Here is a 57,671-nt window from a genome sequence, read left to right as displayed (position 1 = left end):
GCATCCGACGCGGCCGTGCAGATTGCTGCTGACGGCTGGTGGGAGGCGAAGTCGCTCGGCGAGCATGTCGCCCACTATGAGGAGCGCGGAATCGATCGCAAGGATGCGCTGAAGCTGGTTGCAACGGATCGCGGATTATCGAAGCGTGATGTATACAATGCGCTACTGGAGCGTTAAGGTGCCAAGCTAAACATAGAAAAGGAAAAGGCCCCTTAAGGGGCCGATTCATCTACCCTATATAGGATCATAATATCGTTGAGTCACTTCTAGATGACAGTCTTCTATCTTCTAAGGTCTATACAAAAAAAGATCTCTAACCCGTGGCCGAAGCCAACAAAGTTAGAGATGAAAGGAGATATGAAAAAGGTTAGAATTACCAATGGGATAAGTGCTACTTCTATTATATACTACTTTTCTTATTTTGTCACAGGTGTTGGCATTTCTGATAAACAAATATGACAAACAATTTTTCCTTTGAAGTACGATACATTCTCCGCATTGCCACAGAAGATACAAGCTGGCTCATATTTCTTCAGCATGATGCGCTCACCGTCTACATATATTTCCAAAGCGTCTTTCTCGCCAATACCCAACGTGCGGCGCAGCTCGATAGGAATAACAACGCGTCCTAGTTCGTCCACTTTTCTAACGATTCCTGTAGATTTCATCATATATATAAAACCCCTTTCGATTTTATCAATTTTTTATCAATATCGTCATGTTTCGACATTTGCTTATGACTTATGATACCAACGATTCCCAAAATAGTCAACCATATTTTCACTGAAAACGAGTAGTTTCATGTCTATTTTGATTAATTATGTAAAGCGGTAAAAAACGTTGATGGCGCTATCTACAAGGGGTTGTAAGGATTATATTACGAACTTTTCAAAGGCCTATTTCATAAGAGGTACTGGAAAATCAGCGATTAAGTACTGAATAAATTGGAATTTGATATTCGACAATAATCGACATGACAAAAGGTTTCATGTCGAAAATGTCGAAAGTATTTAACTATATAAAGGGAGGTTCAAGCTGTATGAATGAAGAGAAGGTGTTTAAAGATCCCGTTCACAAATACATTTATGTGCAAGACGATACGATTTGGGATTTGATTAATACCCGTGAGTTTCAACGATTGCGCCGTATTCGTCAATTAGGCACGTCCTATTTAACTTTTCATGGTGCTGAGCATAGCCGCTTCTCCCACTCGCTTGGTGTCTATGAAATTACGCGAAAAATTATTTCGCAATTCGAACGCAATCACTATGAGGATTGGCCGAAGGAAGAGCGTTTGCTATGTTTATGCGCCGCATTGCTGCATGATTTGGGACATGGTCCTTTTTCACACTCGATTGAGAAAGCTTTCGGTACAAAGCACGAGGACTGGTCCTGCCGCATCGTGTTAGGGGATACTGAGGTGAACGAAGTACTGAGTCGTGTTTCACCTGATTTTCCGAAGAAGGTGGCAGGTGTCATTTGTAAATCATATAATGAAGAGATTGTCGTCAGCCTGGTTTCCAGTCAATTGGATGCGGACCGTATGGATTATTTGCTGCGCGATGCTTACTTTACCGGTGTGAACTATGGCACATTCGATCTGGAGCGCATTCTTCGTGTGATTAGGCCTTATAAAGGGCATATTGTTGTCAAAGAGAGCGGTATGCATGCTGTTGAGGATTATCTAATGTCTCGCTATCAAATGTACTGGCAGGTCTATTTTCATCCAGTTACGAGAAGCGCAGAAATTCTTCTGCACAAGGTATTTGCACGTGCGAAGCAATTGTATGAGGAAGGCTATACATTTGGATTTATGGTTGAGCCGATTCTTCATCTCATTCAGAATCAAATTTCCTTAGAGGATTATTTGCTACTGGATGAGTCTGTCATGCAAACGATGCTGACCTTTTGGAGTCAAGAGAAGGATGGTATGCTGGCGGATATGTGCAAACGATTCTTGGACCGTAAATTGTACAAGTACAGTACCTTCGATGGAGATCAGGGGGAGCTTATTCAGCGTATGGAAAAAGTGATGAGAGAAGTAGGTTTCGATCCGACGTACTATATGGAGATCGATTTCCCTTCGAATCAATCCTATGACGTGTACAGAGCTGGTGAAAACGATGATAATTTGCCAATCCTCTTAATAGATCATAAGGAGACGTTAACTGAGATAACTCATCGGTCCGAAATTGTACAGTCGATTAGTGGCTTCCAGATGGGGAAGCATCATGTGTACTATCCTGAAGAGTTTCTTGAGCGGTTGAACGCTGAAGAATATCCGGATGTTTGGGAGATGTTGGGGGAGCAAGAATAAGCAGGTATAAGAAGCTATAAGCAAAATGATGGAACATCATTCATATTCAGTTACATAAGGGAGAACAGACATGCTAACGGATTCACACACACATTTAAATGCTGAGCAATTCAAAGATGATCAAGATGAAGTCATTCAACGGGCGTTAGAGGCCGGCGTTACGAGAATTGTGAATGTCGGCTTTAATCGAGAAACGATTCCTAGCTCAATCGAGCTAGCTGAGAAATATGATTTTATTTATTCGACGGTTGGCTGGCACCCTGTAGATGCGATAGATATGATGCCTGGCGATTTGGAATGGATTGAGTCCTTGTGTCAGCATGAGAAGGTGGTCGCGATCGGGGAGATTGGTCTGGATTATTACTGGGACAAGTCGCCCAAGGATGTTCAGCAACGAGTCTTTCGGGAGCAAATTCGGCTTGCGCGTAAGTTGGGGATGCCAATTGTGATTCATAATCGGGATGCACATCAAGACATTCTAACGATTCTCAAAGAAGAGAAGGCGGCGGAGGTCGGGGGTATCATGCATTGTTTCTCAGGCAGTTGGGAGACAGCGAAGCAGTGTCTGGATATGAATTTCCATATTTCCTTTGGAGGCCCTGTTACATTCAAAAATGCAGTGCAGCCGAAAGAGGTGCTGGCGCAGGTACCGCTTGATCGATTATTGATCGAAACGGATGCGCCATACTTAACGCCACATCCTTTCCGCGGTAAGCGCAATGAGACCGGTTACGTTCGCTTGGTGGCCGAGACTGCCGCGGAAATTCGAGGGATGACGTTGGAAGAGATAGCTGAAATTACAACCAACAATGCGATTCGGTTACTCGGCCTCAAGTAAGGCGTTTTTCTTGAACTTCCGGCGTAAAACAACGCCGCATGCGAAAGATATAAAGGCAAGACTGAGTAAGGGGACTACGATATATAGGATGGGGGTTCCCATCATAAATGGAATCGTTAGGATAACAAGCTCTAGCAAGAGGGTTAGCCAGATGATAAAGGCTAGGGAACCTGCTCTTGCTTGAGGCTCCAAAGGGTACATATGGAGCCAAAATGTATATCGATGTGCACGCTCCAATGAAGTAAGCTGAACCATAGAGATCACTAGTGCGATGAGTAGAATGACGCTTCGTGCAGTCGTGGAGTCTGCAACAGCTATGGCTAAGATGCCGATCACAGTCAGACGGAGAACAATGGCGAACATCTCGGTGCGCAGCAATGTCTTCATATATAAGTAGAGAAACGCCGAATCCTGTCGAAATGGAATCGTTCGGGTAATCCCGCTGATCCAACCTCGGCGGGTTATTCGCGTTGGTAATTGAGGTACATCCACGAACCAGTTGAAGAAGGCGTAGAGTCTCGCTTGCTGCTGTTTCTCTTTGGCGATCAGATAGTCCCATCCAATCACATATTTACCCACGTATCGGAATGCAATGAGCCAAATGAATACAAGAAGTATGGCAGCTAGGCTTGCCCATAAACTGCTATAGTAAAATTGGACCGTGACTAAGGCGAGGGATGCCACCCATCGGTAACAAACAGATACGAATCGGGTTCGTTCGGCGGCAAATCTTCCTTCCTGCCAACTTGCTAATAGGTTCGCTACTTTTAATAGAAGTAATAGAGCGAAAATGAGAAGAAATGGCTGCGCTTCGGTACCTAGACAGTGCTTATATAGGGGTGTTACTGCGACCCAACCGAGAAATAACCAAACGCCTTGAAGTGATAGGCTATACAGAAAGCTACTTCGGAAGTAGGCGCCCATTTCATGTTCAATCCGCAATAGAAACATTCGATCCGCACTGCGAGTCAGCGTTCGAATGGAGCTTGAAGCGACGAGTGGAACGAGCACAAGTAACACGATCCATAGATACGGATAATCTGTCGGAAGACGCTGTAATGTTTTTGCATAATAATAGGAAGAAACGATGACAAGAAACAACAAGAAGCCGATAAAGTTACTGCGTGCGGCATACTGCCAATATCCCATGGATTCCTTCCAATAATGTTGAAAACGCTGCTTCCATAATGCATGTGTGTTAAATGCAGGTGTACTATCCGTTAAGTGACTCATGCCATGTCTCCTTGAACGAGCTTGTAGAAGATGTCGTCTAATGACGCCTGAGGCAGAGCCGTCTGGGCGCGTAATTCGACTAAATCTCCCTGAGCCACCATGTGACCTTTGTGGAGAACGACATAAGCATCGCAATATTTTTCAATTGTAGACAAAATGTGTGAGGAAATGAGAAAGGATGCACCTTTCTTCTTCATTTGAACCATGAGATCAAGCAAGGAACGAATCGCTAATGGATCGAGTCCGAGAAAGGGTTCATCGATGATATATAAAGAGGGTTCGATTAGGAAGGCATTCATGATCATGACCTTCTGTTTCATCCCTTTAGATAAATGACTTGCGAAGCTATTGAGCTTGTCTTTCATTTGAAACTGCTCTAATAAAGATCGAGAACGGGTTTCATAATCCGCTTTAGAAATACCGTAAGCCATCGCTGTTAGCTCGAGGTGTTCACGAATCGTAAGCTCTTCGTATAACTCCGGACTTTCAGGTACATATGCGTATGTCGCTCGGTAAGGCAATGGATTTTCGGCTAGTGTTAAACCGTTAATGCGAATGGACCCTTTTTGTGGTTGAAGCAGCCCGAGAATATTTTTGATGGTGGTACTTTTCCCTGCACCATTGAGTCCGATTAGCCCCATCATTTCACCTTGACGGATCGAGAAGGTAAGGTCATGGAGAACAGGTTTGTTGGGTAAATAACCACCGAATAAAGCGTTTACTTGCAAGATGGGACCCATCTCAATTGCCTCCCTAAATAGCAAATTTTTGGTATTTTTCAATCAAATACTTCCAGAATCATTATAAACAAATTTGCATTTATAGCCTAGTTTTGACCATTATACACTGAAAAATCGCGTATACGTACGTTAAAGTTAGACACATGTAGATATAAGTGGGTTATATATGAAAAATAATCGAAATTTAAGCGATTTAGCCCTTTTTAACGGGTGTTAATCCCTTTACAGGTTGAGATTAACAGCGTAATATACTTTTCATAATAACTTAATATCCAATTTGCCAATTTTCCATTCGCTGAGTTCCAAATGTGGGAACGGGGGAACCACTGCAAACTTAATGAGCATTCCAATGCGGTTAAGTAAGCAGAGAGTAACAGGGGTGAATCATAGACGTCAAACAAGCAGTTTGCGTCTACGTAGGGCGACTCTCACGTCCGAATCCGTCAGCTAACCTCGTAAGCGTAAGAGAGGTAACGATTGTCGTGCGTGCTATTTGTATTTCATTATGCAAACTAAGCCAGCGAGAAGAGTCCTCTTCTTGCTGGCTTTTTGTCCTCATTTAGGGTTATACACAGATCATAAGACATAAAACAACCCGGAATTCATAGGATGATGAATAGGTAAAAGGGGGGGACGACCAGATTCAGCGGAGTAACTTGCTGATGATGGCGAGCGTTAAGTTAAACTAAAAACCTTAGTCGCGTCAAATTAATCATGCTGTAACCTGGCGGCGAGGCTTTGAAGGAGGACCGAAGAAGTGGGCAGTATCTCAATTAGCGAGACCCATGTAAAACGATCATCCAGCATGTCCTTCGCATTGCGATGGAAGCATGAAAACTTGCGTTTGATTTTAAGCCTAGCTATAATCTCAATCGCAATGACTTTCATGTTTTTGGTGTTGTTGTACGGAACGGCTACCAAGAGCGTATCCGTGGTTGTTAATGGACAAGAAACTATTGTGCACACGAAGCAATGGGTCCTGCAACGCCTACTGGATGAACAAGCCATAACGATTGGTGAGCACGATGAAATTTCAGCTTCACTCACGACCAAGCTCAAGGGTGGAGACAAAATTGTTATCGAGCATGCCTCACCGATTCAATTGACTGCTGATGGAAAGACCACCACTGTTTACACAACTGCAAGAACGGTAGAAAGTGCATTGCAACGTTTAAATATTGCACTTGGGGAGAACGATCGTATTTCTCCCGAACCGACGTCCGCTCTTACCACAGGCGATGAAATCAAGATCGTCCGTGTGAAAAAAGAGACGGAGGAAGTCTCTGAACCGATCGCATTCGAGACAGAGAAAAAGAATGACGCATCTTTACTTAAAGGGAAAGAGCAAGTGGTCCAAGAAGGTAAAGAAGGCGTATTGGTCAAGAAGAAAGAAAAGACTTTCGAGGACGGTGTTTTAGTCGCGGAAGCAGTTGTGGGTGAAGAAGTACAAACAGAAAGTGTTAAGAAAGTAGTATCCATAGGCACGAAAAATCCTGTGGTTGTTCTCTCCGCCTCTTCACCGAGTGTGGATGAGGTCTCCAAGAATGGTGTGACCTTCGGCTACAAGCAAATTCTCAAAAACGTGAAGCTTACTGCTTACTCAGCGGACGCTGCGTCGACAGGCAAAACCGAGGGCTCCTCTGGGTATGGTAAAACCTACACAGGTACTACCGTGACGGAAGGGCGTACAATTGCCGTCGATCCGAAGGTTATTCCGCTTGGTTGGTGGGTGTACATTGAAGGGATTGGTTTCCGTCGTGCTGAGGATATTGGCAGCGGCGTGAAAGGCCAAATGATCGATGTATACTATGAAGATCACGGATATGCAAATAAATTCGGCACGAAGCAAGGGTACACTGTGTATGTGGTTGGCCCTACAAAACCGTCCCAAAACTAACGTGTAAACGGTAGTTTCGACGGGAACACTACTAAATACACGTAGCTTGGCATCTGCCTGCGCGAAAGAAGAGGAGACCCCTCTTCTTTTTCTGCGTACTGGGGAAGGAAAACGGTGATGATAAAAGAAATGATCGTTGTGGAAGGTAAGGACGATACAGCTGCGATCAAACGGGCTGTGCAGGCGGATACAATTGAAACAGGCGGCTCCGCCATCGGACAAGCCGTACTCAAGCGAATTGCACTGGCTCAGCAGCGCCGAGGCGTCATTATATTCACGGATCCGGATCACGCAGGGGAACGGATTCGCAAAATTGTGGCAGCCAAAGTTCCTGGCTGCAAGCATGCCTTCATTACGCAGGAGCAAGCGGCGTATAAGGGCGACATCGGTGTCGAGAACGCAACGCCGGACACGATTCGTCAGGCGCTTCAGAGCCTGCGGACAGAGTATAATGCAGTGGTCTCGCAGCTGACGATGGAGGATCTGATCGCTGCCGGTCTCATCGTGCATCCGGATGCCGCAGCTCGCCGCTTGGCCGTAGGCAATGCGCTGGGCATTGGATATTGCAATGGCAAGCAATTTTATAAACGCTGCGCAATGTTTCAGATTTCACGAGAGGAATTTGAGGCTGCGCTCGAACATTTGAATCAGTAGAATCCCTAGAGTCACTAGAACCCTATAGATACGAGGTCTATACTATGAATATAACCGGACAAGAGGTTGTTGTAACAGCAGAAGATGTAGCAACACCAAGTAAAACAAAACAAATTATTAAGAAAAATGGTCTCGTGCTGAAAAAAAGCTTGGGCCAGAACTTCTTGATTGATCAAAATATATTGAGCAAAATCGTTCTGGCTGCTGAGCTAGGGCCTACAAAGGCTGCACTCGAGATCGGCCCCGGCATCGGCGCGCTCACACAGCAGCTAGCCAAGCTCGCTGGCCGCGTGCTGGCCGTCGAGATCGATCAGCGTCTGCTGCCCATCCTGGAAGAGACGCTGGCTCCCTACCCCCATGCCACTGTCGTTCATGGGGATATCTTGAAGACTAACCTACCGGAGCTGTTCCGGCAGCATTTCGAAGGCATGGAAGGCGTCAGCGTTGTCGCCAACCTGCCTTACTACATCACGACACCGATCATCATGAAGCTTCTCGAAGAGAAGCTTCCCCTGGAGAATATCGTCGTGATGATTCAAAAAGAAGTGGCCGACCGCATGGCCGCCAAGCCCGGCACCAAGGATTACGGCAGCCTTAGCATTGCCGTGCAGTTCTACTGTGAGCCGGAGCTCGTCACGATCGTGCCTCGCACCGTCTTCGTGCCGCAGCCGAACGTCGATTCCGCTGTTATCCGGCTGCGTGTGCGTCAAGTGCCGCCTGTTGAAGTGGCGGACGTGGACTTCTTCTTCGCTGTCGTCCAAGCGTCCTTCGTTCAGCGTCGCAAAACCCTTTATAACAACCTCGCGGCGAGGTTCTTTACCAAAGAGAACAAGCCTGAACTGGAAGCGTTGCTGCACGGCATTCAGATCGAGCCTTCACGACGGGGAGAAACACTTAGCATGGAAGAGTTCGCACGCTTGTCAACGGCGCTTCGTGCGCACGGCTGCAAATAACCCGCACCAAATGCCTAGTCTCGCCATAGGATACCCTTAGGAGGGGATTTGTGCGATGAGGCAAGGAGATTTTGTTACCCGTATTTCCTATGGCGGCGACGTCGTGTTTAAAATTGAACGAATTGAGCATCTCAAGGCCATTCTGAGGGGTGTCGATTTTCGGTTACTTGCAGATGCGCCGCTCACGGATCTGACGAAAACGAATCCTAAGGAGACCTTAGATCATCCACGGTCAAGCTCGCCTGAATTTCGTGAGTCACTGCGTCGACTGGCGGTGTCCCAAGTGCAATTGCAGGAAAAGAATCAGATAGCCGTCAACCATAAACAAAAATCACAACCGGCTCATAACAGTTATTTTGAAGTGCCGGGAAGAGTTCTTCACTTGGATGGCGATCCGAGTTATCTGCGAAAAAGTATGCAGCTCTACGGCGAATTGCGCGTACCAGCAGAAGGGTTCTTCATTCCTGAGGCACAAATGGCGGAAGCGCTGCAAAGATTGCTTCCTCAATATAAACCGGACATTGTTGTCATTACGGGTCATGATGGTATTTTGAAAAATCGGCAAAGCGTGAGCCCGAGCAATCTGTCGAGCTATAAGAATTCCCAAAACTTTGTGAATGCGGTGCGAGTGGCTAGACAATTTGAGAGGAATCGGGATTCCTTAATTATTGTGGCGGGTGCTTGTCAGTCGCATTTTGAAGCGTTATTACGGGCTGGGGCTAACTTCGCAAGTTCTCCTGCACGAATACTTATTCATGCCTTAGACCCTTTGTGCATCGCTGCTAAGCTGTCCTATACCCCAACAAGAGAAACGATTTCGATGTTGGATATTATGGATTTAACGGTGACAGGCCTGGAGGGGCTGGGTGGGGTTGAGACGCGCGGTAGCTATCGGATGGGTGTTCCTGGTATTCAGCACACCGAAGAGTCTGTGTAGCTAGATTAGGCGTCTCTAGAAGACGGAATAGGGCAGTAGTCATTTTAAGCCATGAAAGCCTATCTGAATCGTGTGATTCATAGAAACACTTTTTGTTATGAACTCCGTGTGGGTGATGACAGGAAGTGTTCTTTTTTTTGTCCTCATCAGGCAGTTGTTCCTTTGGTATTTGCTCTATGTTCGTATGTTCAAGGGAAGAAGTTTCTCCTTAACTGGAAAAGTGTGAATAATTTGCGAACATTGGTGACAACCTGAAGGGAGGAGAAATCGAAAAACCTATAAAAATGCCGTTGACAACGGGAATAGGGTGCTGATATAATATTTGCCCTCATTTGACATGAGGGGGTGAATGGGTTATAATTGACTAGGAAAGAGGTGGTAGTTGACAATGGCAAAAAATGCGCTATTGGAAATCAAACGCAGTTTGGAGCCCCATGTTGGGCAGAAGATCATGTTGAGAGCGAATGGTGGCCGTCGTAAGACTGTCGAGCGTTCCGGTGTTTTAGAAGAAACCTACCCTTCTGTGTTTATTGTGAAATTAGATCAAGAATCCCATGCCTTCAAACGAGTGTCATACAGCTACGCCGATATCCTCACCGAGTCCGTCGAAGTTACTGTATGCAACGATGATGGTCAGGTTCGCATCACTTACATACAGCATTAGCTTAATAGCGTTCCGATATTGAACAGGCCTTTGTGGCCTGTTTTTGCTTTGTATCTATCCTAACTATCAGGGCATACTATTCGAAATCGTCATCAATCACTGCTTATGATGGTTGCAGCGTTCATTGTGCGCAAATGATAAGGAGGATTTGGTATGAGTCGAAGAAGAAGTGTGATGTCTGAGAGTTTTAAATATGAGTTAGCGAAGGATCTTGGTTTCTACGATGTCGTACAGCGAGAAGGCTGGTCAGGGATTCGCACGAAGGATGCAGGGAATATGGTGAAGCGGGCGATTCAAATTGCACAGGAGCATTTGGCCAAACAATACGTTTCGGCTCCGACCAACGCGCACACCCCCTCGTCTAACTATCGTCAGACGACCGCTAGTCAGCCGCCATTTAACGGACAGGGATATACAAACTATTCACCGTCATATAACAGTCAACATCAGCAACAAATGGGCACAGCGAATTATCCGCCGGCTGGCTACCAGCAATCTAATCAGCAGTCCGGACAAGGCACGCAACGTCCGTATTACAGCTAAAGCAAATGCTTTAGCTTTTTTTTTATGCTTTTGTTATAATATCGGGGTGGCTAACGAGCAAAAGAAGGTGATCGGATGAAGATTTTTGAGAAAGCACCGGCTAAAATTAATTTGTCTCTTGATGTTTTACATAAAAGGCCAGACGGCTACCATGAAGTTGAGATGGTTATGACGATGGTGGATTTGGCTGATCGGATCGAAATGCAGGAGATGGCACGTGACACGATTATCATATCGAGTCAGGCGGGGTATATTCCGCTCGATGAGAAGAATCTAGCCTTTCAGGCTGCACGTCTCATTAAAGACCGCTACGACGTCAAACAGGGCGTCTATATTCACTTGGACAAGCGGATACCTGTGGCTGCAGGTTTAGCGGGCGGGAGCAGCGACGCGGCTGCAACATTGCGAGGGCTCAACCGTCTCTGGAACTTGAATATCCCAAATGAGGAGCTTCAAGTGCTAGGCGCAGAGCTTGGCTCGGATGTGCCTTTCTGTGTGACAGGAGGAACAGCTCTTGCAACAGGGCGTGGCGAGAAGTTGGAACATATCTCAGCACCACCTCAGTGCTGGGTTGTCCTAGCGAAGCCGCCTATTAATGTGTCGACCTCAGAGATCTACGGAAAGCTGAACGCGCGAGAGATCAAGCATCATCCTTCCACGTCTGGTGTATTAAGTGCGATACGGGACAAGCAGTTCGATCGTTTGTGCGACAATCTAGGGAATGTACTGGAGGAAGTGACGCTGGATCTGTATCCAGAGGTCAGACATCTGAAGGAGTGCATGCAGCGCTTAGGGGCAGACGGTGTGTTGATGTCGGGCAGCGGGCCAACCGTTTTTGGTCTTGTTTCCAAGGAAGCGAAAGTGCCACGCATCTATAACGGGTTGCGAGGCTTTTGTAAGGATGTTTACGCTGTGCGCATGCTGACCTAAAGAAGCTTGTTGGAGCCCCGCGATGGGGCTCTTTTGCATCTAAAGGGGTATAATGGTAAGGATGGATCATGAATCTTAATTGATGTCAGATGCATGTTAAGTTTATGTTAACATATTTTTCATGGTTCGCTTGAACAAATACGTATAAAAGTGGTATATTTTCATTATAATATTCGGATTTTGGGGGGTAGTGCGATGAAAAAGTTGAAAAGGAGCGCTAGGCTGGTAGAAATGACACAATATTTGTTATTTCGCCCCCACTCGTTAATCCCTTTAACGACTTTTGCCGAGCGTTACAACTCCGCGAAATCTTCCATAAGCGAAGATCTTGCCATCATCAAGGAAGTTTTTGAAGAAGAAGGATTGGGCGAACTGAATACGCTGGCCGGAGCAGCCGGAGGCGTGAAGTTTTCACCGAAGGTACCCAAAGAAATATCACTGAAGTTTATCCAGAACCTATGTTTGCAACTTCAACAACCAGAACGGATTCTCCCGGGTGGCTATTTGTATATGTCAGATATAATGGGACAACCCCAGTATTTGAACGAAATTGGCAAAACCTTTGCATCCGCTTTCGCAGGTCGCGATGTGGACGTAATTATGACCGTTGAAACCAAAGGGATACCGCTTGCTTATGCAACGGCTACCTATATGAATTTGCCTGTTGTTATCGTACGTAGAGACAGCCGGGTGACGGAAGGTTCAGCCGTTAGCATTAACTATGTGTCGGGCTCCAACAAAAGGATCCAGACGATGTCACTTGCACGGCGTGCACTGAAGGAAGAATCCAAGGTACTGATCATCGATGACTTCATGCATGTTGGCGGAACGATTCATGGCATGATGGACCTGCTAGCCGAGTTTAAAGCAACTGTACAAGGTGTTGGTGTATTCATGGAATCCTGCGAGGCCGAGGAGCAGTTGGTGGATAACTATGTGTCACTAGCTCGGTTATATGGCGTAGACTCCAAAACGAAACAAATTACGGTAGAGCCTGGCAACTATTTTGATTCCAAATAAAGGAGATTTATACAGATGGAATTCATTTCAACATCAGCAGCACCTGCTGCGATCGGACCTTACTCACAAGCGGTTAAACTGGGTAACCTGTTGTTTACTTCCGGACAAATCCCGCTAGGCTTAGATGGACAAATCGTAGAAGGCGGCATTAAGGAACAGGCTGTTCAAGTTTTCGAAAATTTGAAAGGCGTGCTTGAAGCAGCAGGCTCATCGTTCGGGCAAGTTGTGAAAGCGACTGTCTTCTTGAAGGATATGAACCAATTCGGCGAGCTGAATGAGATCTACGCTAGCTACTTCGGAGATCATAAACCTGCTAGATCTACCGTAGAAGTTGCGAGATTACCTCGTGATGTTTTTGTCGAAATTGAACTAATTGCTGTGATTCCTGTCGAAATTTAACAGAAACATTAAGAACACATTAAATTATCAAAAATTTCAAAAAAATAAGAAGGAATTTGCATGGAGATGTTGAATATATCACCCAAGTCTCAGAGATGGAAAAAGGTGGTGAACACAAGTGCAAATTACAGATGTAAGACTCCGCCGGGTAAACTCCGAGGGGAGGATGAAGGCGATTGCTTCTATTACCATTGATAACGAGTTCGTCGTACACGACATTCGTGTCATCGATGGCAATAACGGAATGTTCGTTGCTATGCCGAGCAAGCGAACACCTGACGGTGAATTCCGCGATATCGCTCATCCGATTTCGTCCACGACTCGTGAGAAAATTCAAGCAGCAGTACTCGCTGAATATGATCGCGCGGCTGTAGAAGAGGAAGTTATTGAAGAAGGCGCATAATTCAGATTATTGAGAGAGCCCTTGGGGCTCTCTTTTCTTTTGGCAGGTAATGATGCTATATTGGGGGAAGAACTCATTGTTTTAGAGATAAGCATTAGAGATATAAAGAGAAATCATGAATTCATAATAAAGGAGTTGGATATTCGTTGAAGCTCATGGCAATTGTGTTAGCTGCAGGACAAGGGAAACGAATGAAATCAAAGCTATACAAGGTGCTTCATCCGGTCGTTGGTAAACCGATGGTGGGTCACGTTGTGGATACGCTGCAACATATAGAAGTAACGCAAACCGTGGTGGTGGTTGGATTTGGTGCGGAAGCCGTAAAAGGCTACTTAGGCGATCGTGCTCAGTATGCACTGCAAGAGCAACAGTTAGGAACGGGTCATGCCGTGCTCCAGGCCAAGGATCTGCTTGGTGAGGAAGAGGGAATGACGGTTGTCATTTGCGGGGATACGCCACTTATTACAGCAGCTACGCTGCAAGAGACGATCGAACTGCACCAACAATCTGGCGCAGCAGCGACGATTTTGACTGCAAAGCTAGGTGAGCCGCAAGGCTACGGACGAATTATTCGTGGAGAAGACGGACGCGTCGCGCGGATCGTTGAGCAGAAGGATTGCACAGCAGAGGAAGCGGCTGTTCAGGAGATTAACACGGGTACGTACATTTTTGATAATCGCAAAATGTTCAATGCACTGGCGTCTGTTACGAACAAGAATGTACAGAATGAGTACTATTTGACCGATGTTATTGGGATTATGACAAGCGCAGGCGAAGTCGTTCAAGGCTATTGCATGGCAGATCCGGCTGAATCGATTGGTGTTAACGATCGTGTGGCATTGTCCGAAGCGGAGCAATTGTTTAAAGCTCGGATTAATCGCCAGCATATGTTGAATGGGGTTACGATTATTGATCCACTCAATACGTATATCGAGAAGGATGTTTTGATTGGCGCGGATACGGTTCTGCTGCCAGGTACGATTTTGCGCGGAAACACGCAGATTGGTGAGCTTTGTACGATTGGACCGCAAACTGAAATCATCGATTCCACGATTCAGGACGAAGTAACAATTAAGCAATCCGTTCTTCAAGGGGCATTTGTAGATAGTGAAACATCAGTTGGCCCATTTGCTTATTTAAGACCTGGCGCTAAGCTTGGCAAGCAAGTGAAGGTTGGCGATTTTGTAGAGATTAAGAATGCTACACTGGGTGAAGGAACAAAGGTTTCTCATCTGAGCTATGTTGGTGACGCTGTAGTCGGGACGAATGTGAACATTGGTTGTGGTGCTATTACGGTGAACTATGACGGGTTTAATAAAAACGTAACCGAAATCGGGAACGATGCGTTCATTGGCAGCAATGTCAATTTGATTGCGCCTGTGAAAATTGGGGACGGTGCGTTTGTCGTTGCTGGGGCTACAATTACACATGATGTGAATGAAGGCGATTTGGCTATCGCTCGTGTGCGGCAAGAGAATAAGACAGGTTACGCTGAGAAAATTAAAGCTCGGATGAAGGCGAAGAAAGAGAATAAAGGTCGTTGATGGACTGTGCGTTCCTCCTATACGACGGAGTAATTGAGCAATAGGAATGGAACCTCTTGAGGCGGGGTACGCTAGAAATGAAGTGTTGCCCACTCAGCCTGGTTTACGTGGAAGCGTCCAGGCTGAGCAAGACCGATAGAGGTTTTTTTTCATAGGCTAGTCCATGGAAAAGCAACCGAATTCGGGTATGCCCCTTCAATGAAAGCGCTTAATATCCAGGGCGCGAAACAAAAATATGCTTCTTTCTGCTATAAAAGATACGATTAATCTTAACGAAATGACGGTTGTACATTTCAACAAAGCCTATATCCTTGTGCAGATTTTGATAGTATACTTGGACGGGTACGTCCGCATCGATATGATCTTGAAAATGATCATCTTCTGTAAGCTGTTGTCCATGAAGATACATCGTTCTTTTATCACCTACAGCTTTTATGGGATGGATAACATTAGGTAACAGGTATATTGTAAACAATAACCTTTAGAAGCGGGTTCCGCAAAGGTTTTTTAGTTTATCGCTAGTTGAAATAGAAAGTTTTCGTTTTTACTTTCTAGTCAACCTGGACAAACACGCTCGTCCCTCGAAAGACGGCGTATTCGTTTATCTATGGGGGGATTTTGAAAATTATGAAATGTTTTATCGGACTGGGAAATCCGGGAAAGCAGTATGAGCTGAATCGGCACAATGTCGGGTTCATGGCGATTGATCGCTTTGCCGCCAAGTGGGGGATTACCTCTTTTCAGAATAAAGGAAAAGGGCTGCTCGCAGAAGGTAATGTGAACGGGACGAAGGTGTATTTGCTGAAACCAATGACGTACATGAACCTTTCAGGTGAATCCATGCGTGCCTTCCTTGATTTCTATAAAGCGAAATTGGAAGACGTCGTGATTGTTTATGATGATATGGACACATCCTTCGGTCAAATTCGTCTTCGTTATCAAGGGAGCCCAGGTGGACATAACGGTATTAAGTCCATTATTCAGCATGGAGGCACACAGATCTTCAATCGGATTCGGATTGGTGTGAATCGCCCGGCTCCAGGCTATAACATTGCGGATTATGTACTGTCTAACTTTTCCAAAGATGAAATGAAGTCCATTAACGACGTGCTGGATTTAACCTGTGATGCAATGGAGTTTAGCTTAGGCGAGTCCTTCGAGAAGACGATGGCTAAGTTTAACAAATAATCTCAATACATGAACTTGCTGTATATATGATGATATGTAAGCTCCCCATTCGAAAATGACAATGGCAGATTCGGCTAATTATTCCGAAGAATGGTCATACTAGGATGTAATCGAATTGTCGAAGGAGGCATACATATGATCAAGTATATTTGCAGGCATTGTCATACCTTTGTCGGGGAAATTAATCAGCGTGCGATTACCGAGCAGCAGTTAGGCTTCCATTTCTTGACCCCTGATGAGCGTAGAGATATAATATCGTATAATACGAACGGAGATGTTACGGTTAGGGTCGTTTGCGACTACTGTCATGAGGCATTAGAAGCGAACCCAGAATTATCCCTGCTAGCCAGTCCGTTGCAATAATTTATGATGAAGATAAAGAGTTAATAGCCGAGGCAAGTGTGCCGAGGCTTCTTTTTGTGAGGGGAGTGTACTTGTTTGCAAGCTTTAATTCAAGCTTTTTCTGCGGATTCCGACTTTCAAACGATCGTGACAGGCCTCAAGTCCGAAATGAAAGAGCAGCTCATTGCCGGTTTAACTGGCTCCTCCAGGCAAATCATGCTGGCCTCACTTGCGCGTGAGCTGGAGCGTCCGCTTTTCGTTGTTACGCACAATATGTTCGCTGCGCAAAAAATAGCGGAAGACCTCTTGGAGTGTCTATCCCCTGATGAAGTGCTGCTCTATCCATCTCAAGAGCTTCTGACTACCGAGGAAGCGGCTTCAAGCCCAGAGATGCTGGCGCAGCGTATTGACGTTCTCACTAAACTTGCTGGCGGATTCCGCGGCGTAGTTATTGCGCCATTTGCTGGTGTGCGAAGATTGCTGCCACTCAAACAGGTGTTCGAAGAATCCCGAGTAACGATAAATGTTGGTGACACGGTTCAATTAGACGAGCTGCTGGCTTCTTTATCCAGCCTAGGCTATGAACGGGTTGAACGCGTTGAAACCAAAGGTGAAATGAGTGTGCGAGGTGGCATTCTCGATTTATTTCCGTTAACCTCGGAGAATGCGATTCGGATTGAGCTCTTTGATATCGAAATCGACTCTATTCGGACTTTCGATGTAAGTGACCAGCGGTCAATTGATAAACTAACAACGGTGACGATCCCTCCATGCCGTGAGATTCAAGCGGATAGAAAGCGGTTACAGTCAGCTGCGCAGCATGCGTATGAGCTGCTGCAAGCGCAATTGGCGAAGATGACCGAGCGCTCAGCCAAAGACAAACTGTTGGAGGTCGTAGGCCGCGATATCGAGCTTATGCGAGAAGGTCAGACGTTCCCAGGCATTTATAAATATATTTCTCTCCTATACACGGAAAGACAGACGCTCATGGACTACATGCCCACAGACTCGATTCTCATTATCGACGAACCTGCTCGCCTCTTGGAAACTGCGAAGCAGCTCGAGCGTGATGAAGCCGAGTGGATGATGCATGCGTTGACTGAGGGGAAGAGCTTGCCGGCTTTTGTGCTGTCCAAATCTTACGAAACCCTGCTGCACCGCAGACCGTTCCCGACGTTATATGTATCCCTTTTCCTTCGTCAGGTAGCGGGTATTCAGCCGCAGAATATCGTGAACTTCGTATGCCGTGTCATGCAAAACTTCCATGGGCAGATGAATCTCCTCAAGGCGGAGATGGAGCGGTGGAAGAAGAATGGCAGTAAGGTCATTCTTCTAGCGAATGGCGATGACCGTGCAGAACGTGTACGTCGTGTTCTTGGCGACTACCAGATTGAAGTTCCTGAGATTGTAGATGGCAATCTGCAAACAGGCTTTGAAATGCCTTCGATTCACCTTGTCGTGATTACAGAGGGTGAGATTTTCACTCAGAAGCAGCGTAAAGCACGTAAAGTGGAGAAGAAGCTGGAGAACGCAGAACGGATCAAAAGCTATCAAGAGCTGAAGGTCGGCGACTACGTTGTTCACGTCAATCACGGGATCGGGAAATACGTTGGCATCGGAACATTAGAGGTTGGCGGGATTCATAAGGATTATTTGCATATTATGTATGCCGGCGGCGATAAGCTGTCTGTTCCGATCGACCAGATTGATTTGATTCAGAAATATGTCGGTTCCGAAGAGAAAGAGCCGAAGGTATATAAACTTGGCGGCGCTGATTGGGCACGGGTGAAGAGCAAAGCACGCGCATCTGTCAAAGATATTGCAGATGAGCTGATTAAGCTGTATGCCGAGCGTCAAGCTGCGACGGGTTACGGATTTAGCAAGGATAGTTCGTATCAGAATGAGTTCGAAGCGATGTTCCCTTACGATGAAACGCGCGATCAGCTTCGTGCGATTGAAGAAATTAAAATTGATATGGAAAAAGCACGTCCCATGGATCGGTTGTTATGCGGAGATGTTGGCTATGGCAAAACCGAAGTTGCTGTTCGCGCAGCCTTTAAGGCTGCCATTGACGGGAAGCAGGTTGCTGTTCTCGTACCCACGACGATTTTGGCGCAGCAGCATTATGAAACCTTCCGTGAACGCTTCTCCGGTTATCCGTTCAATGTGAAAGTGTTAAGTCGTTTCCGTTCTAAGAAAGAACAGACGGAGGTCATGAAAGGGGTCAAGAAAGGCGTCGTTGATGTCGTGATTGGAACCCATCGCCTCTTGTCGCAAGACATTCAGTTTAAAGACCTAGGCCTGCTCATCGTCGATGAGGAGCAGCGTTTCGGCGTGTCCCACAAAGAGAAGCTCAAGCGTCTGAAGACGAACGTAGACGTGCTGACGCTAACGGCGACGCCAATTCCAAGAACCCTGCATATGTCCATGTTGGGCGTTCGAGACTTATCGGTCATTGAAACCCCGCCAGAGAACCGCTTCCCGGTTCAGACCTATGTGGTGGAATACGGGCCGACACTGGTTAGAGAAGCTATCGAGCGTGAGTTGGCGCGTGAAGGGCAAGTATATTATCTTTATAATCGCGTACAAGGCATTACACAAATCGCTGATCAAATCTCGATGATGATTCCGGATGCACGTGTAACCGTAGCGCATGGTCAAATGGGTGAGCAGGAGCTCGAGAAAACGATTCTCGATTTCTTGGACGGGGAGTATGATGTTCTCGTCAGCACCAGCATTATCGAAACCGGCGTAGACATCCCGAATGTGAATACACTTATTGTCCATGATGCGGATAAAATGGGCCTTTCCCAGCTCTATCAGCTGCGCGGACGTGTAGGCAGGTCGAATCGCGTCGCATATGCGTATTTCACGTATCAGCGTGATAAAGTGCTGACAGAAGTAGCCGAGAAACGACTTCAAGCGATTAAAGAGTTTACAGAACTTGGTTCAGGCTTTAAAATTGCGATGAGGGACTTATCCATTCGTGGCGCAGGAAACTTATTGGGTGCTGAACAGCACGGCTTTATTGCATCTGTCGGTTTTGATTTGTACTCCCAAATGTTAGCCGAAGAAATTGCAAAGCTGAAGCTGGAGATAGATGGAGAAGCGGTCATTCCAGAACCGGAATGGCATACGTCAATCGACATTCAATTGGATGCGTATCTGCCATCTGATTATATCTATGACAGCATGCAAAAAATCGAAATTTATAAAAAAGTGGCCGCCATTCGTACGCTGGAAGAAGCCGCGGATCTGCATGATGAGCTCGTTGATCGCTTCGGTGATCTGCCGCAGGCCGTGTTCAACCTACTGACAGTGGCTCGTTTGAAAGCATACGGTTCGGATTACCGGATTGAAACGATTAGCCAAAAAGGGGAGGATTACCTAATCAAGGTGCATATCGACCAGAATGGCAGGCTGGATGGCCAGAAGCTGCTCGCTTTGTCCAAAGGCTTTGATGGTCGTATCAAATTGAACGCAGATCCGCAGCTACTTATTGTTATCCGCTTTAAAGGCATGAAGCCGGAAGCCTCCATCGAATTGTTGGAGAAATTCTTGGTACAATATAAGGATGTTCTGAAAACGAAAGGGGAATTACAGGATGTTGCCAAATGAAACTAGCAGACAACGACGTACTTCGAGAAAATGGATATTAGGTTTGGTGACAGTTGTCCTTGCATTCTCTGTCCTCAGCGCGTGTGGAGATAAAAAGGAAGGCGCTGCAACAGCTTCGCCTTCCGCATCAGCGGCTGCTACAGGTAATCCAAGCGATATTATTGCTACGTACAAAGAAGGCGGGAAAATTACACGCGGTGAATTCGATTCTTTCATCAACGTAAATAAAATGTTCTCCCCGCAATTAGCTCAATACTTGGCTGATCCAGCTTTTCAACAAGATATGTTGAAGCAAATGGTTACTTTCCGTGTTCTTTCCGCTAAAGCGGACGACAAAGTGAAAGCGGATGCTGACAAACAAGTAACAGAGCAAATGAAAGCCATCACTGATTACTTCGGTAAACAAGAAGGCGGAATGGACAAGCAGTTGAAAGACAACGGTATCGAATTAAAAGATATCGAGTCCTTGATGAAATTAAGCTTCTACACAATGGGCAGCATGGAAAGCAAGATCACAGACCAAGCGGTTCAAGATGCTTACAAAGAACAAGCAGCTGCGCATGCGTTTGACGTTGCGACCGTTAGCCACATCCTAATCGCGTTGAAGGATTCTGCTACACAAGCAGATCTTCGTACGAAGGAAGATGCGTTGAAGAGAGCGAAAGAAGTAAAAGCGAAGTTGGATGCAGGCGGCGATTTCGCAGCACTTGCGAAAGAATTCTCTGACGATCCAGGTTCCAAGGATACAGGCGGTACGTACAAAGATGCCAACATCAACGAATGGGTAACAGAGTTCAAAGATGCAGCAAGCACGCTTCCATTGAACAAAATCAGTGATCCTGTAGAATCAACTTTCGGTTATCACGTGATGAAAGTAGAATCCAGAAGCACGAAACAATTGGATGATACACTTAAAACACAAATCAAATCTCAGCTTGCAGAGAAATCCTTGTCTGAATTTGCTGAAACTGAATATCCGAAATTGATCGAAACGAATAACCTTCCTAAAGTAGAAGCAGCACCAGCACCAGCGGCAAGTCCAGCAGCTAGTCCTGCGGCTAGCCCAGCTGCAAAGTAAGAACTTACCAGGATGTCCGATAATGGACATCCTGTTTTTATTTCTCATTTTTGGACATGATAAGCGCAGCAGGATGCAGAGCTAAATAAAGTAAATTGCTTAGTCGGGGCGTCTGCATAGAAGAATGGGAAGTGAAGAATACTATGGATAGATTTCAAGTTCCCACCAAATCCCGATCTAGCATACAAGTTTCATGCTCGTGTCGTATCTAATTCGTAAGCGGAAAGTGAGGCATCTAGAGGTATGAAAGCAACTGGAATTGTCCGTCGGATAGATGATTTAGGGAGAGTTGTAATCCCCAAGGAAATACGGCGCACCCTACGCATTCGTGAAGGTGACCCTTTGGAAATTTTCGTGGATCGTGATGGAGAAGTTATTCTGAAGAAGTATTCACCGATTGGTGAGCTTGGTGATTTTGCGAAGGAATATGCGGAGTCGCTGTTTGAAAGCACCAATCATGTTGCCTTGATTTCGGATCGAGATCATATTATTGCTATGGCTGGCGGATCTAAGAAGGATTACTTAGAGAAATCGGTTGGGGCGATTATAGAGTCTTGCATGGAAAATCGTAAGGCTGTAATTGAAAGCAGTTCAGGTCAATTCGAGATTATTAAAGATACCAATGAAACATTCACTTCCTTCGTAGCTGCGCCGATTGTTGCAGGGGGAGATCCCATTGGTTCGGTTATCCTGATCTCGAAAGACGAGAATGTGAAAATGGGCAATATGGAAGTTAAAATGGTCGAGACTGCCGCTGGATTCCTAGCGAAGCAGATGGAGCAATAAACACATAATTCCAAACGAAGGCTTCCTTACGGAGATGATGCATCTGTAAGCGAAGCTTTTTTTTTGTCTGAACTGGCAGATTTCGCTATAATACGTACATAGGAATCATGTTTGTGTAGAGGGGTAAATCGGAATGAGGGCTACCTTCAAGGAGCAAGATCAGCAGAAAGAAGGGCTCAAGAGGCATGGTAATGGTAAACAGAACAAGCTGTTAAAGGGTGCTGCGCTGCTTGGGGGTGCGGCTGTACTCTCTAAACTACTTGGGACGCTTCAGAAGATTCCTTTGCAGAACGTAGCTGGAGATGTAGCTTTTGGTATTTATAATGCGGTTTATCCGCTCTATATTCTGATCTTATTTGCAGCCACGGCTGGATTTCCAGTTGCTGTGTCTAAATTTGTAGCCGAACGCGTCATGGAAGGAGATCATGCAGGCGCGAAACGGATTGTGGTTGTCTCATCTGCGCTATTAATGAGTGCGGGGCTTCTCTTATTTCTCCTGCTGTATTTTGGTGCGGAGACGATTGCTGGTTGGATTGGCATTACGCAGACCGCGACAGCGATCCGCAGTGTATCTTTTGCCCTGCTCTTATCTCCCGTTCTTGCTGTCCTGCGGGGGTATTTTCAAGGGTATCAAAACATGGTGCCTACCGCGGTCTCGCAAGTCATCGAACAGCTCATCCGTGTAATTACGATGGTCGCGCTATTGTTGTATCTGGTCGCGCTTGCCTATGATGAAGCATGGATTGCGGCGGGGGCCACGTTTGGCTCCGTGACAGGCGCTGGAGCCGGTCTAGTGGTGATGGCTGTGTTTTGGCGGCGAGAGCGACGTGGGGAGCACGTGAAGCTGTTGAAAGCAGACTTGCCCGTATATAGTGGGTTAGTGGGTGGAGGGCCAGAGCCAGAGCAGAATGCTAAGAAAGTGATAGCAGCCGGCTCAGAAACTAAGCAAGTGATCTCATCTTGGCAATGGGCGAAACGAATTACGATATATGCGATCCCTGTATGCCTTGGCGCAATTGTGGTGCCGCTGCTCACGCTCGTGGATACCTTCACAATGCCTCGTCTGCTGGAAGCATCATCTGGCAGCGAGTTGGAGGCAATGCGTCAGTTTGGCCTTTATAACCGTGGGTTTCCACTTGTTCAGTTGGTCGTGATGGTGGCGTCCTCGATGTCGGCTGTCTTGGTGCCAGCTATTGCGGAAGCTAAGATGAGCGGGCGAGTGGATCTCATCCGCTTTCGGGCAGAGATGTCCGTCAGACTCGCATGGTTGATCGGGATTGGCGCCTCGTTTGGCCTAGCCTTCTTAGCGATGCCGATCAATCTGATGCTCTATACGAGCACCGAGGCGAGCTGGACGATGGCCGTGCTGGCCTTCACGGCCTTGTTTAGTACACTGAACGCTGTCAGTGCCAGCGTTCTCCAGGGCGCCGGCGCGATCCGCACGCCGGCGAATGCCCTGCTCGTTGCCATCGTGCTGAAAGCACTCGGCAACATTGTGTTGGTGCCCCGCTGGGGCATCGACGGCGCCGCGCTCAGCGCGGTGATCGCCTACGCCGCTGCGGCGGGGCTGAACCTGGTGCAGCTGCGCCGCAGCACCGGGGTGCGCTTCGCGCTGCGGCCGTACGCCATCAGCCCCACGCTGGGCGTGGGGCTGATGGGCGGCGGCCTCGCAGCGCTGCAAGGGCTGGCCATGCTCGCTAGCGCGGCATGGCACGTTCCTGAGCGATGGAGCGCTAGCGCCATCGCTCTTATAGGCGTAGCCAGCGGCGCGGCCGTCTACGCGCTTGCGCTGCTGCGCAGCGGCAGCATCAGCCGCGAGGAGCTGCGGCTGATGCCGGAGTTGGAGCGGAAGCTGGCAGCGCTCCTCGCGAAGCTGCGGCCGCGGAGGTCTTCGCGCGGCCGTTCTAATCCCAAGTAGCGGCTGTTTCACCCGCCAACTAACGCTTACAAATTGTCATACTTGGCAAATTATAAATAACCATTAATCAGGAGGTGTCATCCCATGGCAATAAGCAACCCGCAAATTACCGTCCTTGGACTCGGGACAGGAGACGAAGATCAATTAACCTTAGGTGTATGGAAGAAGCTTCAACTAGCGGCAAAGTCACAAGCGAAGCTATTCCTACGGACGAAAGACCATCCGATGGTACAACTGTTGGATGCCAACGAAATTCCGTACGAAACGTTTGATGCGAATTACATGTCGAATGAGACGTTCGAGGGAGTTTATGAGTCCATTGCAGAAGAACTAATCTCGGCAGCGAAAAGCCATACGACTGACGTGCTTTACGCTGTCCCAGGTCACCCCATGGTAGCAGAGTACACGGTGCAACTACTGAAACAACGATGCCCATCTGAGGGTATCGAGCTCCACATCACCGGTGGAGAGAGCTTCTTAGACCAAGCCTTCTTACGATTTGGCTTCGATCCGATCGACGGCTTCCAGTTGCTGGATGCGACGAGCATCAGCCGTTATGCATTGAATCCACAGCTGCATACGGTGATTGGGCAGGTGTACGATACGTACACAGCCTCTGACTTGAAAATCAGCCTGATGGATGCCTATCCAGACGAGTATAAGGTCGTTGTGGGTCACTCGTTGGGAGTGGCAGGTCAGGAGCAGATCATTGAAGTACCGCTCCACGAGCTGGATCATGTCAAAGGTTATGGCAATCTGTCGCTGGTGTGGGTGCCGCGCAGTGAGCAGGAGGGGCCGTACAATCGGACATTTGGTAAGCTGCATGAGATCGTTCAGACCCTGCGCAGCCCAGAAGGTTGTCCGTGGGATCGTGAACAGACACATGAGAGTCTGCGCAAGAATCTGATAGAGGAAGCTTACGAAGTACTGGAAACCATTGATGAAGATGATCCGGATCACATGTGCGAGGAGCTTGGCGATTTGCTTTTACAAGTCATGCTGCATGCGCAAATGGAAGAGGAGATTGGCACGTTCTCCGTGTATGATGTGATCGCTACGTTAAATGAGAAACTAATTCGTCGTCATCCGCATGTGTTTGGAGAGTCGAAGGCAGAGGATGCTAATGAGGCTTTGGTTAACTGGAATGCGATCAAGGTCGAAGAGAAGCGGAAGAAAGGCATCGATGTTACGCAGCAGTCTGTACTGGATGGCATTCCGCGTGAATTGCCCGGGTTGATGAAGGCGATGAAGCTGCAGAAAAAAGCGGCAGCGGTCGGTTTTGACTGGACAGAGCTAGATGATGTGCTGGCTAAGGTGGAAGAGGAGTTCGCTGAGCTGCGTGAAGCGATTGCACTAGGGGCGGAAGACGGGGCTCAGGAGCGTCGTGACGAGTTGGGGGATGTTCTCTTCTCTATCGTCAATGTTGCTAGATTCCTCAAAGTAGACCCCGAAGAGGCGCTAGCACAAACGAATCGGAAATTTATGCAAAGATTTTCATATATTGAGGAACAGTTACGTTTAAAGGGGTTATCTTTTGAACAAACTGGGTTATCAGAGATGGAAAAATACTGGCAAGAAGCAAAAAAGTTATAAAACTTGATAAACGCTAGAAGGATTTTGCCGAAAAAAGCAGAATACTAGACTTGTTGCAAGGTATAATCATGAAATGTAACCACAATTGGTACATAGAAGACCTGATCTTCAAACATTTTGGGAGGTAAAGAAAACACATGAACAAAACAGACTTGATCAACAACATCGCTGAAAAAAGCGGACTTACTAAGAAAGACGTAGAAGTTGTCCTTAACGGATTCCTTGGTGAAGTGACAGACGCTCTTTCATCCGGAGATAAAGTACAATTGATCGGTTTCGGTACATTTGAAACTCGTAAGCGTTCTGGCCGTACAGGTCGCAACCCGCAAACGGGTAACCCAATCGAAATCGCAGAATCCAATGTTCCTGCTTTCAAAGCGGGCAACAAGCTTAAAGACGCTGTGAAATAATGCGTATCGATAAATTTCTCAAAGTATCTCGTCTGATCAAACGCCGTACAGTTGCAAAGGATGTGTCCGACCAAGGGCGCGTGTGGATTAACGGTAGGGACGCTAAAGCGAGTACGCATGTGAAAGTTGGAGATGAGTTATCCATTCAGTTCGGTCAAAAGAAAGTGACGATTCGCGTTGAGCTTTTGACAGAGTCGACCCGTAAGGAAGACGCTGCGCAGATGTACACGCTGCTGAAGGAAGAACCCTTCCAATCCGAATAACGCATACCGATGAAGTAGCCTAGGATTCCTGCAGAGGGGATTTTAGGCTGCTTTTTTTATAGGCATAGGATACAAGGCTTGGTTCTAAAAATGGACATCCTCCCATATCGTAAGATTAGGTGAAGGAGGGGTCAGGCCATGATTGAACCTGTGAAGAACAGCAACAAAAGGCAAGAAATTAAGATGCTGAATCGCAAGCTCTTGGAAATATCAGGAGTTTTGAACGTAGAAAGTTTTGATAGCGAAGAATTCCTCCTAGAGACGGAAATGGGCTACTTGATGATTAAGGGGCAAAATTTGCACATCAAGAACTTGAGCTTGGAGCAAGGATTAGTCGCCATCGAAGGTATTATTCATGAATTAGCCTATGTGGACGGGAATACCCAGGAGAAATCCAAAGGGTTTCTTGGTAAGCTATTTAAGTGACGCTTCACGTTCAATTTCAGACGATTTTCATGATGTTCCTGAGTGGAATTTGCATAGGGGCTCTGTTCGATATTTTTCATGTGCTCTCGGGCAAGCTGCGGTTGCCACGATGGACCATCCCCATTGTAGATAGTATCTATTGGATTGTGGCGATAATCCTAGTGTTCAAGATGCTCATTTACAGTAATGAAGGACAAGTTCGTATTTTTATTTTTCTTGGAATGGGAATCGGAATTTGCTTCTATTTCGCTCTTCTTAGTTCGCTTGTCATTCGTCTAACGCTCATTCTCATACGAATTATTGTGGCGATTTACCGCTTCTTTACGAGGACTGTCGAAATTCTCATCATTAAACCGATTATTGGCTTATATCGTCTAACGGTGATAATTTTAGGCTTTTTGCTAGCCGTAGCTATATTCCTTTACAGAATTGTGCTACAATTGCTCTATCCTATGTGGAGACTATTCCTCTGGATGACTAAGCCTGTGCATAAGTACTTGGTGATCCCTGACTGGTTGAAGAAACTGAAGGGACGCATCATTGCGCTTTATCGCAGGATATTCTCGAAGTAGGAGGATTTCCTATTCATGCATGCTCAAGCAACCGTTTCAACCAAGCGCATCAGTCGGGAAGGCTCGAAGCGAAGACTGCGTATCCTTTTGATCATTGTCTTATGTTTTCTGAGCTGGGCTGCTGTTAACATCTGGGGGCAGTTCGCCAAGCTGCACGAGAAGAAAAGTGTCGTAGCGAATATGGAACAACAACTCGTCGAAGCGCAGAAGATCAATGCTCTCACGACGAAGGAAATCGCACGGCTGCATAACGACGAATATTTGGATCAGATCATTCGCCGAGACTTTCATTACAGTAAAACGGGAGAGACGCCACTAAGTGTCTCGAAGTCGCAATAAGAAACGTTATGAAGAAGTGGCTAATGCCGTGTTGACCGTGGTTTCTGCATCGGTTATAATCGGCGTAGCCAGTGTTTTCAACATTTTAAGGGAGGAACATTTTACTTTATGGCAATTGAAGTTGGCACCAAGTTAGAGGGAAGAGTGACGGGGATTACTCACTTTGGAGCATTCGTCGAGCTTGCTGAAGGAGTTACCGGTCTTGTTCACATTTCGGAGATCGCGGACAATTATGTGAAGGACGTTAATGACCACTTGAAGCTAGAAGACAAGGTAACGGTCAAAGTAATTAACGTGGACAAGGATGGCAAGATCGGACTGTCGATCAAGCAAACGATTGACAAGCCAGTTGAGGAAAGACCAGCTCGTCCTGAACGTACAGGTGGCAGCAGCTATCAAGGTCGTCCTAGTGGAGATCGTCCAAGCGGCGGTTACCAAGGTGGTCGTCCAAGCAGCGGTGGAGACCGTAGTGGTGCTCCAAGCGGTGCTCCAGGTGGTGGTGGCGGTCGTCCAGGTGGCGGCGGTGGCTTCAATCGTGGTGGTGGCGGTGGTGGTCGCGGCGGCTTTAACAAGCAGCAAGGCGGAGCTAGACCGTTTTCGTTCGAAGATAAAGTATCTCGTTTCCTAAAAGATAGTGAAGAGCGGATTTCGTCCTTGAAGAAGAACACCGAGTCCAAACGCGGTGGCCGAGGCGGAAGAAGAGACTAATAGATGCAGATGATGAACCACATTCGCTCCGGCGAATGTGGTTTTTTCTTTGTCATGTGCGACAAGTCCGGCAAAAACAATGAAAATCAATCGACATGGAGTTACGGGTATCTCCCTCATATGCGGCGCGTAGTTTCGAGGTAATCAGACTTTTGGAAACGTTTTCAACCCGAGGAACCTAGAGCGGGCAAGGGCTGGGGCCTGTTGACAAAGACATCGGGACATGTCGGAAATTTCTTTGACTCTATCAACTCATTCTGACAAACTTTCTGCTAGATTGTCTCTATACTAGAGTAACAAATAAGGGAAGAAATGGATGGTGTTCGAGAATATGCAAAGACGAAGCTTAGGCGCGGTGATGGGTAGCGGATGGTCGGGAATTTGGCAGAAAGCAAAAGTAGGTGTTCACAGTGCAGCTGTGGAGAATCGATGGGTACAAGCTTTTGTTGCTAAGAAGTGGTCGTTACTGCTCATCGTTATGGGCTTCTTGCTCGGTCGGGCGATGATTCTGGAACAGTTATCACCATTTGCTTTGGCGTTTGTCGCAGTCATCTATTTTACAAGAAAGGATATCTTGCATTGGGTGGGTATTGCATCATTTGCTGGTAGCTTGCTTGCGGTGAATGGGAACACCGGTTATCTAGTGACAGAAATCGTTATCTTCTTACTGATCCAGAAGGCACTTGAGAAATATGAACGCTCAGACGTTTCGTTAGCGCCGATACTCGTTTTTAGCTCAACGTTCCTCGTGCAGCTCTTTGCGGAGCTAGTTGTTTCAAACTTGACGTGGTACTCCTTGATGATGCTTACCGTGGAAGCGTTGCTAAGTTTGGTACTGACGCTCATTTTCATTCAAGCGATCCCTGTATTCACGCTTACCCGCAAAAACTATCATCTTAAACATGAGGAAATTATTTGCTTAATTATTTTGCTGGCATCGGTCATGACAGGTACGGTTGGTTGGCTAGTGGGTCCTGTCACGGTAGAGCATGTGCTATCGCGTTACTTGATACTTCTGTTTGCGTTGGTAGGAGGAGCGCCGTTCGGAGCGTCCGTTGGTGTTGTCACAGGGCTTATCCTGAGTCTTGCGAATAGCAATGCGATCTATCAGATGAGTTTACTTGCATTCTCTGGTATGCTCGCTGGTCTCCTTAAAGATGGGAATCGCTTAATGGTAGCCTTCGGGATGCTGATCGGCTCGGTTATTCTCTCTTTCTATATGGGTTCTAATGTGGATATGATCAATTCGGCCTGGGAATCTCTTGCGGCGGTTGCCCTGTTCCTTCTTACGCCGCGCAGCGTTATTCTGATGCTTGCTAAGTATGTGCCTGGTACCCAAGAGAATCTGAAATCGCAGCAGGATTATGCGAAGCGTGTGCGGGATGTGACGGCTGGTCGCGTAGAGCAATTCTCTGAGGTATTCCGCCAGTTGGCGCGCAGCTTTAAACAGTTAACGACTGAAGATGAGGTGAGTCGGAAGGAGGAAGATGTCGGACATTTCATGAATGCTGTCACCCAGAAGGCATGTGAGTCTTGTTGGAAGAAGAGCCAGTGCTGGGATCAGAAATTCTATCAAACTTATACGTATATGACGGATATGATGAGCCAAATCGAGACAAAGGAGAGTATGACGAAGAAACAGATTCCGCCTGAGTGGAAGAAGGTGTGCATCCGTACGGAACAAGTGCTAGATGTGATGAAACAGCAATATAGTTTATATAAGAATGACAGGCATTGGAAAAAGCAGATTATCGATAGCCGGCATCTTGTTGCCGACCAATTGTCAGGTGTTTCGCAGGTCATGGAAGACTTAGCAAAGGAAATTAAAAGGGAAGGACAGGAGTTGTTCCTCCAAGAAGAGCAAATTCGTAATGCCCTAGAGGAGCTGGGCTTATCTATTCATACCATCGATGTGATTTCGTTAGACGAAGGCAACATCGAAATCGAAATCATCCATCAATATACGAAGGGATTTGATGAATGTCGTAAAATCATCGCGCCGCTTCTGAGCGAAATCATCGGCGAGAACGTCGCCGTCATGCGTGAGGAAATGCACACGCGCGGCGAGGGCTACAGCACAGTCGTATTCGGCTCCGCCAAAGAATACGAGGTGGAGACCGGAGTCGCCGGCGCTGCCAAGGGAGGCGATCTCTTCTCCGGTGACAGCTACTCCACGGTGGAGCTGGGCAATGGCAAGTATGCCGTTGCGCTGAGCGACGGCATGGGGAATGGCGAGCGAGCGCGTGCGGAGAGCGAGACGGCGCTTAGTATCCTGCAGCAGCTGCTGCAGTCGGGGATGGATGAGAAGTTGGCGATCAAGTCGCTGAACTCGGTGTTGATGCTGCGTTCATCGGATGAGATGTACGCGACGGTGGATATGGCATTGATTGATATGTACAGTGCCAATACAACATTCATGAAGATCGGCTCTACGCCAAGCTTCATTAAGCGCGGCACGGAGGTTATTCCGATCTCGGCCAACAATTTGCCGGTAGGCATCTTGAGTGAGATTGATGTCGATCTGGTCTCCATACCGCTGCAATCAGGAGATATCCTTGTGATGATGACTGATGGTATCTTTGATGCCCCGGGCCATGCTGTAAACAAGGAGATGTGGATGAAGCGGATGATTCAGGAAATTGATACGACGTTACCGCAGGATTTCGCGGATTGCTTATTGGAGCGTATTTTCCGCCATCATCACGGAGAAATTCAGGATGATATGACGGTTGTGGTAGCACGTATTGAGAAGCGACAGCCGGAATGGGCGACGTTCCGTTGGCCGGGTATTACACGTATGGAGCGTCCGAAAACAGTTAGTTAAAGGTTCTAATAAGCCGTGCCGGCTCATTTGCCGGCGCGGTTTTTGAGTCAAGAAAGGCGGTTAGTTGAATGATTAGGAGATGGTTTGCCATATTGCTCATACTTCTGGGAGTATGCCTGTTTCTGTATCCCACGATAAATGATCGATATGAAACTTATCAACAAGATCAGATTTTGAAACAATGGCAAGACAATATGCAAGCGATGGACCAGTTGCCCGGAGAGGAAAATGTGGAGGTACTTGCTGCAGGAGGTTCGAAGGCTACACCCGTTGGGAGCGGTGTAACCCCCTCACCAGATGCAAGTGTATGGATCAACGAGCCATTGGTGTCTGAATCCGCAAAGCCCACAAGCGTGAGCGACACGGTTGTGAAGGTTGTGGCGACAGCAAAGCCTCCCCCTGTGAAACCAAAGAACATGGAGGGGGTTCTGAGTATTGATAAAATTGATTTGAAGCTCCCCATTCTATCTGGTGCGACCATGGATAATATGAAAATCGCAGTTGCCAGTATTGCGAATACAGGAAAAGCTGGTGCAATAGGTAATTATGCGATTGCTGGGCATCGAAATTTGACGTACGGTAAAAATTTTAATCGCCTAGATGAAGTTGTCCCTGGTGATGTGATTGAAGTCGATACAGGGAGCCGGAAATACGTCTACAGCGTAGAGGAGAAGTTAGTTGTACTTCCAACAGATGTATGGGTATTACAAAGTAATGGCAGTAATCGGGAAATTACGTTAATTACGTGTGATCCCATGGTAGACCCGACGCATCGCTTAATTGTGAAAGGGAAATTGGTTGAATAGTTAGAAGTTCACGTATAGAAAGGATGGATATTACATATTTTCAAAACAGGTGTACTACCCGCTTGTCAAAAATGATACAATTTGTATCAAAGGAAAATAAGTGTTCTTTCTTTTCAATGAAAAGGTACATATCTGAAATGGAGGTCTAAACAAAGATGGTGAAGAAACAAACAAAGGCTTTGCTAATTGCTCTTCTTATGTTTATGCAATGTCTTTATGGGATTACCTTATCTAGCCAGGTGAATGCAACTGAAATATCGGGCAACATCCTCGATAGTGTCACATTAGCGGTATACGATAGTAATGGGCAAGTGGTAACGGGGAATGTGTATAACCAGAATGCTCAAGCTAAGCTGGACTACACCTGGTCTTTGCCGAATGGTCATGGCTACCACAACGGAGATACGTTTACTTTTACGCTGCCGCAGGAGTTTGAGTTATTCAATAATGTAAGCGGTGCTCTCGTCATAGACAACAGTTCGACAGTAGGGAATTTCCATGCCAATAAAGATAGTCATCATGTGGTGATTACGTTTAACGAATTTATTGAGAGTCATGATGATTTGAAGGGAACGTTGAGCTTCCTTACGCAATTTAATAAGAGCCAAATAACAGGGACTACGGAACAAACAATTGTGATTCCTGTTCGAAGCGGCGACCAGATATTTACCATAAAGTTCAGGCCTGCCGTAGATTCAACGATTAGTAAATCTGGTGTCCCCCAAGGTTACAATGCGAAATCGATAAATTGGACGGTGGATGTGAACAAATTACTGGATACGGTTCAGGATGCTGTCATGACAGATCCGAACGTGGAGGGATTATCCACGCCAACAGGAGTCAAAGTTTATGCTTTGAATGTGCAACTGGACGGCACTGTCATACAGGGGGCAGAACTGGATAGTAGTCAGTATACAGTGAACACAACTGGAGGCGTTTTGACGGTTCATTTCACAAACAACCCGATTACGTCGGCTTACCGGATTCAGTATGTAACAAATATTACTGACCCCAGCAAGTTGTCATTCACGAATACTGCCAAGTTTGGAGGAAGTCATACGTCAGCAGTTGAAGCAACGTCAACAGTTGCAGTGCAACGAGGAAGTATACTCAAGAAAGAAATTACGGATTATCAAGCTATTCAGCAGAAAATAGATTGGAGCGTTCTTTACAACGGTGGAGAGGTATCGATTAGTGAAGAAAATGCTTATATCATAGACACTGTGAGTGTGCCGCATCAACTTGTGGATGGATCTCTTCATGTGTATCCGGTGACTTTTGATGCAGGGGGCAATGAGACTCGTGGCGCTGTTCTGTCAGCCGACCAGTATACTATTACACCGATGGGTGAGAGCGGCAACATATTTAAGTTGAAATTTAAAACGGCTATTACTGGCGCGTATCGAATTGATTATCAAACCCAAGCTGCCCGCCCAATCATCGCTGATGCGGTCATCACGAATGAGGTGACAATATGGACGGAGGAGCATAGCAGTGCATCGCAGAATACTACACAAGTAGGTCTAATTAAAAACGTAGGAGCGGCCAACTATATCGAAAAGAAGGTAGGCTGGAAAATTGAATTAAACGGAAACAGCCAGGTTATGAATCATGTTGTCGTGAAGGATACGTTCCCTCATAAGGGTATGTACTTTATAGAGGATTCTTTAGTCATAACGCAGGGTAATGAGACATTGCATAGTCCCGCCGATTTCACCTTGGATAACAGTGTGAGTAAATATGATGGCTTTACAATCAACTTTACAAAGCCTCTGACGCAGCCAGTTATCATCACTTATCAAACGAATTTTGATTTGACTTGGATTGTCCCGAAAGATAGTACAGCCATTTTCCATAATACGGCTCAGATGGACTGGAGTTCGACGGATGAAGTGACCTATTCGCAAACAGTTGGGGCCGCTTTCTATGCGCGAGATGAATATATTAACAGTGGTTACAAATATGGTAATTATAATGTGGTGAATAAACAGCTAACTTGGACAGTAGGTGTGAACTACAGTGAGAAGGAGATTGCTTCACCGAGAGTCGAGGATGTCTTACAAGAGAATCAGAAGTTCGTTGATGGCTCGCTTGTTGTGTACAACATGAACGTTTCTGTAGATGGCGACCCATCGCCAGGCACAGTCGTAGATGCTTCCCGCTATGGGGTAAGCATTGATGCTCAGAACAAGCTTATTGTTACGTTCCACGAACCCCTTTCAACAGCCTATATAATCGTGTTTAAAACAAGTTTAGAGGGAGCGTTGATTCCTAGTACGGTTGCTAATACGGCTAAGGTATATGATGGGCAATCCCAGGTATCTAGAAACCTTACGGCCAGCGTAAATATCCCTCATGGTGGGGAATACGTGAGCAAGAACGGCTCACAAAGCGGTGATAAGATCGATTGGAAAATTACCATTAATCAGGGACAATCGAAGCTATGGGATGCGGAAATTTTCGATAGACCATCTAGAAATCAAGTCCTGCTGTCGAATTCTTTCCATTTATTCAGTATGAAGGCAGCTGCCAATGGTGATTTGACCAAGGATGTCGAATTAGTAAAGGATGTCGGCTACACAGTTGATATTCTAACGGATACAGAAGGGAATCAGACGTTCCGCTTAAAATTCAAAAGTCCAATCTCGACAGCCTTTGTGTTGGAATATCAATCTGTCATTGCGGCACGCGACCAAGAATCTGTCACCAATGTGGTTAGTTTTAGCGCGAGCAATCTGACAACGGTCCCGATAGAAACAGTTAAAAATATCGTGGTTGGCGTATCCACAGGCTCAGGCACAGGGAATGGTGTCCGCGGGTCTTTAGAAGTTAAAAAGGTTGATGTAACGAATAGAGAATTACCGCTTAGCGGCGCTAAATATGAGCTAAGTCGGAAGTCCGGTGAAACGACCAATGTCATACAAACGCAAACGACGAATGAAGCAGGTATAGCCATTTTCCAAGGATTGCTAGCAGGTGACTATGTGATTAAAGAAGTCACAGCGCCAAGCGGGTATATCCTAGATGGAAGTGAGCATCCATTCGCACTACAAGCGGCAGAGAATAAAAGGGTGACGTATACGAATAGTAAAACGCCGCCGCCGACTACTACACCGACACCACCGCCGTCGTCGACACCGACACCACCGCCAACATCGACACCGACACCACCGCCGTTGTCGACACCGACACCACCGCCAACATCGACACCGACACCACCGCCGTCGTCGACACCGACACCACCGCCGTCATCGACACCAACATCGCCGCCGACACCGACACCAAGTCTAACTCCGAGTCCGTCTATAACGCCGGCACCTAAGCCTACACCGCCTTTAGCGACGGTTCCGTCACCTAAACCGTCTGATCCTGGCGTAGTGGTTCCTCTAACTGCTGAGCCAGCAACGCTGCCGGTAACGGGAGAGTCTAGCCATCTCTATATTAAGCTTGCTGGCTTAACTTTCGTGCTGTTTGGTGTAATGTTAGGAAGGAAAGTTCGGAGGAGACGTTAACTTAATGACGATTGACTAACGCTACAAATAAGCAGGGGGATGCCCCCTGCTTATTTGGTTCTTATCATAGGATGTATAGGATAAAATCGAGTAAATACCTTTCGCAATCCCTACCTGCAAGATGATTAGACACTCTCATAAATGGAAAAACTAGGATAAGAAACTACTAGAGAGCGAATCTTATCGGCCAGGGAGGCAGAAGATTATGATGAAACAAATCTTATTAATTACAGACGGTTGTTCCAATGTTGGCGTAAGTCCCGTGATAGCGGCGGCACAAGCGCAGGCAGAAGGTGTTGCTGTGAATGTCATTGGTGTAATTGATCATGGGGAGTTAGGTGTGCTAGGCTCAGAAGAGATTCGAGAGATTGCAGCAGCAGGCGGTGGCATGAGTCGGATTGTTAATTCCGAACAACTGTCGCATACCGTGCAAATGATGACCCGGAAAACCGTTAATGCAACCATCCAGCATGCTGTGGGCAAGGAACTGCAAAGTATATTGGGGATTTCACAATTAGAGCAATTGCCACCAGAGAAGCGAGCTGAAGTGGTACAAGTTATTGATAATATGAGTGAAACCACGTCGCTACGTGTGGCCCTTTTAATAGATGCAAGTGCTAGTATGAAGCCGAAGCTTGCCGCGGTACGTGAAGCCATTCATGATCTTTTGCTTAGTTTAAGAGCGCGAAGTGGTGTGAGCGAGCTTGCTGTTTTCCATTTTCCATCTACCAAATCGAGTGATCAGGAACTAGAAATGGACCATGGTTGGACGAATCAGCTTGCAAATGTCAACAAGATGTTCTATAAAATAAACATGAAGGGTACGACACCAACCGGTCCAGCGCTGCTGCAAACGTTGCAGTTCGTGACAGAAAAGCCTTTCTCACCAAAGACGACTGAGGAAGGGATGCTGAGTGACTACGTGGTATGATGAGGCCTTTCGCCCAGGGGCTGTAATTAAGGGGAAGTGGAATGGCCATGTGTATGTGGTCGAACGCTTATTAGGTGCAGGCTCCAATGGCATTGTTGCTCTTGTCCGAAGGGGAAACGCTAGATTTGCGCTTAAAGCAGGATATGAAACGGTTGACCATCAGTCAGAGATCAATTCCCTACTTGCTATTTCGATGAAAGAGAATTCTTTTAAGAATTTTTTGATTGATTCAGATGATATGATGATTCAAGGAAAAGGAATTTCCTTCTATGTCATGCGATATATTGAGGGCGTGACTCTTTCCGAATTTATACATAAGCGCAGTCAAGATTGGATCTATGTGATAGGCACGAATCTATTGCGAAAGCTCACTGAAATCCACAGAAGTGGGTATGTATTTGGAGACTTGAAGGTCGAGAATATGATTGTATCTAACTATGGCGATGTAGATCTTATTGATTTCGGGGGCGTATCACCCAAGGGACGAGCGATTAAACAATTAACAGAAGTCTACGATCGCGGGTTTTGGAATATGGGGGAGCGGGTTGCGGAGGAAAGCTACGATCTATTTTCATTTGCTATTTTACTATTAAAAACACTAGATCACCGCAAACGCTTCGCTGGCTTTATCAAAACACTCCCTCAAAACCGGGAGTTAGATCAATTAACGTCGATCATGCGGGAAAATCCAGTTGCTGCTCAATTGGCACCTTTTCTAAATAAAGCTTTGCGCAGCGAGTTTAGAACGTCGGAAGAAGCAATTGTGGAATGGAAAAAACTGATTGCAGGTAAGAAGGTCGCTCAGTCGACGCTGAAAATGCCATGGCTTAAAATATGCTTTGCTGCATCAATTTTTATTTGTGGAGCAACGATTTATATGTATTGGTAGGGCAGGGTAAGAAAAGGCCGAAAGGAATGCGAGATGGAAACGGATCTTGTTGCCAGAGTAGAACGACGAATTGAGGAAGAAAAACTTGCAGATGCAGGGGATGTGATTGTCGTCGCGGTTTCAGGGGGACCTGATTCAGTGGCGCTGTTGCATGTCCTTTTTCGCCTTGCAGATGCCCACCAGTGGACGATCGTTGTTGCCCATGTAAATCATCAATTCAGGGGCAAGGAATCGGATGCGGAAGCAGACTTCGTTGCGGAGCTCGCGGCAGGGCTAGCGCTTCCTTGTGAAATTGGTGTTATCGATGTTCCTGCTTATATAGAGGAAGCTTCTTTAAATGGGCAAGCGGCAGCGCGGGAGAAAAGATATGAATTTCTACATCAAGTCGCTGAGCAGTACGGTGCACAACGGATCGCTTTGGCCCATCATGCCGATGACCAAGCGGAAACGATGTTGATGCGAATCTTGCGTGGGACAGGCCCATCGGGGTTAGTTGGCATGCCGGAACGAAGGCGCGAAAAAAAAGTGGAACTGATTCGTCCTTTTTTACGTATATACAAATCAGATATTGTGAATTATTGCGCTCAGCATGAAATTGCCTATTGTAAGGACAGCAGCAATGAGCTGCGGAAGTATTTCCGCAATCGGATTCGGTTAGATCTTATGCCGATGCTGAAACAGTATAATGAACAACTTCCAGATTCACTCAATCGATTAACGGATGTGATGCAAGCTGAGAATGATTATTTGGATGCAGAAACCGATAAGGTTTTTCGCCGAATCGTGACATTTCAGTCGAACATCTGCCGCTTAAATCGGAGTGATTTCGCCGAGCTTCACGTTGCTTTACAAAGGCGTTTGATTAAATTAATATTAAACTGTCTTTGTTTGGAAAGGGAACGGCTGGTATTTACACGAATTGAGCGCGTGCGTGAGTTAATGGTTAAAGATCAGATGTCGAATCAAGTCCTGCAAGTGGATGAACAGATTTATATTGTGAGAGAATATGGATCTATCCAATTTCAGACCTATGCACCAGATCCTAAGCCTTATGCTTATGAGATCCGGTTAGCATCAAATGAGCTGGACCTCCCGGACATGAACGCCAAATTGATCTACTCATGGATGCCTTTAAGCTCGTATAAGCAAGCTGCTTCATCATTAGACCATAATGGCGACGTTTTTTTGGATGCAGACCAGGTAGAATTGCCGCTTTGTTTGAGAAGCCGCAGATCGGGAGACCGATTGGAACCACTTGGTTTAAACGGGTCCAAAAAGGTAAAGGATATGTTCATTGATGCCAAAATGCCACCAACTCGGCGTGAGGTTATTCCACTACTGGTCGACGCATCCGGACGGATTCTCTGGATTGCTGGATTTCGTAGGTCCAAACACGCTTTGGTCGGACCAGACACAGAACGTGTGCTTCATATGAAGCTAGTGCTGCAGGAACATACGTAAATTTCGTTCTTCTAGAATGTAAATTTATAAGGATTCATAATATAATCTAGGGGGTTCATCCTTGTACAGCGACATTCAAGAAGTACTTTACAGTGAAGAACAAATTCAAGGCAAGATCAAAGAATTAGGGGAATTGCTTTCCACTGATTACGAAGGTAAGAATCCATTGGTTATTTGTGTGCTGAAGGGCGCTTTTATTTTCATGGCGGATCTTGTAAAGCAAATTAGAGTACCTTTGGAAATTGATTTTATGGCGGTATCCAGCTACGGTCAATCCACGAAATCCTCTGGAGTCGTTAAGATTATCAAAGATCTTGATGTACCCGTGGAAGGACGTCATATCCTGATCGTGGAAGATATTATCGATAGTGGCTTAACGCTAAGTTATCTGATAGATGTGCTAGAACGTCGCAATGCTAAGACAATCTCGGTTGTTGCGCTGTTTAATAAACCGGCACGCAGAACGGTAGAACTTGAACCTGATTATGCAGGTTATGTGCTACCAGATGAGTTCGTTGTCGGATATGGTCTGGATTATGCAGAGAAGTATCGTAACCTTCCATTTATCGGCATATTGAAACCAGAGATCTATTCGAGCTAGTGTCACGTTCCGCAGGCGCACTAAGGCAGTAATGTTGTAGCGCTTTACCGGGGTGTGGTAAAATAATAATTGTGTGCCGTTTGAGAGGAGGCTCGTTATGAATCGAATTATCCGGAATACCGGCTTTTATTTGCTTATATTTTTGGTTACCGTGGGGATCGTTCATTTCATCAGTACCCAGAATGAACAGAAGGAGTTAATCACTTACGATAAATTCCGACAAGCAGTTGTAAACAAAAATGTAGAGTCCGTAGTGTTAAAGTTCGATGGGTATACCTATTCGATTAAGGGTAAGTATATTAACCCGCCTAATGGCGCGGATAAGAAGAGCTTTGAAACACATGCTCCTTATGAGCCGTTAGTTGTACAAATGATTGAAGCGAACGGCGTACCTTCGGAAGAGTACGGGCCGATGGAACGCGATAGCGTTTGGATTAGCTTTCTTACGTCCATTATTCCATTCGTCATTATCTTCATTTTGTTCTTCTTCTTATTGAATCAAGCGCAAGGCGGCGGCGGTAAAGTGATGAACTTCGGCAAGAGCCGTGCGCGCCTATATAACGAGGAGAAGAAACGTGTCACATTTGAAGATGTGGCAGGTGCGGATGAAGAGAAGCAAGAATTAATCGAGGTTGTTGAGTTCCTCAAGGATCCTCGTAAATTCGCAGCAGTTGGCGCTAGAATTCCTAAGGGTGTTCTATTGAATGGTCCTCCAGGAACAGGTAAAACGCTACTTGCTCGTGCGGTTGCCGGTGAAGCAGGCGTTCCTTTCTTCAGTATCTCCGGTTCTGACTTCGTTGAGATGTTCGTCGGTGTCGGTGCATCACGTGTTCGTGACTTGTTCGAGAATGCGAAGAAGAATTCACCTTGTATTATCTTTATCGATGAAATCGATGCGGTTGGTCGTCAACGTGGCGCTGGTTTAGGCGGCGGACATGATGAGCGTGAGCAAACACTCAACCAATTGCTTGTTGAAATGGACGGATTTGGCGCGAACGAAGGTATTATCATCGTAGCAGCAACGAACCGCCCTGATATTCTAGACCCTGCCTTATTGCGTCCAGGCCGTTTCGACCGTCAAATCACGGTAGATCGTCCGGATATCAAAGGCCGTGAAGCGGTATTGAAAGTTCATGCGCGTAACAAACCGCTTGCTAAAGATGTGAAGTTAGATTCACTTTCACGTTATACAACTGGTTTTACGGGTGCTGATCTTGAGAACTTACTGAATGAAGCAGCTTTGATTGCAGCTCGTCGTAACCGTAAGGATATTTCGATGGCGGAAGTTGAAGAAGCATTTGACCGTATTATCGTCGGTACACAGAAGAAAAGTCGTATTATCTCCGAAACTGAGAAACGTATCGTAGCGTACCACGAAGCGGGTCATGCGATTATCGGTTATCATGCGGAGAATGCGGACATGGTTCATAAGGTTACAATCGTACCTCGCGGACGCGCTGGCGGATATGTGATGATGCTTCCTAAAGAAGGCGAAGATCGCATGATGCAAACGAAGAACGAGCTGCTGGATAAAGTTACTGGACTCTTGGGTGGCCGTGTTTCCGAAGAATTGTTCATCGGAGAAATTGGCACAGGTGCATACAGTGATTTCCAGAAGGCAACGGGAATCGTTCGTCGCATGATTATGGAATACGGAATGAGCGATAAGCTTGGACCGATGCAGTTCGGAAGCTCCCAAGGTCAAGTATTCTTGGGCCGCGATATCGGACACGAGCAGAATTATAGTGATGCGATTGCTTATGAGATTGATCAGGAAATGCAAAGCTTTATTCGTACGTGCTACGAACGTGCACGCACGATTCTTACGGAGCATGCGGATCAGATTCACCTCGTTGCCAAAACATTGCTAGAGAAAGAAACATTGGATAAAGACGAAATCATCGAACTCTTGGAAAAAGGCAAGCTTAACGCTAGCACCGATGAGGAAGATGTTAAGGTTACTATTCAAGGTCAAAGCCAAGCTAGCGAAAGCAATAAGCTGGAGTTTGACAAAGATAAAGAAGTTAAAGAGATTAAGCCGGATCAAACAGAAGAGTAAGTTGCAATGCGAACTCGGAAATCCGTTGTACACGTCCAGTGTGCGCGGAATTCCGAGTTTTTTCAATGTATTTGCGCATTGACAGGCGATGTGAGAATGTGTAAATTAGTTGTAAATCTCTAATTTTATTGCTTTTAGATCATACTACTTTTAGATAGACGATTGAGACGATTCTTACGTCCCAGATAGGGGAGGAAGCACCATGGAAGCCTTAGCATTAGAGCGCAAAGCGGAACAAAACCGCGAGCTCAAAGAACGACTGCTGCAATTGAAGAAAGAACGGAATGCCATTATTCTTGCTCATTATTATCAGCGTGACGAAGTTCAAGAGGTAGCGGATTTTCGAGGAGATTCCTTTTTGCTTGCTCAGAAGGCGGCACAAACGGATGCGGATGTCATCGTATTCTGTGGTGTTCATTTCATGGGGGAAAGCGCGAAGATTCTTGCACCTAACAAAACCGTAATTATTCCAGATGAACGGGCTGGTTGCCCGATGGCAGATATGGTGAATGTTGAAGGATTACGTGCCCTTAAACGCCAGCATCCGAATGCCAAAGTCGTTGCTTATATTAATACTTCGGCTGATGTGAAGTCCGAAACCGATATTTGTTGTACTTCTGCGAATGCGATCAATGTCATCAATTCCGTCGATTCAGATGAGATTATCTGGGTACCGGATAAAAATTTGGGTGACTATGTATCAAAATTCACAAGCAAAAAAGTGATCATTTGGGAAGGCTACTGCAATACGCATGATATGCTGACTGTTAAAGATGTAGAAGAAATGAGAGCGCAATATCCGAATGCGCAATTCGTTGTTCATCCTGAATGTCGCCCAGAAGTAGTGAAGCTCGGGGACTTCGTAGGCAGCACGACGGCGATTATTAAATACTGCAAAGAGTCCGACTGCCAAGAGTTTATTGTAGGGACAGAAGATGGAACCGGTTATCAGTTGCGTCTAGATAGCCCTAATAAGAAATTTCATTTTGCTACGAAATACTTAGTTTGCCCTAATATGAAAGTGAACAATTTGAAGAAAATCGTGAAGTGCCTTGAGACAATGCAACCAGAGATTTATGTACCAGAAGACGTAGCTGATAAAGCAAGATTGTCCTTGGAGCGCATGTTACAAGTTAAGTAGCATGCGCTACTCTCTTGTTTTGAATAGGTGCCCTCGTGAAGCAAGGTTAGATCGATCCATAAACGAAGCGAATTGTGGACGAACTGACGTTGCTTTTCGAGGTATTAATGGTGGAGAACAGGTGAAACGTCATGATTCCTAGATATCTCGTAGATGTTGATTTAGATTCTATTCCTCATATACATACGGATGTAATTGTTATTGGTGCAGGTATAGCAGGGTTATTCGCGGCGCTTCGTGCCAGCGAGACTAAAAAAGTGCTCATGATTACGAAGAAATCTCTCCTGGATAGCAACACACGTTATGCGCAAGGCGGGATTGCTGCCGTAATCTCAGATGAAGATTCACCGGAATATCATCGTCAGGATACTGTGATTGCTGGCGCTGGACTCTGTTCAACAGAAGCTGTTGATGTTCTTGTGCATGAAGGGCCAGAAGGCGTTCAAGATTTGATTCGAATGGGAACCCAGTTCGATCTAGAGAACGGGGAATTTGCTTTGACGAAGGAAGGAGCGCATAGTCAGCGTCGAATTTTGCACTCCAATGGCGATGCGACTGGTGCGGAAATCGTCAGAGCTCTTTCGGAGCGTACGAAGCAAGATCCGAATATTGACATCTGGGACGACCACTTTGTGATCGACCTGATTACCCAAGACGGCGAATGTTACGGCGCGCTCGTTCAGAAACCAAACGGACAGCGTGTGTTTGTGCGTGGCAACGCCACGATCCTTTGCTCCGGTGGCGCGGGACAGCTGTTCCGTTATACAACGAACCCGGACATCGCTACAGGTGATGGGATTGCGATAGCCCACCGCGCTGGCGCACAAATTCAGGATGTGGAATTCATTCAATTCCACCCAACAGCTCTATGCTACCCAGGCGCACCGCGGTTTCTGATATCCGAAGCAGTGCGGGGAGAAGGCGCCTATTTGCGCAACATCAAAGGAGAGCGTTTCATGGAGCGCTATCATCCACAATTAGAGTTAGCGCCAAGGGATGTTGTTGCACGTGCCATTGTTGACGAGATGGAAAACTGTAAATCAACCTTTGTCTACATTGACATTACGCATGAATCCGAAGAATTAATTAAACATCGCTTCCCAACGATATATGAATATTGCTTGAATTATGGCCTCGATATGAGCACGGATTGGATTCCAGTTGCCCCAGCAGCGCATTATATGATGGGCGGCGTAAAAACGGATCTTTTCGGAGAAACCAAGGTTCGTCGCCTATTTGCATGTGGTGAAGTTTCATCTACAGGCGTACATGGTGCAAACCGTTTAGCGAGCAACTCGTTATCAGAAGCCATTGTATTCGGACGTCGAATTATTGAACGTATCCAAGAGCTACCTGCCCTACAAGGGGATATTCAGATCCGTTCAGCTTCCGAAGCTCCTCGGACGGAGATCCCGAATCAAGCCGTTGTAGAGAAAAAGTTGAAGCTTCAGAAAGTTATGCTCCGTTACGCAGGTCTCAAACGTTCAGCCAAAGGCTTGCAGAAGGGTTATGAGGAATTGGCGAGACAATTGTCGATATTTGATTCGTTGATGACCAAACGCGAAGAGTATGAGTTTGCTAATTTGCTTAACGTAGCCCTTTTAACAACGACAGCAGCATTAACCCGTGAGGAAAGTCGCGGCGGTCACTATCGAGAAGACTTCCCGGATCGGGATGACTTGGTATGGAGGAAGCATATAGTTTTCCAGCGCGGGGAAGATAGGATTGAGGAGTGGATCTAGTATGTTAGAAATAAATATGGAAATCGTTCGGAAGCAAATTCGCCTTTGGCTTGAAGAAGATATCGGCACTGGCGATGTCACGACTCTGACAACAATCCCTTTGGAACAAGTATCCAAAGGGATTATCCACGTCAAAGAAGATGGAATCGTCTGTGGGCTTCGTATCGCACAGGAGGTTTTTGCTGTGATCGATGCTTCTCTTCGTTTTGAAACAAAAGTGGTCGAAGGATCGTCTGTTAATAAAGGGACCATACTAGCTGAAGTGGAAGGCAATACACGAAGTATCCTATTGGGCGAGCGATTAAGTCTGAATTTGATGCAACGATTGTCGGGGATCGCCACGAAGACGCATGAATTTGTGGTTGCTTTAGAAGGCTTGCCTACCAGACTGGTTGACACACGCAAAACAACGCCTGGACACAGATTGCTTGAGAAATATGCAGTGCGCGTTGGTGGTGGTTATAATCATCGTTTCGGTCTCTATGATGCGGTTATGATCAAAGATAATCATATCAAAGGCTCTGGTGGCATTACCCAAGCGGTTCAAGCAGCTCGTCAGAACATTCCACACACGATGAAGATCGAAGTGGAAGTTGAGAATTTCGAGCAGCTTCATGAAGCGCTCCAAGCAGGTGCGGATATCATCATGTTGGACAATATGGCTCCAGTTCAAATGAAAGAAGCAGTTTCGATAATTAAAAGCAAAGCGCCGCATATTGTAGTAGAAGGATCAGGTTCGGTCACCCCGCAAACGATTAAAGCAATGGCAGAAACGGGTGTAGACGTGATTTCTGTTGGACGACTGACGTACTCGGTGGCAGCGCTCGATATTTCATTAGATCTGAATGAGCGGAAGGAGACGGCACTATGATTCTCGTTATTGATGTCGGGAATACTAACATTGTGCTCGGCCTCTACCAAGAACGTACGCTCTTGCATCATTGGCGGGTAAGCACGAATCGATCAGCTACCGTAGATGAGTATGGCATGCAGCTGCACAGTTTGTTCCAACACTCGGGTATTTCCTTTGCGCAAGTAGAGGGTGTCATTATTTCATCTGTCGTGCCCCCGTTAATGAATGCGATGGAAAACCTCTGCTTACACTACTTGAAAAGGGCGCCGTTTATCGTAGGACCAGGGATCAAAACAGGATTGAATGTCCGTGTAGACAATCCGAAGGAAGTTGGCGCAGATCGCATCGTGAATGCGGTAGCGGCGTTGGAGCTATATGGAGCTCCGTGTATTATCGTCGATTTCGGCACAGCTACAACTTACGATTATATTGATTCCTCAGGGCAACTAGTGGGATGCGCCATTGCGCCTGGCATTGGGATCTCCACCGAGGCGTTGTATCAGAAAGCCGCGAAGCTGCCCCGCATTGAGCTGGTTAAGCCGAAAAGTGTAGTCGGTCGGAATACCGTTGCGGCTATGCAAGCGGGAATTATTTATGGGTATGTTGGCCAAGTGGACGGGATCGTCGGACGGGTAATTCAAGAGTTTAATGTAAATCCTACAGTTATCGCGACGGGTGGATTGGCTGAGCTTATTTCCAGTGAGTCACGGACGATTCAAGTCGTCAACCCTTTGCTTACCTTACAAGGTTTACAAATGATTTATGAGAAGAATGTTTAGGTTGTTTAAGGAAGGACATGGACATGACTGATTATTTAATTCGAGGAACAGCGCTAGATGGGCGCGTACGCGCGTTCGCTGTTCAGACGACGCACCTAACGGAAGAGCTTAGTCAAAGGCATCAAACGACACCAACAGCGACAGCTGCCTTAGGAAGAACAGCCGCGGCAGCGCTTCTTATAGCTGCAATGCTCAAGGGAGAGGAACATCTCATTGTGCAAGTCAAAGGAGATGGCCCGATCGGGCAAATTGTGGTTGATGCGAATGCGAAGGGTGAAGTGCGTGGATACGTAGATAATCCTTTGGTAGATCCGCCGCTCAAAGAGAACGGTAAATTAGATGTTGCTGCTGCCGTGGGCACAGACGGTTTTTTATACATAACGAAAGATCTAGGCATGAAAGAGCCTTATAAAGGAAGTGTTCCTTTAATTTCAGGTGAATTGGCAGAAGATTTTACCTATTATTTTGCAAAATCGGAACAAACACCTTCGGCTGTCGCACTTGGCGTTTTGGTGAATACGGACCATACGATCCTTGCTTCGGGGGGATTTGTGATTCAGTTGCTTCCAGGTTTAACAAATAGTGAAATTGATGAGATTGAAGCAATGTTAGGCCAAATCCCGACGTTCACGCACATGTTAGGCGGAGGATTGAATTTAGAAGAAATTTTACAAACCGTACTCCCCTCCTTCCGTAAGCTTGACGAGATGGACGTCATGTTCCGCTGCAAATGCAGTCGGGAGAAAGTGGAGTCTACCTTGATTTCACTAGGCAAAAAAGAACTTCAAGAAATGCTGGAAGAAGAGGGAGTTGCCGAAGTTGTTTGCCATTTCTGTAATGAAGCTTACCGGTATGAAGGAGAAGATTTACAACGGATGATTGATCTGCAAGCATGGTAATCTGCTTGATTTAGCTCATGAATACAGGTGCAAGCAGCAATATGGAAGTAAAAGAGGGAAATAGGATGCGCAATGTAAAGCGATTGTGGGGAGTCATCATCGCGATGGCGATATGTATTCTCGTGCTCGCATCCTTGCTGATCAGTCATGCCATCAACCAATCAGAACCAAGACAATCACCGGAGCCAGAACAGCAGGGTGAGAAAAAGCATACACGAGTTATCGCCAAAATTGGAAATCGTGAAATTACTATGGATGAGCTCGAATCGGCGCTCGCACGCCATTATGGCCCAGAGCAGCTAAGTCAAATGCTGGATCGTGAAGTAATTCGCCTAGAGGGAAATGAGTCGGGGATTAAGGTAGAGAGTGCGGAAATCAATCGTGAGCTGAAAAGGATGCAGCAAGGGTACGAAAGTGAACAGCAATTTTATGACTCCATGCAAAGTCAATTGGGGATGTCTGAGCAGGAGATCCAAGAGGATGTATCGAATAAGTTGTTACTTGAGAAGCTAGCAACGGCATCCATTCACATCTCTGATACTCAGGTTGATACATACATAAAGTCCCATGCAGATGAGTTTGAACAAGAGACAGAATACAACATTCAGCAGATCATTGTATCCACGAAGGAACAAGCAACGAAAGTCATTGCGGAACTAGCCAAAGGGGAGAGTTTTGGGATTCTTGCCAGAGATCGATCCATTGATGATGCCACCAATAACACTGGTGGTGATTTGGGATGGATTGAAGGGGATGATCCTTTTGTGGAGGCTCCGATCTTAGAGGCAGCGAAATTGCTGAAGGTTGGCGAAGTTAGCAAGCCCATCCCTGTTTTACAAGGATTTGCCGTCGTATTTCTCAAGAGTAGACGGGACAAAAAGAATCCGGATCTGGTGTTCATTCGGGAGAATGTACGTAGGGAGCTTGCGTTGCAACAAGCACCTCCATTGAAAGAGTTTGTCGCGCAACTACGGGGTAAATGGAAGGTGAGCGTGTTGGATCCAACACTCCGATAAGGGAATGTGAGAAATTGGTTGACAACCTGTAAGTGCATTGTTAAGATTAGTATAATTAATACCGACTAATTAACTCGGAAATCATTAAACTTAATCTGGAGGGGAAATTTTATGGCAAGATTAGTACAGAGCATTACGGATTTGATTGGAGATACACCACTAGTTCGTTTGAACCGTGTTGTACCAGAAGGCAGTGCAGAGGTTTATGTGAAACTAGAGTACCAAAATCCAGGTGCTAGCGTGAAAGACCGTATTGCCATCTCCATGATCGAAGTTGCCGAGCAAGAAGGCAAATTGAAGCCAGGTGACACAATTGTAGAACCAACGAGTGGTAACACAGGAATCGGGATTGCCTTGGTGGCAGCAGCTAAAGGATACAAAGCTATCCTAGTTATGCCAGAAACAATGTCATTGGAGAGACGTAACCTGCTTCGCGCTTACGGTGCACAGCTCGTTCTAACTCCAGGAGCAGAAGGCATGAAGGGCGCAATTAAACGTGCGGAAGAACTTCAAGCAGAGAACCCTTCCTACTTCATTCCACAACAATTTAAGAACCAAGCGAATGTGAAGGTTCACCGTGAAACGACAGGACCTGAAATCGTGGAAGCGATCAACGCACATGATGGGAAACTGGATGCTTTCATTTCCGGTATTGGTACAGGTGGTACAATCACAGGTGCAGGTGGCGTTTTGAAAGAAAACTTCCCGAACATCAAAATATACGCAATTGAACCTGCGGCATCCCCAGTTCTTTCTGGTGGTAAACCAGGTCCTCATAAAATTCAAGGTATCGGCGCAGGCTTTGTTCCGGATATTTTGAACACGAACGTGTACGATGAAATTATTGCTGTTGAGAACGAAGATGCGTTCGAAACTTCACGCCGTGTTGCCAAAGAAGAAGGTATACTTGGCGGAATCTCCTCCGGTGCAGCGATTTTCGCAGCATTGAAGGTTGCTAAAGAGTTAGGCGCAGGCAAACGTGTTGTTGCTGTCGTTCCAAGTAACGGTGAGCGTTACCTTTCTACGCCTTTGTACCAATTCGAAGAGCAATAAGGTCCAAACACATGCAAAGAGATCGAGCCTTCAGCTATTACAGCTGGGGCTTTTTTTCTGTATAGGGTTGGAGTATACTAATGGACAACGAATTAACGGATTTTAAGGAGCACAAGTATGATTTTAACTACAGTGGAACAATGGCAGGAGTGGTCTTCTAGCTACAACATGCTGCCGTATGTAATCAAATTAGGCTTAGCCGATGATCGGATTGCCTCGTGGGAAGACGCATGGAAAGAGGCTTCGCCCGATTCCTTCGTACTTGAAAGTGGAAAAGGCGGACGTTATACGCACTTTGGGCTGCATCCCTTTTCGACTGTACGGGGTACAGGTTTGAAAGCAGAAATCAAAGGTCATTCGACCTCGACGATCACACACCTGCAGGGGAAGCCGCTCGACATCGTCAAGCAGTGGATGTCTGCTTATCGTAGTCCGAAAGTCCAAGGTGCGCCCAAATTTGTCGGTGGCTGCGTGGGCTATTGGAGCTACGATGTGATTCGCACCATTGAGAAACTGCCAGAGCAAGCGCAGGATGATCTTCCGATCCCTGATTACAGCTTTGCTATGTATGATCAGGTGTGGACCTTGGATCATACGGAGAAGAGCCTGTACATCGCTGTGCACATGCCCTGCTCCCCAACTGCAGACCTCAGCGAGCTTTACGCGCAGGCGCACGCTCGCGCCGAATCCATGCTCGTCCGCTGGCACGCGATCCGCGCCGGCAACTGGTCCGGAACACCGCTGAGCGGTGCCGACCAACCAGTCATGGCGCACGAGCAGCTGCACATCGACGTTGAAAGCATCGCAGGCATCCAGCCTGCCTTCGACAAAGCCGCTTTCATGGCTGCGGTGGAGCGCATCCAAGCCTACATCTCCCAAGGTGACGTGTTCCAAGTCAACTTGTCGGTCAGACAGAGCCGGCAGCTGCGCACGACGCCGGAGGAGATATACGAGGCGCTGCGCATCGTAAATCCTTCGCCCTACATGGGCTTGCTGCGCTTCGCAGGCTTCGCCCTTGTCTCCGGCTCGCCGGAGCTGCTCGTGCAGCTCGAGGACGGCGTCCTGCGGACGCGTCCGATCGCTGGCACGCGCCCGCGCGGCAAGGACGCGCAGGATGATCTGCGCCTAGCCGGCGAGCTCATCCACAACGACAAAGAGCGTGCCGAGCACGTCATGCTGGTCGACCTTGAGCGCAACGACATGGGCCGTATCTCGCGATATGGTTCCGTCCATGTGAAAGACTTCATGGTCATCGAATACTATTCCCATGTGATGCACATCGTCTCCGAAGTTGTCAGCGAATTGGCCGAGGGCAAGGACGCCTACGATGTCATAGCGGCAACCTTCCCAGGTGGTACGATTACAGGCGCACCGAAGATTCGCTGCATGGAAATCATTGAAGAACTAGAGCCAGTACGTCGCGGTCCTTACACGGGTTCAATGGGATGGATTGACTATAACGGCAATATGGAATTTAATATTATTATACGCACGTTAGTAGCGGTTGACGGGATGGGGCATATTCAAGCAGGAGCTGGGATCGTCATAGATTCCATACCAGAGCGCGAATATATCGAATCCTTGAACAAGGCCAAAGCGATGTGGAAAGCAATTGAGTATAGCGAGCGGAGCATGAGCCGAGCTTAGGGCCTGAGTGGCTGAGACGAAAGGGGAGCTTAGAATGATTTTAGTGATTGATAATTATGATTCGTTTACGTACAACCTTGTTCAGTATTTGGGAGAGATCGGGGAGGAAGTCATCGTTCGTCGTAATGACGAAATCGATTTGGCAGGTGTTGAGGCGTTAGCGCCGGATCACATCTTAATATCTCCAGGGCCTTGCACGCCGAATGAAGCGGGAATTAGTTTATCACTGATTGACCATTTTAAAGGGATCATCCCGATTTTCGGCGTTTGCCTAGGACATCAATCTATTGGTCAAGCTTTCGGTGGCGATGTGATTCGCGCAGAGCGCTTGATGCACGGTAAAACCTCGGAGATTTTCCACGACGGGAAAACCTTATTCGAAGGGCTTCCGTCACCTTTCATTGCAACGCGCTATCATTCCTTAATTGTCAAAACTGAAACCTTGCCTGATTGCCTAGAAATCAGCGCACAAACCGCTGAAGGCGAAATCATGGCTTTGCGTCATAAAGAATATCCGATCGAAGGGGTGCAGTTCCACCCAGAATCGATCATTACCCAGCATGGGCATCAGATGCTGCGCAACTTCCTTCGTCGCACAGCGAAGTCAGGGGTCTAACTAACGTATGATCATTTCCATCAATGGTATCTTAACCGAAGAAACACAAGCCGTGGTCTCAGTCTATGATCACGGTTTTCTTTACGGGATCGGTTTGTTTGAGACCTTTCGCACATATAACCGCAAACCGTTCCTGCTTGCGGAGCACCTTCGTCGTCTCACGGATGGTTGTCATGAGCTTGGTATCGCATATGAGCCTAACCTCCAGAACCTGACACGCCTCATCGAAGAATTGCTCCAAGCTAATCATCTCGAAGAAGCGTATATCCGCTATACCGTCTCTGCTGGCGTCGAGGCATTAGGTCTTCCTACCGGTGACTATACGAAGCCATCAGAAATCATCTACATCAAGCCTTTACCTCCAAGGGATGAAAGAACCTACCTTCATGGCAAAGCGTTGCAACTACTCAAGCTGCCTCGCAATACACCGGAAGGGATGTATCGGTTTAAGTCCTTTCATTATATGAACAATATATTGGCTCGAAGAGAGCTGGGGCAATACGCATGGGCTACTGGAGCGGAAGGGCTGATGCTTTCGGAAGATGGCTATGTGGCAGAAGGGATCGTCAGCAACCTCTTTTTCGTCAAAAATAACACCCTCTACACCCCGTCGCTCGATACGGGCATCTTGCCTGGCATCACAAGAGCGCATGTGATAGATCTTGCACAGCAGCTTCAATTTCCTACACAGGACGGTTTGTACCGTTGGGAAGATCTCGTAGACGCTGAAGAAGTGTTTCTTGTGAATTCGATCCAAGAAATCGTTCCTGTCACCACATTGTACACGCCAAGTGGACAAGTCTACACGGTAGGCACTGGATCTCCGGGTCCTATAACTCGTCAACTCATCCAACGCTACGCAATCTCATAGTAACGAACAGGAAGTGAATCCTTAAATGAATGTGTTATCCTGTAGAGGACACGAATTGCCCATTGGTGATCGAACGATCATTATGGGCATATTAAACGTAACGCCAGATTCCTTTTCGGATGGCGGCAGCTACCGACAAGTTGAAGATGCGGTTCGCAAAGCTCATCAAATGGTTGCGGAAGGCGCAGACATCATCGATATTGGCGGAGAATCTACACGGCCGGGTGCAGCGATTGTTACACCTGACGAGGAACTGCAGCGTGTAATCCCTGTTGTTGAAGCGATTCGCCGTGAAATTAACATCCCTATTTCAATTGATACCTACAAAGCGGAAGTAGCTAGACAAGCTTTAGAAGCGGGAGCCCACATCATCAATGATGTATGGGGCGGTCAAGCGGATGCCGACATGGCAGATGTGGTGGCGCAATATGATTGTCCATTTATCATCACCCATAATCGGAAAAGCTCAGAATATGTCGAATTTCTTCCAGAAGTGATCAGGGATCTATGTAGATATACCGATCAAGCTCTTCAAGCTGGTATTAAGCCAGAGCACATCATTCTTGATCCCGGCATAGGATTTGCGAAATCCTGCGAGCAAAATCTCTATCTAATGAACAACCTACGCCCGATCATAGACCTTGGATATCCAGTTCTTTTAGGCACCTCGCGCAAAAGCGTCATCGGACTCACCCTAGGACTGCCTCCCGAGGAGCGCCTCGAAGGGACGGCAGCAACAGTTGTACTTGGGATCGCGCAAGGGTGTGGAATCGTTAGAGTCCACGATATTCAAGCCATCAAACGGTTAGCTGTTATGACGGATGCCATGTTGCGCAGCAAACTTTAAGTTATATATCGATATTTCAACCCTGGAGGCCTCCCTTATGGACAAAATCATCCTTACCCGCATGCAATTTTTCGGCAAACACGGGGTGTTCCCTGAAGAGAATACGTTGGGCCAACGATTCTACGTCGATGTAGAGCTGATGCTCCCTTTAGATAAAGCTGGAAAGACTGATAACCTGACGGAAACGGTTCATTATGGCGAAGCTTTTTTCCTAATCAAAGAGATTGTGGAAGGGCGTACGTACAAATTAATCGAGGCATTAGCAGAAAATATTGCATCCGAGCTCCTGCATACTTATACTAGTATCAATGAAGTGACGGTTCGCGTTATTAAGCCGCATCCGCCCTTCGCCGTTATTTTTGACGGTGTTACCATAGAGATTAACCGAAAGCGGGCATTGGAATGACAGCCGAAGATCGAGAACGCACGATTGCTTACGTCGCATTAGGCTCCAATATTGATAAGCGTGAACATTATTTGCAGGGTGCTATCGCAGCGCTGAATGAGGAATCGGGAATAACGGTGACGGGGCAGTCCAGCATCTATGAAACCGAGCCTGTGGGCTATGTGGACCAATCTGCTTTTCTAAATATGGTTATTCAAATTCATACGGACTTATTGCCTGAAGCGTTATTGGTTACCTTGCTAGCCATTGAGAACCGTTTGGGTCGGACACGTGACTTACGTTGGGGACCCCGAACTATTGACTTGGATTTGCTCCTGTATGGTGACCACCAGCTTACGACCCCCGACTTGATCATTCCGCATCCGCGGATGCATGAGCGGGCTTTTGTATTAGTGCCCCTCTCTGAGGTTCTCTACGCGCGGCAGGACGCTCTATTTGAATCTATCTCTGCACACTTGGAGAAACTGGAAGGAAAGGAAGGCGTCATCCTATGGAAAAAAGCTCAATAGCACAGCGCATTCGCGCTTTTCGTAAATTAAAAGGCTATACGCAGAGTGAATTGGCCGATTTATTAGGCGTATCCATTGCCATTTTAGGGGCGATTGAACGTGGAACACGCAAGCCAGACAATAAAATGATTCATAATATCTCGCAAGTTCTTAACATAGAACCCGAGGAATTAGTCGCAGTAGTTGTGAAATGAGAGGAGTGGAATCTTCGGTGCTGAAAATAGGAAATGTCGAAGCTCCCAATAAAGTTGTATTAGCCCCAATGGCGGGCGTTTGTAATCCAGCGTTTCGATTAATCGCCAAAGAGTTTGGTACAGGCTTAGTCTGTGCGGAGATGGTTAGTGATAAAGCGATCGTACACGGTAATGCACGCTCGTTGGAGATGTTATATGTAGATGATCGTGAAAAGCCTTTGAGTCTTCAGATTTTTGGAGGCGACACGGAGACTTTGGTTCAAGCGGCTAGAATTGTTGATCAACATACGAATGCCGATATTATTGATATCAACATGGGGTGCCCTGTTCCCAAAATCACGAAATGTGATGCAGGCGCAAGGTGGTTGCTCCAACCAGATAAGATCGAAGCCATGATCGCGACAGTTGTTGCTGCTGTAAGTAAACCTGTTACGGTGAAGATGCGTATTGGTTGGGATTCTGAACATATATATGCTGTCGAAAATGCGAAAGCTGTCGAAAGAGGCGGAGGCAGCGCCGTTAGTGTTCATGGGCGTACGCGTGAGCAGTTGTATACGGGCAAAGCTGATTGGGATATTATCCGAGAGGTGAAGCAAGCTCTTTCGATTCCGGTTATCGGTAACGGTGATGTCGTCACACCAGAGGATGCCAAACGCATGCTGGATCAAACGGGTGTAGACGGTGTAATGATTGGACGTGGTGCGCTAGGCAACCCATGGATGTTGTACCGTACCGTGCAATACCTGGCCAATGGTGAGTTACCGCCAGAACCGTCGGCAGAAGAAAAAATCCGCATCGCGATTTTGCATATGGATCGTTTAATTGCCCTCAAGGGTGAGCATGTTGCCGTGAAGGAAATGCGCAAACACATGGCTTGGTACCTCAAAGGTATGACAGGAGCAGCCCGTGTGAAAGATATCATAATGGAGACAGAAAAGCGGGATGAAATGGTTCGTACATTGGACGCATATGTTGAACATCTTGCAACAAGTTCCGTCGCAGAGACTGCGGAAGAATCAGCTGTGGTGCATTAAAAAGAAGCAGGGATGGTTGACATTGACATTTTGAAACCGTTGCAATATAATCAGTCAATATTAATGTGTTCCTGCATATATTGAAAGACTAACGAGTAAGCAACTTATTATGAAACGTGAATTCATACTACTTGAATCAGCTCTATAAAGACCTAACTCCTAGCAGGAAGCATCGATTCAACGATATGAAAATCTTTCACATGACGGGAGATCAGTTGGCAATGGCTGAAAAAGAGGTCATTCTTACACCAGTAGGGCTACGGAAATTAGAGGATGAGCTTGAGCATCTGAAATCCGTGAAACGCCGTGAGGTTGCGGAAAGAATTAAGGTTGCCATCGGTTATGGCGATATTAGTGAGAACTCCGAGTACGAAGATGCGAAGAATGAGCAAGCCTTTATTGAAGGAAGAATCATTACTTTAGAAAAAATGCTGCGCAATGCGCGGATTATTAATAACGATGATGTCGATATTAACACGGTTAGTGTTGGATCGATTGTTACGCTGAAAGACTTGGAATATGGTGACTTGGTAGAATACAACATTGTAGGCTCAGCTGAGTCCGATCCGTTGCAGAATAAGATTTCCAATGAAAGCCCTGTGGGTAGAGCTATTCTAGGCAAGCAAAAGGGCACCAACGTTGATGTTGTAGTACCTGCTGGCGTCATTCAGTATCAAATTATTGATATTAAAAAGTAGCGTGCAGCCGCAAGCCTTTTGGAAAGCTTCCGTCAGGAAGCTTTTTTCCGTTCACAGCCCTAAACTAATTCGTAGGAGATGAAAGCATGAGTCAGGAACTAGAATTAAATGAATTGCTCGTTATTAGGCGCAACAAATTGGACGAGCTTCGCGGTCTTGGTGTCGATCCATTCGGCGGCAAGTTTGTGAGAACGCATGCAGCAGGGGATATTCTTTCGGCTTATCAAGAGATGAGCAAAGAAGATTTAGATGAAGCGAACGTTGAAGTTCGTATTGCAGGGCGTATTATGCAGAAGAGAAGTATGGGTAAAGCTAGCTTCGCCCATCTGCAAGACATCACAGGGAAAATTCAAATCTACGTACGTGAAGATGCGTTGGAAGCGAATATTTATAAAGCTTTTGATATTCTTGATCTAGGGGATATGGTAGGGGTAGAAGGTGTTGTTTTCAAAACGAAAACAGGCGAAACCTCTATTAAAGTGAAATCACTTGAGGTATTAACGAAATCGTTGCTTCCATTGCCGGATAAATTCCATGGCCTAAGTGATGTTGAACTGCGCTACCGTCAACGTTATGTGGATCTGATTATGAACCAAGATGTTCAGAAGACGTTTATTCTTCGTTCCAAAATCATTCAGTCCATGCGCCGTTATTTAGATTCTTTGGGCTATTTGGAAGTGGAGACACCAACACTGCATTCTATCGCGGGTGGCGCTTCAGCACGTCCATTTAACACACACCACAATGCGCTGGATATGCAGCTTCATATGCGTATTGCTATCGAGCTTCATTTGAAGCGTCTTATTGTTGGCGGACTAGAGAAAGTGTACGAAATCGGTCGCGTATACCGCAATGAGGGGATTTCTACGCGTCATAATCCAGAGTTCACGATGATTGAGTTGTACGAGGCTTATGCCGACTACAAGGATATCATGAAGCTGACAGAAGAGCTTGTTGCTCATATCGCGCAAGAGGTGCTTGGCCAGACGACGATTCCTTATGGTGACCATGAGGTAGATTTAGCTGTAGGTTGGAGACGTGTCTCCATGGTCGATGCGATCAAAGAAGTCACGGGTGTAGACTTTAGTGTTCATATGACTAATGAGCAAGCGCATGGTTTGGCCAAAGAGCACAAGGTTTCTGTTGAGCCACATATGACATTTGGTCACATTGTGAACCAGTTCTTTGAGACGTTTGTAGAAGAGACGTTGATTCAGCCTACTTTCATATATGGGCATCCATTAGAGATTTCTCCGCTTGCCAAAAAGAACCCCGAGGATCCACGATTTACGGATCGCTTTGAGCTCTTTATCGTGGCTCGTGAGCATGCGAATGCTTTTACAGAGCTTAATGATCCAATCGATCAAAGAGAACGTTTTGAGGCGCAGCTGCGTGAAAAAGATCTGGGCAACGATGAAGCACATGAAATGGATGAAGATTTCATTCGTGCTCTTGAGTACGGTATGCCGCCAACGGGTGGTCTAGGTATAGGTATTGACCGTTTGGTTATGCTATTGACGAATGCGCCATCGATCCGTGATGTCTTATTATTCCCATTGATGCGTGAACGCCAAGGCGAGTAATTTCTTTGTTTAGAGGCGCCAATTGGTGCCTCTAATTTTTTTGTAATTAGGACTTGCAAAGTATATGCGCTCTGTGGTATCTTATAAAAGTTGCCGCTGAGGACAACACGAGAAACATAAGAAACACAATGAAAAACAACTCGAAATTAAGAGTTGCAAATAAAAACTCAGTGTGGTATATTGGTCTTCCGGCTTTCGAGAGAGAGCGGGTTGGACAAGAGTCATTGATCTTTGAAAACTGAACAACGAGTGAGTAAGCACAGTCGAGCAATCGACTATAAAAGAGATTGCAAAATCTCGCTAGCAAGTCAATGAGCATTTCAGCTTTTCTATTATGGAGAGTTTGATCCTGGCTCAGGACGAACGCTGGCGGCGTGCCTAATACAT

Annotated in this window: 55 protein-coding genes, 1 pseudogene and 1 riboswitch (1 of these 57 running past the window's edge); of the genes and pseudogenes, 52 read left to right on the top strand and 4 right to left on the bottom strand. The window is 46.5% G+C overall.

Translation table 11 applies throughout. The features are described 5' to 3' along the window. On the top strand, positions 1–177 hold the 3' end of the coding sequence (rsmI, locus tag ASL11_RS18760; protein WP_056618022.1) for a 16S rRNA (cytidine(1402)-2'-O)-methyltransferase. 711 nt of this gene lie to the left of the window's left edge; only the last 177 of its 888 coding nucleotides appear in the window; its start codon lies beyond the left edge, outside the window; its stop codon occupies positions 175–177. A gap of 239 nt (positions 178–416) precedes the next feature. Here the strand turns inward: rsmI and ASL11_RS18755 are convergent, their stop codons facing one another. Beyond that, complete coding sequence (locus tag ASL11_RS18755; RefSeq protein ID WP_028609554.1) at positions 417–671, bottom strand: AbrB/MazE/SpoVT family DNA-binding domain-containing protein; 255 nt, start codon at positions 669–671, stop codon at positions 417–419. 368 nt (positions 672–1,039) lie between these two features. On the opposite strand from ASL11_RS18755, the gene ASL11_RS18750 reads away from it, so the two are divergent. Continuing rightward, positions 1,040–2,317: an HD domain-containing protein gene (locus ASL11_RS18750; protein ID WP_056618019.1), complete on the top strand. Its 1,278-nt coding sequence runs from the start codon at positions 1,040–1,042 to the stop codon at positions 2,315–2,317. Between the two features lie 70 nt (positions 2,318–2,387). Then, entirely contained in the window at positions 2,388–3,155 is a 768-nt protein-coding gene (locus ASL11_RS18745; protein WP_056618017.1) for a TatD family hydrolase, read from the top strand. On the opposite strand, the gene ASL11_RS18740 is transcribed toward ASL11_RS18745, so the two are convergent. Continuing rightward, a complete protein-coding gene (locus tag ASL11_RS18740) occupies positions 3,138–4,388 on the bottom strand; it encodes an ABC transporter permease (RefSeq protein WP_056618014.1) in 1,251 nt (416 codons plus the stop codon). The two genes, ASL11_RS18745 and ASL11_RS18740, sit on opposite strands and share 18 nt — an antisense overlap. After that, positions 4,385–5,128 (bottom strand): ABC transporter ATP-binding protein, encoded by a 744-nt coding sequence (locus ASL11_RS18735; RefSeq protein WP_056618012.1) that lies wholly within the window; start codon positions 5,126–5,128, stop codon positions 4,385–4,387. The genes ASL11_RS18740 and ASL11_RS18735 overlap by 4 nt, the downstream gene beginning before the upstream one ends. 283 nt (positions 5,129–5,411) lie before the next feature. Further along, positions 5,412–5,605: riboswitch (cyclic di-AMP (ydaO/yuaA leader) on the top strand. A gap of 280 nt (positions 5,606–5,885) precedes the next feature. Here ASL11_RS18735 and ASL11_RS18730 point away from each other — a divergent pair. The 11 genes and pseudogenes from ASL11_RS18730 to glmU all read left to right on the top strand — a co-directional run bounded on the left by ASL11_RS18730 (position 5,886) and on the right by glmU (position 15,072). Further along, positions 5,886–7,025, top strand: a complete 1,140-nt coding sequence (locus ASL11_RS18730) for a 3D domain-containing protein (protein ID WP_056618009.1) — start codon at positions 5,886–5,888, stop codon at positions 7,023–7,025. Positions 7,026–7,142: 117 nt separating this feature from the next. After that, on the top strand, positions 7,143–7,679 hold the full coding sequence (rnmV, locus tag ASL11_RS18725; RefSeq protein ID WP_056618007.1) for a ribonuclease M5: 537 nt from the start codon (positions 7,143–7,145) through the stop codon (positions 7,677–7,679). A gap of 44 nt (positions 7,680–7,723) precedes the next feature. Then, entirely contained in the window at positions 7,724–8,632 is a 909-nt protein-coding gene (rsmA, locus tag ASL11_RS18720; RefSeq protein WP_056618004.1) for a 16S rRNA (adenine(1518)-N(6)/adenine(1519)-N(6))-dimethyltransferase RsmA, read from the top strand. Between the two features lie 55 nt (positions 8,633–8,687). After that, entirely contained in the window at positions 8,688–9,569 is an 882-nt protein-coding gene (gene yabG / locus ASL11_RS18715) for a sporulation peptidase YabG (protein ID WP_056618001.1), read from the top strand. 388 nt (positions 9,570–9,957) lie between these two features. Then, the gene (gene veg, locus ASL11_RS18710; protein WP_028557365.1) at positions 9,958–10,233 is read left to right on the top strand and encodes a biofilm formation stimulator Veg; all 276 of its coding nucleotides are present in this window, start codon (positions 9,958–9,960) and stop codon (positions 10,231–10,233) included. 153 nt (positions 10,234–10,386) lie between these two features. Next, positions 10,387–10,557: pseudogene (locus ASL11_RS36555) on the top strand (small, acid-soluble spore protein, alpha/beta type); the annotation flags it as partial. Between the two features lie 294 nt (positions 10,558–10,851). After that, the gene (gene ispE / locus ASL11_RS18700; protein ID WP_056617998.1) at positions 10,852–11,706 is read left to right on the top strand and encodes a 4-(cytidine 5'-diphospho)-2-C-methyl-D-erythritol kinase; all 855 of its coding nucleotides are present in this window, start codon (positions 10,852–10,854) and stop codon (positions 11,704–11,706) included. A 195-nt stretch (positions 11,707–11,901) separates the two neighbouring features. Next, positions 11,902–12,726 (top strand): pur operon repressor, encoded by an 825-nt coding sequence (gene purR, locus ASL11_RS18695; RefSeq protein WP_056617995.1) that lies wholly within the window; start codon positions 11,902–11,904, stop codon positions 12,724–12,726. A gap of 15 nt (positions 12,727–12,741) precedes the next feature. After that, positions 12,742–13,125: a RidA family protein gene (locus ASL11_RS18690; protein WP_056617992.1), complete on the top strand. Its 384-nt coding sequence runs from the start codon at positions 12,742–12,744 to the stop codon at positions 13,123–13,125. Positions 13,126–13,243: 118 nt separating this feature from the next. Then, positions 13,244–13,528, top strand: coding sequence for a septation regulator SpoVG (gene spoVG / locus ASL11_RS18685; protein ID WP_028557369.1), 285 nt, complete (start codon positions 13,244–13,246; stop codon positions 13,526–13,528). A gap of 146 nt (positions 13,529–13,674) precedes the next feature. Next, positions 13,675–15,072, top strand: a complete 1,398-nt coding sequence (glmU, locus tag ASL11_RS18680; RefSeq protein WP_056617989.1) for a bifunctional UDP-N-acetylglucosamine diphosphorylase/glucosamine-1-phosphate N-acetyltransferase GlmU — start codon at positions 13,675–13,677, stop codon at positions 15,070–15,072. A 208-nt stretch (positions 15,073–15,280) separates the two neighbouring features. On the opposite strand, the gene ASL11_RS18675 is transcribed toward glmU, so the two are convergent. Then, the gene (locus tag ASL11_RS18675) at positions 15,281–15,481 is read right to left on the bottom strand and encodes a hypothetical protein (protein ID WP_056617986.1); all 201 of its coding nucleotides are present in this window, start codon (positions 15,479–15,481) and stop codon (positions 15,281–15,283) included. Between the two features lie 218 nt (positions 15,482–15,699). Here ASL11_RS18675 and pth point away from each other — a divergent pair, with 218 nt between their 5' ends. The 38 genes from pth (at position 15,700) to lysS (ending at position 57,284) form a co-directional block, all read left to right on the top strand. Beyond that, a complete protein-coding gene (gene pth, locus ASL11_RS18670; protein WP_056617983.1) occupies positions 15,700–16,260 on the top strand; it encodes an aminoacyl-tRNA hydrolase in 561 nt (186 codons plus the stop codon). Positions 16,261–16,395: 135 nt separating this feature from the next. Next, on the top strand, positions 16,396–16,623 hold the full coding sequence (locus tag ASL11_RS18665; protein WP_056617980.1) for an anti-sigma-F factor Fin family protein: 228 nt from the start codon (positions 16,396–16,398) through the stop codon (positions 16,621–16,623). 75 nt (positions 16,624–16,698) lie between these two features. Beyond that, the gene (gene mfd / locus ASL11_RS18660; protein WP_056617974.1) at positions 16,699–20,220 is read left to right on the top strand and encodes a transcription-repair coupling factor; all 3,522 of its coding nucleotides are present in this window, start codon (positions 16,699–16,701) and stop codon (positions 20,218–20,220) included. Beyond that, the gene (locus tag ASL11_RS18655; protein ID WP_056617971.1) at positions 20,207–21,298 is read left to right on the top strand and encodes a peptidylprolyl isomerase; all 1,092 of its coding nucleotides are present in this window, start codon (positions 20,207–20,209) and stop codon (positions 21,296–21,298) included. Before mfd ends, ASL11_RS18655 begins: the two co-directional genes overlap by 14 nt. Before the next feature lie 243 nt (positions 21,299–21,541). Beyond that, positions 21,542–22,084: a stage V sporulation protein T gene (spoVT, locus tag ASL11_RS18650; RefSeq protein ID WP_056617966.1), complete on the top strand. Its 543-nt coding sequence runs from the start codon at positions 21,542–21,544 to the stop codon at positions 22,082–22,084. Positions 22,085–22,217: 133 nt separating this feature from the next. Then, on the top strand, positions 22,218–24,002 hold the full coding sequence (locus ASL11_RS18645; protein ID WP_082595582.1) for a putative polysaccharide biosynthesis protein: 1,785 nt from the start codon (positions 22,218–22,220) through the stop codon (positions 24,000–24,002). An 84-nt stretch (positions 24,003–24,086) separates the two neighbouring features. Then, a complete protein-coding gene (gene mazG / locus ASL11_RS18640; RefSeq protein ID WP_056617960.1) occupies positions 24,087–25,595 on the top strand; it encodes a nucleoside triphosphate pyrophosphohydrolase in 1,509 nt (502 codons plus the stop codon). A gap of 137 nt (positions 25,596–25,732) precedes the next feature. Then, positions 25,733–26,005 (top strand): HU family DNA-binding protein, encoded by a 273-nt coding sequence (locus tag ASL11_RS18635; RefSeq protein ID WP_028557378.1) that lies wholly within the window; start codon positions 25,733–25,735, stop codon positions 26,003–26,005. Further along, complete coding sequence (locus ASL11_RS18630) at positions 26,005–26,268, top strand: RNA-binding S4 domain-containing protein (RefSeq protein WP_056617957.1); 264 nt, start codon at positions 26,005–26,007, stop codon at positions 26,266–26,268. Before ASL11_RS18635 ends, ASL11_RS18630 begins: the two co-directional genes overlap by 1 nt. A gap of 138 nt (positions 26,269–26,406) precedes the next feature. Beyond that, on the top strand, positions 26,407–26,694 hold the full coding sequence (yabP, locus tag ASL11_RS18625) for a sporulation protein YabP (RefSeq protein WP_056617955.1): 288 nt from the start codon (positions 26,407–26,409) through the stop codon (positions 26,692–26,694). Continuing rightward, complete coding sequence (gene yabQ, locus ASL11_RS18620; protein WP_056617950.1) at positions 26,691–27,266, top strand: spore cortex biosynthesis protein YabQ; 576 nt, start codon at positions 26,691–26,693, stop codon at positions 27,264–27,266. Before yabP ends, yabQ begins: the two co-directional genes overlap by 4 nt. Positions 27,267–27,281: 15 nt before the next feature. After that, positions 27,282–27,605, top strand: coding sequence for an FtsB family cell division protein (locus ASL11_RS18615; RefSeq protein WP_056617947.1), 324 nt, complete (start codon positions 27,282–27,284; stop codon positions 27,603–27,605). 108 nt (positions 27,606–27,713) lie between these two features. After that, the gene (locus tag ASL11_RS18610) at positions 27,714–28,313 is read left to right on the top strand and encodes a S1 domain-containing RNA-binding protein (protein ID WP_056617944.1); all 600 of its coding nucleotides are present in this window, start codon (positions 27,714–27,716) and stop codon (positions 28,311–28,313) included. Positions 28,314–28,644: 331 nt separating this feature from the next. Beyond that, positions 28,645–31,137, top strand: a complete 2,493-nt coding sequence (gene spoIIE / locus ASL11_RS18605) for a stage II sporulation protein E (protein WP_056618056.1) — start codon at positions 28,645–28,647, stop codon at positions 31,135–31,137. 68 nt (positions 31,138–31,205) lie between these two features. Next, positions 31,206–31,943 (top strand): class D sortase, encoded by a 738-nt coding sequence (locus ASL11_RS18600; RefSeq protein ID WP_056617941.1) that lies wholly within the window; start codon positions 31,206–31,208, stop codon positions 31,941–31,943. A gap of 155 nt (positions 31,944–32,098) precedes the next feature. Then, on the top strand, positions 32,099–35,455 hold the full coding sequence (locus tag ASL11_RS18595) for a collagen binding domain-containing protein (protein ID WP_056617938.1): 3,357 nt from the start codon (positions 32,099–32,101) through the stop codon (positions 35,453–35,455). 208 nt (positions 35,456–35,663) lie between these two features. After that, positions 35,664–36,386, top strand: coding sequence for a vWA domain-containing protein (locus ASL11_RS18590; RefSeq protein WP_056618052.1), 723 nt, complete (start codon positions 35,664–35,666; stop codon positions 36,384–36,386). Next, entirely contained in the window at positions 36,370–37,275 is a 906-nt protein-coding gene (locus ASL11_RS18585; RefSeq protein ID WP_056617935.1) for a protein kinase domain-containing protein, read from the top strand. Before ASL11_RS18590 ends, ASL11_RS18585 begins: the two co-directional genes overlap by 17 nt. A 33-nt stretch (positions 37,276–37,308) precedes the next feature. Beyond that, complete coding sequence (gene tilS / locus ASL11_RS18580; protein ID WP_056617932.1) at positions 37,309–38,736, top strand: tRNA lysidine(34) synthetase TilS; 1,428 nt, start codon at positions 37,309–37,311, stop codon at positions 38,734–38,736. Positions 38,737–38,797: 61 nt separating this feature from the next. After that, positions 38,798–39,337, top strand: coding sequence for a hypoxanthine phosphoribosyltransferase (gene hpt, locus ASL11_RS18575; RefSeq protein WP_056617930.1), 540 nt, complete (start codon positions 38,798–38,800; stop codon positions 39,335–39,337). Positions 39,338–39,434: 97 nt separating this feature from the next. Then, the gene (gene ftsH / locus ASL11_RS18570) at positions 39,435–41,396 is read left to right on the top strand and encodes an ATP-dependent zinc metalloprotease FtsH (protein WP_056617926.1); all 1,962 of its coding nucleotides are present in this window, start codon (positions 39,435–39,437) and stop codon (positions 41,394–41,396) included. A gap of 202 nt (positions 41,397–41,598) precedes the next feature. Further along, the gene (nadA, locus tag ASL11_RS18565; protein ID WP_056617922.1) at positions 41,599–42,537 is read left to right on the top strand and encodes a quinolinate synthase NadA; all 939 of its coding nucleotides are present in this window, start codon (positions 41,599–41,601) and stop codon (positions 42,535–42,537) included. A 131-nt stretch (positions 42,538–42,668) separates the two neighbouring features. Beyond that, complete coding sequence (gene nadB / locus ASL11_RS18560; protein WP_056617919.1) at positions 42,669–44,279, top strand: L-aspartate oxidase; 1,611 nt, start codon at positions 42,669–42,671, stop codon at positions 44,277–44,279. Between the two features lies 1 nt (position 44,280). Further along, entirely contained in the window at positions 44,281–45,150 is an 870-nt protein-coding gene (gene nadC, locus ASL11_RS18555; protein WP_056617916.1) for a carboxylating nicotinate-nucleotide diphosphorylase, read from the top strand. Next, on the top strand, positions 45,147–45,911 hold the full coding sequence (locus ASL11_RS18550) for a type III pantothenate kinase (protein WP_056617913.1): 765 nt from the start codon (positions 45,147–45,149) through the stop codon (positions 45,909–45,911). The genes nadC and ASL11_RS18550 overlap by 4 nt, the downstream gene beginning before the upstream one ends. 23 nt (positions 45,912–45,934) lie before the next feature. Then, the gene (hslO, locus tag ASL11_RS18545; RefSeq protein ID WP_056617909.1) at positions 45,935–46,810 is read left to right on the top strand and encodes an Hsp33 family molecular chaperone HslO; all 876 of its coding nucleotides are present in this window, start codon (positions 45,935–45,937) and stop codon (positions 46,808–46,810) included. 65 nt (positions 46,811–46,875) lie between these two features. After that, entirely contained in the window at positions 46,876–47,826 is a 951-nt protein-coding gene (locus ASL11_RS18540; protein ID WP_056617907.1) for a peptidyl-prolyl cis-trans isomerase, read from the top strand. 111 nt (positions 47,827–47,937) lie between these two features. Beyond that, complete coding sequence (gene cysK / locus ASL11_RS18535) at positions 47,938–48,879, top strand: cysteine synthase A (RefSeq protein ID WP_056617904.1); 942 nt, start codon at positions 47,938–47,940, stop codon at positions 48,877–48,879. 117 nt (positions 48,880–48,996) lie between these two features. Next, positions 48,997–50,526 (top strand): anthranilate synthase component I family protein, encoded by a 1,530-nt coding sequence (locus tag ASL11_RS18530; protein WP_056617901.1) that lies wholly within the window; start codon positions 48,997–48,999, stop codon positions 50,524–50,526. Positions 50,527–50,560: 34 nt separating this feature from the next. After that, entirely contained in the window at positions 50,561–51,142 is a 582-nt protein-coding gene (gene pabA, locus ASL11_RS18525; RefSeq protein WP_056617898.1) for an aminodeoxychorismate/anthranilate synthase component II, read from the top strand. A 7-nt stretch (positions 51,143–51,149) separates the two neighbouring features. Continuing rightward, positions 51,150–52,013 (top strand): aminodeoxychorismate lyase, encoded by an 864-nt coding sequence (pabC, locus tag ASL11_RS18520; RefSeq protein ID WP_056617896.1) that lies wholly within the window; start codon positions 51,150–51,152, stop codon positions 52,011–52,013. Positions 52,014–52,038: 25 nt separating this feature from the next. Beyond that, positions 52,039–52,860, top strand: coding sequence for a dihydropteroate synthase (gene folP, locus ASL11_RS18515; protein WP_056617893.1), 822 nt, complete (start codon positions 52,039–52,041; stop codon positions 52,858–52,860). Positions 52,861–52,897: 37 nt separating this feature from the next. Continuing rightward, positions 52,898–53,266: a dihydroneopterin aldolase gene (gene folB, locus ASL11_RS18510; RefSeq protein ID WP_056617890.1), complete on the top strand. Its 369-nt coding sequence runs from the start codon at positions 52,898–52,900 to the stop codon at positions 53,264–53,266. Further along, a complete protein-coding gene (gene folK / locus ASL11_RS18505) occupies positions 53,263–53,775 on the top strand; it encodes a 2-amino-4-hydroxy-6-hydroxymethyldihydropteridine diphosphokinase (RefSeq protein WP_056617887.1) in 513 nt (170 codons plus the stop codon). The genes folB and folK overlap by 4 nt, the downstream gene beginning before the upstream one ends. Continuing rightward, on the top strand, positions 53,757–53,969 hold the full coding sequence (locus tag ASL11_RS18500; protein WP_056617884.1) for a helix-turn-helix domain-containing protein: 213 nt from the start codon (positions 53,757–53,759) through the stop codon (positions 53,967–53,969). The genes folK and ASL11_RS18500 overlap by 19 nt, the downstream gene beginning before the upstream one ends. A gap of 17 nt (positions 53,970–53,986) precedes the next feature. Then, positions 53,987–55,003, top strand: coding sequence for a tRNA dihydrouridine synthase DusB (gene dusB, locus ASL11_RS18495; protein ID WP_056617881.1), 1,017 nt, complete (start codon positions 53,987–53,989; stop codon positions 55,001–55,003). A gap of 221 nt (positions 55,004–55,224) precedes the next feature. Beyond that, positions 55,225–55,701, top strand: a complete 477-nt coding sequence (gene greA / locus ASL11_RS18490; RefSeq protein ID WP_056617876.1) for a transcription elongation factor GreA — start codon at positions 55,225–55,227, stop codon at positions 55,699–55,701. 86 nt (positions 55,702–55,787) lie between these two features. After that, positions 55,788–57,284, top strand: a complete 1,497-nt coding sequence (gene lysS / locus ASL11_RS18485) for a lysine--tRNA ligase (RefSeq protein WP_056617873.1) — start codon at positions 55,788–55,790, stop codon at positions 57,282–57,284. The last annotated feature ends 387 nt before the right edge of the window (positions 57,285–57,671 follow it).

It is taken from the genome of Paenibacillus sp. Soil750 (genome assembly GCF_001428045.1).
Taxonomy (GTDB): Bacteria; Bacillota; Bacilli; order Paenibacillales; family NBRC-103111; genus Paenibacillus_E; species Paenibacillus_E allorhizoplanae.
The sequence above is the reverse complement of the archived record's forward strand: the minus strand, read 5'-3'. Positions and strand labels throughout refer to the sequence as shown.

Coding starts and splice junctions, on each gene's coding strand:
- spoVT (WP_056617966.1), top strand. CDS start 21,542: ATGAAAGCAACTGGAATTGTCCGTCGGATAGATGATTTAGGGAGAGTT.
- yabG (WP_056618001.1), top strand. CDS start 8,688: ATGAGGCAAGGAGATTTTGTTACCCGTATTTCCTATGGCGGCGACGTC.
- ASL11_RS18630 (WP_056617957.1), top strand. CDS start 26,005: ATGCGTATCGATAAATTTCTCAAAGTATCTCGTCTGATCAAACGCCGT.
- ASL11_RS18600 (WP_056617941.1), top strand. CDS start 31,206: ATGATTAGGAGATGGTTTGCCATATTGCTCATACTTCTGGGAGTATGC.
- ASL11_RS18590 (WP_056618052.1), top strand. CDS start 35,664: ATGAAACAAATCTTATTAATTACAGACGGTTGTTCCAATGTTGGCGTA.
- nadC (WP_056617916.1), top strand. CDS start 44,281: ATGTTAGAAATAAATATGGAAATCGTTCGGAAGCAAATTCGCCTTTGG.
- ASL11_RS18500 (WP_056617884.1), top strand. CDS start 53,757: ATGGAAAAAAGCTCAATAGCACAGCGCATTCGCGCTTTTCGTAAATTA.
- ASL11_RS18550 (WP_056617913.1), top strand. CDS start 45,147: ATGATTCTCGTTATTGATGTCGGGAATACTAACATTGTGCTCGGCCTC.
- ASL11_RS18635 (WP_028557378.1), top strand. CDS start 25,733: ATGAACAAAACAGACTTGATCAACAACATCGCTGAAAAAAGCGGACTT.
- nadB (WP_056617919.1), top strand. CDS start 42,669: ATGATTCCTAGATATCTCGTAGATGTTGATTTAGATTCTATTCCTCAT.
- lysS (WP_056617873.1), top strand. CDS start 55,788: ATGAGTCAGGAACTAGAATTAAATGAATTGCTCGTTATTAGGCGCAAC.
- ftsH (WP_056617926.1), top strand. CDS start 39,435: ATGAATCGAATTATCCGGAATACCGGCTTTTATTTGCTTATATTTTTG.
- folB (WP_056617890.1), top strand. CDS start 52,898: ATGGACAAAATCATCCTTACCCGCATGCAATTTTTCGGCAAACACGGG.
- ASL11_RS18665 (WP_056617980.1), top strand. CDS start 16,396: ATGATCAAGTATATTTGCAGGCATTGTCATACCTTTGTCGGGGAAATT.
- nadA (WP_056617922.1), top strand. CDS start 41,599: ATGGAAGCCTTAGCATTAGAGCGCAAAGCGGAACAAAACCGCGAGCTC.
- ASL11_RS18530 (WP_056617901.1), top strand. CDS start 48,997: ATGATTTTAACTACAGTGGAACAATGGCAGGAGTGGTCTTCTAGCTAC.
- folP (WP_056617893.1), top strand. CDS start 52,039: ATGAATGTGTTATCCTGTAGAGGACACGAATTGCCCATTGGTGATCGA.
- ASL11_RS18595 (WP_056617938.1), top strand. CDS start 32,099: ATGGTGAAGAAACAAACAAAGGCTTTGCTAATTGCTCTTCTTATGTTT.
- ASL11_RS18610 (WP_056617944.1), top strand. CDS start 27,714: ATGGCAATTGAAGTTGGCACCAAGTTAGAGGGAAGAGTGACGGGGATT.
- tilS (WP_056617932.1), top strand. CDS start 37,309: ATGGAAACGGATCTTGTTGCCAGAGTAGAACGACGAATTGAGGAAGAA.
- spoIIE (WP_056618056.1), top strand. CDS start 28,645: ATGCAAAGACGAAGCTTAGGCGCGGTGATGGGTAGCGGATGGTCGGGA.
- folK (WP_056617887.1), top strand. CDS start 53,263: ATGACAGCCGAAGATCGAGAACGCACGATTGCTTACGTCGCATTAGGC.
- purR (WP_056617995.1), top strand. CDS start 11,902: ATGAAAAAGTTGAAAAGGAGCGCTAGGCTGGTAGAAATGACACAATAT.
- pabA (WP_056617898.1), top strand. CDS start 50,561: ATGATTTTAGTGATTGATAATTATGATTCGTTTACGTACAACCTTGTT.
- ispE (WP_056617998.1), top strand. CDS start 10,852: ATGAAGATTTTTGAGAAAGCACCGGCTAAAATTAATTTGTCTCTTGAT.
- ASL11_RS18655 (WP_056617971.1), top strand. CDS start 20,207: ATGTTGCCAAATGAAACTAGCAGACAACGACGTACTTCGAGAAAATGG.
- ASL11_RS18675 (WP_056617986.1), bottom strand. CDS start 15,481: ATGTATCTTCATGGACAACAGCTTACAGAAGATGATCATTTTCAAGAT.
- ASL11_RS18645 (WP_082595582.1), top strand. CDS start 22,218: ATGAGGGCTACCTTCAAGGAGCAAGATCAGCAGAAAGAAGGGCTCAAG.
- pth (WP_056617983.1), top strand. CDS start 15,700: ATGAAATGTTTTATCGGACTGGGAAATCCGGGAAAGCAGTATGAGCTG.
- ASL11_RS18540 (WP_056617907.1), top strand. CDS start 46,876: ATGCGCAATGTAAAGCGATTGTGGGGAGTCATCATCGCGATGGCGATA.
- greA (WP_056617876.1), top strand. CDS start 55,225: ATGGCTGAAAAAGAGGTCATTCTTACACCAGTAGGGCTACGGAAATTA.
- ASL11_RS18755 (WP_028609554.1), bottom strand. CDS start 671: ATGATGAAATCTACAGGAATCGTTAGAAAAGTGGACGAACTAGGACGC.
- hslO (WP_056617909.1), top strand. CDS start 45,935: ATGACTGATTATTTAATTCGAGGAACAGCGCTAGATGGGCGCGTACGC.
- rsmA (WP_056618004.1), top strand. CDS start 7,724: ATGAATATAACCGGACAAGAGGTTGTTGTAACAGCAGAAGATGTAGCA.
- yabP (WP_056617955.1), top strand. CDS start 26,407: ATGATTGAACCTGTGAAGAACAGCAACAAAAGGCAAGAAATTAAGATG.
- ASL11_RS18735 (WP_056618012.1), bottom strand. CDS start 5,128: ATGGGTCCCATCTTGCAAGTAAACGCTTTATTCGGTGGTTATTTACCC.
- ASL11_RS18750 (WP_056618019.1), top strand. CDS start 1,040: ATGAATGAAGAGAAGGTGTTTAAAGATCCCGTTCACAAATACATTTAT.
- ASL11_RS18615 (WP_056617947.1), top strand. CDS start 27,282: ATGCATGCTCAAGCAACCGTTTCAACCAAGCGCATCAGTCGGGAAGGC.
- cysK (WP_056617904.1), top strand. CDS start 47,938: ATGGCAAGATTAGTACAGAGCATTACGGATTTGATTGGAGATACACCA.
- mazG (WP_056617960.1), top strand. CDS start 24,087: ATGGCAATAAGCAACCCGCAAATTACCGTCCTTGGACTCGGGACAGGA.
- veg (WP_028557365.1), top strand. CDS start 9,958: ATGGCAAAAAATGCGCTATTGGAAATCAAACGCAGTTTGGAGCCCCAT.
- ASL11_RS18690 (WP_056617992.1), top strand. CDS start 12,742: ATGGAATTCATTTCAACATCAGCAGCACCTGCTGCGATCGGACCTTAC.
- pabC (WP_056617896.1), top strand. CDS start 51,150: ATGATCATTTCCATCAATGGTATCTTAACCGAAGAAACACAAGCCGTG.
- ASL11_RS18740 (WP_056618014.1), bottom strand. CDS start 4,388: ATGAGTCACTTAACGGATAGTACACCTGCATTTAACACACATGCATTA.
- ASL11_RS18745 (WP_056618017.1), top strand. CDS start 2,388: ATGCTAACGGATTCACACACACATTTAAATGCTGAGCAATTCAAAGAT.
- rnmV (WP_056618007.1), top strand. CDS start 7,143: ATGATAAAAGAAATGATCGTTGTGGAAGGTAAGGACGATACAGCTGCG.